This window comes from Pseudonocardia oceanicola (assembly GCF_047200735.1).
In the GTDB taxonomy this organism is placed as follows: domain Bacteria; phylum Actinomycetota; class Actinomycetes; order Mycobacteriales; family Pseudonocardiaceae; genus Pseudonocardia.
Map to the genome: position 1 here is coordinate 55,493 of NZ_JBJZON010000022.1, position 57,671 is coordinate 113,163.

Below are 57,671 nucleotides of genomic sequence, written 5' to 3' on the forward strand. Positions count from 1 at the left end.
CGGGGACGCCGTCGGACTCCGCCACCGACGGGTCCACCCGACGCTGGGGCTCGACCGTCCCGTCCGACGGCGCGGTCTCGTCGGCGCCCTCGGCCTCCTCCCCGCCGCCGGCGGGGGGCACGGGAGGCATGCCGACGACGTCCGTGGGGCGGTCGTCGTCGTCGAGGGGCCTGCGGGGCGAGCCGCGCCGGGGCCCGGGGCCCGCACCGTTCGGCAGCGCTCCCACCGGGCGGAAGCCGGGACTGCTCTGCGCGGGCGGCGGGCCGGCCGGTCGGAACGGTTGCTCCTCGTTCGACGACATGCCGTTGCGTGGGGCCGCTCCGTGCGGCGGGAACCCGCCGGAGCGGGCCTGGGCGCCGTTCGGGACCCGGCCGTCCGGTGGGGCGTAGCCGCCCGAGTGGGGCCTGCCCCGCGCCGGCCCGTACCCGTTCGGTGCGCCCCCGGGCGGTCCCCCGACCTGCGTCGCGAACCCGGTGTCCGCCGGACCGTGACCGTTCACCGGTGCGTGGCCCTCAAGCGCGCCGTGGCCGTTCCTGACCGGCGCGGGCCGCTCGAACCCGCCCTGCGGCCCTCGGAAGGGGAGACCGGCATGCCCGGCACCGTTCACCGACGCCACGGGTACCTCACCGACGGGAGCACCACCGCCCGACCGGGGTCCGGACGGGTCCGTGGGCCCGTACCGCCGCGGCGGGCCGCGGCGGTCGTCGGGGAGCTCGGGTGACGCCACGTGGTGAGGCTACGTCAGGGCCGCGTCTCGAAGGGGTGACGGGCTCAGGACGCGGTCGGGGTCTCGCGCTTCTCCTTGATCTTGGCGGCCTTGCCGCGCAGGTCACGGAGGTAGTAGAGCTTGGCGCGACGCACGTCACCCCGCGTCGCGACCTCGATCTTCTCGATGTTCGGGGTGTGCACCGGGAAGGTGCGCTCCACGCCCACGCCGAACGACACCTTGCGGACCGTGAAGGTCTCGCGGGCGCCGGCGCCCTGGCGACGGATGACGACGCCCTGGAACACCTGGACCCGGGAGCGGTTGCCCTCGATGACCTTCACGTGCACCTTGAGCGTGTCACCCGGCCGGAAGCTGGGGATGTCGGAGCGCAGGACCTGTGCGTCCAGGTCGTCCAGGGTGTTCATCGCGGGGTCCGTCCTCGTCCAGTGTTCGTCGTGCAAGCGTGCGTGCCGGGGCTCGGGCAGGGGCACCAGTCCCCGATGGGAGGCGCCGACACACGTGCGTCGGCCCGTGGCAACCCGTCCATAGTGCCAGACGGGTTCCGAGCGGGTGACACCGGTGGGGCCGCTCAGCCCCGCTCCGCTCGCCCCACGGTATCGAGCACGGCACGGTCGGCCACGTCCAGGGCCCCCTCGGGCAGCGCGGCGAGCAGGTCCGGCCGCCGCTCGGCCGTCCGCTCGAGCGCGCGGTCCCGCCGCCAGCGGTCGACGGCGGCGTGGTTGCCGCTGCGCAGCACGGCCGGGACCGGTAGGTCCCGCCACACCTCCGGCCGGGTGTAGGCGGGACCTTCGAGCAGGCCGTCGGAGAAGGAGTCCTCGGCCGCCGACCGGGGGTTGCCGAGCACGCCGGGCAGGAGCCGGGCGACGGCCTCGACCATGACCAGCACCGCCACCTCGCCGCCGACCAGCACGTAGTCGCCGATGCTGACCTCGTCGACGGGCATCCGGGCCGCGTAGTGGTCGACCACGCGCTGGTCGATCCCCTCGTAGCGGCCACAGGCGAAGACCAGCCGCTCCTCCCCCGCCCAGGCCCGGGCCGTCGCCTGGGTGAAGGGCCGCCCGGCCGGGGTCGGCACCACCAGCCGCGCCGGCACGTCACCGAGGACCTCGTCGAGCGCCTCGCCCCAGACCTGGGGCTTCATCACCATGCCCGGCCCGCCGCCGTACGGGGCGTCGTCGACGGCCTGGTGGACGTCGTGCGTCCAGTGCCGCAGGTCGTGCACGCGGACGTCCATCAGACCCTTCTCGACCGCCCGGCCCGGCAGCGCCTCGCGCAGTGGGGCGAGGTAGCCCGGGAAGATGGTGACGACGTCGATCCGCACCGGGCGGATCCTGCCAAAGGCGGGCCACGGAGGCGCCCACCGGTCCGTGGTCACCGTGGTCCGGCGGCGGTCGCCGGTGACTGCTCGCCCCGGGGCACGCGCCCGTCGGGAGCGCGGCGGGTGCCCCCGGCCCGACCGTCCCCCCCGCTGTGTAGGCAGTGGGCCTCGCCCTCGCGACGACGCGGCGGTGATCAGCCGCTGGCCTCGCCGCGACCGAGCTCCTCGACCGCCGTACGCATGCCGTCGAGCGTGACGCCGCGGGCCGCCAGCAGATCCCGCGCCCCGCCGTCGGCGTGCAGCAGGCCGAGCAGGACGTGCTCGCTGCGGATCTCCTTCTGCTTCAGCCGCAACGCCTCGCGCAGCGAGAGCTCCAGCGCCTTCTTCGAGGCGGCGTCGAACGGGATGTGCCCGAACATCCGACGCTGCTTGCCGGCCCGCGTGCGGTCGAGCGCACCCGGTCCGAACGTCTCCTCCGCCTGCCGGCGCACCTCGTCGAGGTCGATGCCGAGCAGGGCCAGCTTCTCCGCGTCGAGCGTCTCCGCCGGGCGGGGGAGCCGCGTGATCTCCGCCGCGACGTCGGCCCGTTCCACGCCGGCCCGGCGCAGCAGCGCCGCGGCCGTCGACTCCGGCGTCGCGGGCGCGTCGTACAGGCCGAGGAGCAGGTTCTCGGTGCGGATCTGCGCCTGCCTGCGTTCGCGGGCGTCCTCCTGGGCGAGGACCACCGCGCGGCGGGCCGCCTGCGTGAACCGTTCGAACATCTTCGTCTCCCTCCAGGACGCTGCTGAGGAGCCCCGGCCGTGGCGAGCGGCGGCAGGTGGCGTCCGCGCGAGGCGGGGGCCGCAGCTCGTACCCGGGCGCCTTCGCGAGGCCGACGACGCGGCGCGCCGCGCAGGCGGCCGGGGCTCCTCGGCAGCGTCCTAGTACCCGAGCCGCCGGTACTTCTTGTGCACCGCCTGCTTGCTCACCTGCAGCACGCCGGCGATCTGCGCCCACGACCAGCCCTGCGCCCGCGCGTTGCCGACCTGCAGCTCCTCGAGCGACTCCTGCAGAGCCCGGAGCGCCGCCACCGCCGCCAGGCCGACGTGCGGGTCCTTGCTGGACGCCGCCGCCGCCACCGCCGTCGCGTCTGTCATTCCGTCAACCTACGTTGACGACGCCCGCTCGTCAACCTTGGTTGACGACAGCGGCGTGCGGAAGGCCCCGCCGCGACGGCGACGGGGCCTCTCGGGTGGATCAGGGGCAGGTCAGGGAGTGTCGAGGTCCAACAGGCCCTCCGGCGGGTCGACGACCACGCGCCGGCCCTCGAGGTCGATCCTCGGGACGATCTCCGCCACGAACGGGACGAGCGCGTCCGGCCGACCCTCGCGGGCGACGGCCAGCAGGTCCCCGCCCGGCCCGAGGACCACCTCGCGCACGATCCCGATCAGGGTGCCGTCCACCAGCTCGGCGTTCAGCCCCTCGAGCTGGTGGACGTGGTACTCCTCCGGGTCCTCCGGCGGTGCCAGCTCCGCCGTCGGCACCAGCAGCTGGGTGCCGCGGAGCTCCTCGGCGGCCGTGCGGTCCGGCGCCTGCGCGAACCGGACGAGCAACCGCCCGGAGTGGGGACGGCTGCTCTCGACGGTCAGCGTGGTGTCCGGGGCGCCGCGGCGGCGGGCGCGCAGCACGGACCCGGCGGCGAAGCGCACCTCGGGCGAGTCCGTGCGCACGTCGATCGCCAGCTCGCCGCGCAGGCCGTGGGCCTTCGCGACGACGCCCACGAGCAGTTCGGTGCTGCTACCGGTCGGTGTCGACGACATCGACCCGCACACCCCGTCCGCCGATGCCCCCCATCACGGTGCGCAGCGCGGTGGCGGTGCGCCCGCCGCGCCCGATGACCTTGCCCAGGTCCTCGGGGTGCACCCGGACCTCGAGCGTGCGGCCCCGGCGGTTGGTGACCAGGTCCACCCGCACGTCGTCCGGGTGGTCGACGATGCCCCGGACCAGGTGTTCCAGGGCGTCCGCCAGCACGCTCACGACTCGGTCGACTCCGCCGCCTCGTCAGCCTTGGGGGCCTCGTCGGACTTCTCGGCCTTCGCGGCCTTCTTCCTCGGCGTGGTGGCCTCGGTGGTCGGCTCCTCGCCCGCGGCGGCCAGGGCGGCGTTGAACCGGGCCAGCTTGTCGACCTTCTCCGGCTGCTGCTTGAGGGTGCCCTCGGCGCCCGGCAGGCCCTTGAACTTCTGCCAGTCGCCGGTGACCTCGAGCAGGTGCTGCACCGGCTCGGTCGGCTGAGCGCCGACACCCAGCCAGTACTGCGCGCGCTCCGAGTCGATCTCGATCAGGCTCGGCTCGCTCTTCGGGTGGTACTTGCCGATCGTCTCGATGGCGCGCCCGCTGCGGCGGGTGCGGGAGTCGGCGACGACGACGCGGTAGTACGGCTGGCGGATCTTGCCCAGACGCATCAGCTTGATCTTGACGGCCACGCTTCTCGGTGCTCCTCGCGGATCGTGTGTGCTGCTCGTGAGTCAGCGCAGGACCGCGTGGGGGTACGGCTCGCTCACTCGACTGCTCCCGGCCGCGGCATCGGTAGAGGGCCGGCCACGGACCTGACACGCCATTCTGCCAGACGCCTACAGTGCCGCGGGCACCCCTCCGGTCAGCGCGAGCGCCAGTGCCAGCGCCGGGAGCAGGTTGTTGACCTGGTGGGCGACGATGCTCGCCGGCAGCCGGCCGGTGAAGACCCGGGCCAGCCCGATCGGCAGGGCCACGACCAGCAGCAACGGCGTCCGGGTCAGCTCGAAGTGCGCCATCGCGAACAACAGGGTGGTGATGGCGAAGGCCACCCACCGGTTCGCGCCGTGCTTGGTGACCGCGCCCCAGAGCAGCCCGCGGTAGACGATCTCCTCGCACACCGGTGCCACGAACGCGACCAGCACGAACACCCCGAGCGCGACGGGCCAGCCCACCCGGATGCCGTCGAACGCCTGCCCGACGGCCGTGGTCGCGTTGTCCGCCCCGACGATCTGCACGTAGACCAGCGACGCCGGGACGCTCACGACGAGGCCGCCGAGGCCCCAGAGGAGGCCGGTGGCGACGTCCCGGGCGCTCCACCGCAGGCCCAGGTCGATCCGCGGGCCGTTCCCGCGTGCCCGGGTGATCAACACCGCGGTCCCGGCGGCCAGCAGGGTCGGCACGGACAGCCCGAGGACCACCGCGACGACCGACGGCCCGTCGGGCCCGGCCAGCAGCGCGGCGATGAGGAACGACGAGCCGAGGAACAGGATCTCCACCAGCACGTACGCCCCGATCCCCCAGCGGTGCGGAGCCGGGGTGCCGGGGGCCGGCTCCGGCGCGCCCGTGGCCGGGCCGACCGGGGGGACCTCCGACGGCGGGTACGGCGCGGGGGACGGCGGCGTCGCGTAGGGGGACGGGCCGGGCGGCGGCGGTACGGACGTCGGGTCCGGGGTCGAGTCGGGCTGGCCCACGATCACGACGCTACCCGGCGCGCGGCGGGACGGCGTGCCCGTGCACGGGCCGTGTCCGGCGGTGGGGACGAGATGCCGGGGTGGCAGCGCCTCCGTCGGGCGGTCGCGGGCGGCGAGCAGGGGCGGCTGCAGGCGTCGGGCCGGCGCAGCGGGCCCGAGCCGGCGTGCGGACCCTCAGTACCGCCTGCCGCGCAGCAGCACCAGCTCCGGCTCGCGCAGGACCGCCGGATCCCGCCGCGGGTCCTCCCGGTACACGACCAGGTCCGCCGGCGCCCCGGGCTCGAGCCCGGGGCGGCCCAGCCAGCTCCGCGCGGTCCAGGAGGCGGCACCGACGGGGTCGGGGTGGCCCGCCTGGCGCAGCGCCTCCACCTCGTCGGCGATCCGGCCGTGCCGGATGCCTCCGCCGGCGTCGGTACCGGCGAAGACCGGGACGCCGGCCTCGATCGCCCGCCCGACGGTGTCCCGGGCGGTGCGGTGCAGCTGGCGCATGTGCTCGGCGTAGGCCGGGTACTTGCCGGCCTTGTCGGCGATCCCGGGGAAGGTGTCGACGTTGATCAGCGTCGGGACCAGCGCGGTACCGCGGGCCGCCATCTCGACGATCAGCTCGTCGGTGAGCCCGGTGCCGTGCTCGATGCAGTCGATCCCGGCGCCGATCAGCCCGTGGAGGGCCTCGGTGCCGAACACGTGGGCGGTGACGCGGGCGCCCGCGGCGTGGGCGGCGTCGATCGCGGCCTTCAGCACCTCGTCCGGCCAGAGCGGCGCGAGGTCGGCGTCCGCACCCCTGCCCCGGTCGATCCAGTCCCCGACGAGCTTGACCCAGCCGTCGCCCGCGGCGGCCTGTTCGGCCACCGCCTCGGGCAGCAGGGCCGGGTCGTCGAGGTCGATCGACAGGCCGGGGATGTAGCGCTTGGGGCGCGCGAGGTGGCGGGCGGCGCGGATGATCTCCGGGAGGTCCACGCGAGCGCGCAAGGGCCTGGTGTCCGTGGGCGAGCCGCAGTCCCGCAGCAGCAGCGCGCCCGCGCCGCGCTCCGTGATCGCCTGCTCCTCGCACTCCGCCAGATCGGCGGGCGCGCCACCCGCCGCGATCCCGACGTGGCAGTGCGCATCGACGAGGCCGGGCAGGATGAACGGCGCGTCGACCACCTCCGCGCCCGCGGCCGGCTCCGCGCTGACCCGGCCGGCGTCGTCGACGTACAGGTCGGTGCGACCGTCCGGGAGGACGGTGCCGCGCAGGTGCAGCACTACTTGCCCTTCTTGTTCCCGAAGTTCAGCTTCGACGGGTCGAAACCGGGCGGGAGCTGGTCGAGGCCGGGCGGCAGCTGCTGCAGGCCCGGCGGCAGCTGCGAGGGGTCGGCGCCGAACGGGTTCGCCCCGACGTTCTGGCCGGACTGCCTGTTCGGGCGGTTGTTCTTCTTCGCCTGCTTGGCCTTGCGCTTGTTCTTCGCCTGCTTGCGGGTGGCCGAGCGGCCGCCGCCGAAGCCGAACTGGCCCGCCATCATCTTCATCTGCTTACGGGCCTCGAAGAAGCGGTTGACCAGGTCGTTCACGTCCGAGACGGTGACGCCCGAGCCGTTCGCGATGCGCAACCGCCGCGACCCGTTGATGATCTTCGGGTCGGCCCGCTCGGCCGGCGTCATGCCGCGGATGATGGCCTGCAGCTTGTCCAGCTGCCGGTCGTCGACCTGAGCCAGCGCCTCCTTCATCTGGCCCGAGTTGGCGCCGGGAAGCATGTTCAGGATGTTGCCGATCGGCCCCATCTTGCGGATGGCGAGCATCTGCTCGAGGAAGTCCTCCAGGGTGAGCTCACCCGTGGAGATCTTCTGCGCGGCCTTCTGCGACTGCTCCTCGTCGAAGACCCGCTCGGCCTGCTCGATGAGGGTGAGCAGGTCGCCCATGCCCAGGATCCGGCTGGCCATCCGGTCCGGGTGGAAGACGTCGAAGTCCTCGAGCTTCTCGCCGTTCGACGCGTAGAGGATCGGCTGGCCGGTGACCTCGCGGACGCTGAGCGCGGCACCACCGCGGGCGTCGCCGTCGAGCTTGGTGAGCACGACACCGGAGAAGCCGACACCGTCCCGGAACGCCTCGGCCGTGGACACCGCGTCCTGACCGATCATCGCGTCGACCACGAACAGCGTCTCGTCCGGCTGCACGGCGGCCTTGATGTCGCTGGCCTGCTGCATCAGCTCGGTGTCGACGCCCAGGCGTCCCGCGGTGTCGACGATGACGATGTCGTACTGCTTCTCCCGCGCGAACGCGATGCCGCGCCGCGCGACGTCGACCGGGTCGCCGACGCCGTTGCCCGGCTCGGGGGCGAAGGTCGGCACCCCGGCGCGCTCGCCGACGATCTGGAGCTGGTTCACGGCGTTCGGCCGCTGGAGGTCACAGGCGACCAGCAGCGGCGTGTGGCCCTGGTTCTTGAGGTGGCGCGCGAGCTTGCCGGCCAGGGTCGTCTTACCGGAGCCCTGGAGACCGGCGAGCATGACGACGCTCGGCGGCTCCTTGGCCAGCGCGATCCGGCGGGTCTCGCCGCCGAGGATCGCGATGAGTTCCTCGTTGACGATCTTGACGACCTGTTGCGCCGGGTTCAGCGCCTGCGACACCTCGACGCCCTTCGCCCGTTCCTTGATCCGGGCGATGAAGGAGCGCACCACCGGCAGCGCGACGTCGGCCTCGAGCAGCGCGATGCGGATCTCGCGCGCCGTGCTGTCGATGTCGGCGTCGGACAGCCGGCCCTTGCCGCGCAGGTCGCGCAGCGCACCGGAGAGGCGGTCGCTCAGGGTGTCGAACACCCCGTCGAGTCTACGTGGCCGCGGTGTGGCGACGCAGACCCCTGCTCCCGCCCCGCCCCACGGTCGCCGCACCCCCATCCGCGTCCAGACCTCTCGCGAACCGCGCCCCGAGCCCCGAGCCCCCGCGAGTCGCGCTGTGGGCTCCCGCGAGTCGCGCCGTGGGCTCCCGCGAGTCGCGCCGTGGGCTCCCGCGAGGCGCGCCCTCAGCTCCCGCGAGTCGCGCCCTCAGCTCCCGCGAGTCGCGCCCTCAGCTCCCGCGAGTCGCGCCCTGGGCTTCCGCGAGTCGCGCCCTGGGCTCCCGCGAGTCGCGCCTTGAACTCCCGCTCGTCGCGAGCTCCGGCCTCGCGGCGGATGGGGGTAGCGCCCCGATCAGAGGGTGACCGCGAGGCCCCGGGCGGCGGTGGGTCGGTCGAGGGCGATCGCGCGTGTCCAGCGCTCGCCCAGCGTCCCGGCGGAGATCCGGGCGGCGACGCCATTCGCCCTGCTCACGTGCCGGGCGAAGGATCCGCTCTCGATCAACCGGCCGCGATCGGCCTGTCCGCGCAGCGCCTCCGCGGGCGCCGCGTCGATCCACACGAGGTAGGCCGAGCGGCGGGTCAGCCGGGCCAGGCCCCGGACCGTGCGCCGCAGCCCGGGCGAGGTCGCCGGCAGGTGCACGACGACGACGCGCGCCGAGCCGATCGCCGTCACCACTGCGGCGAGCCGGTGCAGGAGGTGGACCAGCGGCCGGATGCGCGCGTAGGGGATGCCGGGCAGGACACGAGCCACGAGGTCGCGCTGGGTCTCGGAGTCGAGCACGCGCAGCCCCGGCAGCTCCGGCATGCGACGCAGCAGCGTGCTCTTGCCGGCGCCCGGCACTCCGGCGACCAGCACCAGCGCGCGACCCGGCACCGACAGCCGCACCGACGCCGCGGCGCCTCCGGCGGTGAGCTCGGGCCCGAGCGGGAGGGGCAACGGGCGGGGCGGGGTGTCGCCGGGCGCGGTCGCGAGGGTCATGGGCACCCAACGTCCGGTTCCGCCCGTTCGTTCCGGCCACCCGGTTCCTCACAGCCGCGCCACAGCCGAAGGCCACGACTGCGCTGTCAACAACTCCCCGACACGCGGAAGCCCACAACGCGACTCGCGGAAGCCCACAACGCGACTCGCGGAAGCCCACAGCACGACTCGCGGGAACCCACAGCACGACTCGCGGGAACCCACAGCGCGACTCGCGGAAGCCCACAGCACGACTCGCGGAAGCCCACAGCACGACTCGCGGGAACCCACAGCGCGACTCGCGGGAGTCCACAGCCCCCGGCCGGCCACCCCGCCCTGTCCGCCGTCCACCGCTGCCCGCGCGGCCGGGCTACAGCGCGTCGGTGCCGCGTTCGCCCGTGCGGACCCGGACGACGGTCTCGACCGGGGTGACCCACACCTTGCCGTCGCCGATCTTGCCGGTGCGGGCGGCGCCGATGAGGGCGTCGACGACCCGCTCGGCGACCGCGTCGTCGACCACGACCTCGACCCGGATCTTCGGCACGAAGTCGACGCTGTACTCCGCGCCCCGGTAGACCTCGGTGTGCCCCTTCTGCCGGCCGAAACCCTGCACCTCGGTCACCGTCATCCCGAGGACACCCAGCTTCTCCAGCGCCTCCTTGACCTCGCCGAGCGCGAACGGCTTGACGATCCCCGTCACCAGTTTCATGCCCGGATCCTGCCCGGTCGCCCGTTCACCGCGTCGCCGAGGTGGCGCGGGGCCTCGCCGCGGCGGCGAGCACCGCCTGCTCGATCCGGCGCCGGTCGGTCCGGGGCACCTGCCCGTCGGGACCGGGGCCGGCCACCCCGAAGGAGTCGACGACCGACGCGCCGAGGGTCGCCACGCGCGCCCACCGGATGTCGAGCCCCGAGTCCTCCAGCGCCGCGGCGACCCGGTGCAACAGCCCGATCCGGTCCTGCCCCCGCAGCTCGACGACGACGGCGCCGGTCGCCTCGTCGTCGAACCACAGCACGCGCGGCGGGGCGGTCCGCTCGACCACCTCGGTGGTCGGCGCGTAGTCGCGTTCCTTGCGCGCCAACGCGTCGGACAGCCCGAGGGTGCCGTCGAGGACCCGGCCGAGGTCGAGCCGCACGACCGCCGGGTCGGGCAGCCCGCCGAAGCGCGGCGACACGGCGAAGCTCGACACCGTGACCTCGCCCTCGGTCGTGACCGTGGCCGCGTGCACCTCGAGCGAGTGCAGCGCGAGGACGCCGGCCGCGGCGGACAGCGCACCCGGCCGGTCCGGCGTCCCGATCACGACGGTCGCGAGGTCGTGCTCGGAGATCAGCCGCAGCTGCGGCCTGCCCTCCTTCTCCACCCCCGTGACGACCTCGGCCGCGACCTGCGCGGCGGTGTCCGCGATCGGGACCGGGCCCGGCAGCGGCTCGCCGGTCATCAGCGCCCGGACCCGGCCGGCGAGGTCCCGGACGAGTGCCCGCTTCCAGGGGCTCCACACCCCGGGCCCGGTGGCCAGCGAGTCCGCCTCGGCCAGGGCGTCGAGCAGGTCGAGCAGCAGCGGGTTCCCGTCGAGGGTCTCGACGATCCGGTCGAGCGTGGCCGCGTCGTCCAGGTCGCGGCGGGTGGCGGTGTGTGGCAGGAGCAGGTGGTGGCGGACCATCGCGCCGAGCGTCCCGACGTCGTGCTCGCCGAAGCCGAGCCGCCGGCCGATCTGCAGCGCGAGCGACTCCCCCACCTCGGAATGGTCGCCGCCGCGGCCCTTGCCGATGTCGTGCAGCAGGGCGCCGACCAGCAGCAGGTCCGGACGCGAGACGCGGGTGGTCAGCCGCGCGGCCTGCGCGCAGGTCTCCACGAGGTGCCGGTCCACGGTCCACACGTGCGCCCGGTCCCGTGGCGGCAGGTCGCGCACCGCGCCCCACTCCGGGAACAACCGCCCCCACAGCCCGGTCCGGTCGAGCGACTCGATCACGTCGACCATGCCCTCGCCCGTGCCGAGCAGGGACAGCAGCTCGCCGAGGGCGGCCCGGGGCCAGGGCTCGCGCAGCTCGGGCGCGGTCTCGGCGAGCCGGTGCAGGGTGCCGGCGGCGACGGGCAGGCCGGTGCGCGCAGCGGTGGCGGCGACCCGCAGCACCAGGGCGGGGTCGCGCCCGGCGGCGGCGTCGCGGGCGAGGGTGACCTCCCCGGCGTGCTCGACGACGCCGGAGTCCAGCGGCCGCCGCACCGGCGCGCGACGCAACGCGGACAGTCCGCGGCGCGGGAGCGCGGCCTTCGCCGACCGCAGGCCGACCTCAGCGGCGAAGGCGACCGCGCGGGCCGCCCCCGAAATCGACCGGGCCAGGTCGAAGCGGTCACCGAGCTCGAGGGTCGAGGCGATCTCGTCCGCGTCCTGGGCGCGCAGCACGTCCCGGGCGCGACCGGCGGTGCGGTGCAGCTCGGTGCGGACGTCGAGCAGCAGCATGCGGGCCTCGGTGACCTCGCCGGCGGGCCGGTCGACCAGCTGCGCGGCGGCGAGGTGGTCCAGGAGCTGCACGTCCCGCAGGCCGCCGTGCCCGGACTTGAGGTCGGGTTCGATCCGGTGCGCGACGTCGCCCACCTTGGCCCAGCGGTCCCGGGCGGAGCCGGCGATCTCGTCGAAGCGGTGGCGCATGCCGGCCCGCCACGCCTGCCGGACGGCCTGCTTCACCTTGTCCGACAGGGCCGGGTCGCCCGCGATGTGCCGCAGCTCGAGCAGCCCGTAGGCGGCTCGCAGGTCGGTCGCGGCGACCTGGACGGCCTGGCCCGGGGTGCGGACCGAGTGGTCCAGCCCGATGCCGGCGTCCCACAGCGGGTACCACAGCTGCTCGGCGAGCCGGTCGACGTCCTTGCGGCCGTCGTGCAGCAGGACGAGGTCCAGGTCGGAGTACGGGGCCAGCTCGCGCCGCCCCAGCGCCCCCACCGCGACCAGCGCCGCCCGGTCCGTGAGGCCGATCGCGGCGCACCGCGACGACAGCCAGAAGTCGTGCAGGTCGACCAGCGCCGTCCGCAGCGCGTCCGGGGCGAGCCGCCGCCGTCCGCCCTGGCGGTCCAGCAGCACCGCCTTCGCCCGGACGAGGTCCCCCGCCGACCCGGACGTCGGTCCCGCCCCCGATCCCGGCGCCGGTCGCGCGCCCGAATCCGGACCTGACCCCGGACCTGATCCCACTGCCGTCACCGACTCGCCCTCGTGTCCACCGGCTCGCGGCCGGCTCCGCTCCACCCCGACCGAGACCGTCCCGACCGGGGCCTCCCCGACCCAGGTGCCGCCGCCGGCGGCACCGCCCCGAGCCTCACAGCGCGTCCGGGCCCCGCTCCCCGGTGCGGACCCGCACCACGGTCTCGAGGGGCACGACCCACACCTTCCCGTCACCGATCTTCCCCGTGCGCGCGGCCTGCACGACCGTGTCGACGGTCTTGTCGACGACGGTGTCGTCGACGACGATCTCGATCCGCACCTTGGGCACGAAGTCCATCTGGTAGTCGGCGCCGCGGTAGACCTCGGTGTGCCCCCGCTGGCGGCCGTAGCCGGTCACCTCGCTGACGGTCATCCCCGCCACGTCCAGCCGCTCGAGGCCGGCGCGGACGTCGTCGAGCGCGAAGGGTTTGACGATCGCCGTCACGAGCATCATCACGGTTCTCCGATCGGTGGTGGGTCGGCCGCCGCACCCGCCGGCCCGCACGACGGGACGAACGGGAGGAATCCGGCGCCCGCACGAGACGCCGGAGGCCCGCCGTGCCGAGTGGCACGACGGGCCCCGGCGACCTCGGGCGGGTGCCGTCGAGCGGTCCGTCAGATCGCGTCGGTCCCGCGCTCGCCGGTGCGGACGCGGACCACGGTGTCGACCGGGGCGACCCAGACCTTGCCGTCGCCGATCTTGCCGGTGCGCGCGGCCTCGACGACCGCGTCGACCACCTTGTCCGCGAGGGCGTCGTCGGCGACGACCTCCACCCGGACCTTCGGCACGAAGTCCACGGAGTACTCCGCACCCCGGTAGACCTCGGTGTGGCCCTTCTGCCGGCCGTAGCCCTGGACCTCGGAGACGGTCATCCCGAGAACCCCGATCTGCTCGAGGGCGCCCTTGACGTCCTCCAGCACGAACGGCTTGACGATGGCGGTGATCAGCTTCACGGTTCAGCTCTCCTTGCCGGCGGCGACGTGCGCGGCCGCCTGCGGGGTGGCGGCGTCCGGGCGCGGGGTGCCCGCGACCCCGGCCAGGCCGCGGTGGCTGGAGAAGTCGTAGGCGGTCTCGGCGTGCTCGGTCTCGTCGATGCCGGTCGCCTCGTCCTCCTCGCTGACGCGGATCCTGCCGCCGAAGACGGCCTTGACGATCAGCGCGATGACGAAGGTCAGGATGCCCGAGTAGAGGAGCACCGCGAACGCACCGACGATCTGGCGCCACAGCTGGTCGAACCCGCCCCCGTAGAACAGGCCCGCGACCGCGGCCGGGGAGCCCGGGTCGGCGAAGAAGCCGACGAGGATGGTGCCGGCCAGACCACCGACGAGGTGGACGCCCACCACGTCGAGCGAGTCGTCGTAGCCGAAGCGGAACTTCAGGCCGACGGCCAGGGCGCACAGGGCCGAGGCGATGGCGCCCAGCGCGATCGCGCCCAGCGGCGAGACCGAGGAGCAGGACGGGGTGATCGCGACCAGACCGGCGACGACACCGGATGCGGCGCCGAGGGTGGTGGCCTTGCCGTCCCGGATCCGCTCCACGAGCAGCCAGGCGAGCATCGCGGCACAGGTGGCGACGATGGTGTTGAGCATCGCGAAGGCGGCGGTGCCGTTGGCGCCGAGGGCCGAACCGGCGTTGAACCCGAACCAGCCGAACCAGAGGATGCCGGCGCCGAGCATGACCAGCGTCAGGTTGTGCGGGCGCATGGGCTCACGCGGCCAGCCGCGGCGCTTGCCGAGCACGATCGCCAGCGCCAGCGCCGCGATACCGGCGTTGATGTGGACCGCGGTGCCACCGGCGAAGTCGATCGCGGCCAGCGAGTTGGCGATCCAGCCACCCAGGACCGAGCCGTCGCTCGAGTCGAACGCGAAGACCCAGTGGGCGACCGGGAAGTACACGACCGTGGCCCAGATGCCGGCGAAGAGCAGCCAGGCGCCGAACTTCATGCGGTCGGCCACCGCACCCGAGATCAGGGCGACGGTGATGATCGCGAACGTGGCCTGGAAGCCGACGAACACGAGCGCCGGGATCGACCCGGAGAGCACGTAGGAGGACTCGGCGACGTCCGCGGAGTACGTCCCCACGAACAGGCCCTTGAGCCCCCACGCCTCCGTCGGGTTGCCGAGCAGCCCACCGCCGACGTCGTTGCCGAACGCCATCGAGTAGCCGTAGAGCACCCACAGGACGCCGACGAGGCCCATCGAGGACAGGCTCATCATCATCATGTTGAGGACGCTCTTGCTGCGGACCATGCCGCCGTAGAAGAGCGCGAGCCCAGGCGTCATGAACAGCACCAGCGCGGTACTGGCGAGCATCCACGCGGTATCGCCGCTGTTGAACGCGTCCACGGATCTCCCTCCCGTTCGTGTCCGCACCCTCGTGCGGCAGGTGCCGGAATAATCGGAGCGGGATGTTTCCGGGAAGATCGCCCTATGTTTCCGGGGGATGAACCTGACTCCACCTCGGGTTACATCCAGGTTTCCCATTCCGGCAGTACCGGTTCGTGCGCACAGCGTGACGAGAACCGTGACCGTTTCGTGCCCTTCACGCCGGGGAGATCACCGCGGGTGATCCCCCCGGCGCGGGGCGGGGACGGCTCTCCTCAGCCCAGGAGGGCGTCGACGAACGCCTTGGGCTCGAACGGGGCCAGGTCGTCCGGGCCTTCGCCGAGGCCCACGAGTTTCACCGGGACGCCGAGCTCGCGCTGCACGCGGAAGACGATGCCGCCCTTCGCCGTGCCGTCGAGCTTCGTCAGCGCGATGCCGGTGACCTTCACGACCTCGCCGAACACGCGGGCCTGGATCAGCCCGTTCTGGCCGGTCGTGGCGTCGAGGACGAGGATCACCTCGTCGACCTCGGCCTGCCGCTCGACGACCCGCTTGACCTTGCCCAGCTCGTCCATCAGACCGGTCTTGGTGTGCAGCCGGCCCGCGGTGTCGAGGATGACCGCGTCGGCGCCGTCGGCGGTGCCGCGCTTGACCGCATCGAACGCGACGGCGGCCGGGTCGGCCCCCTCCGGCCCCCGCACCACGGCGGCCCCGGCCCGCTCGCCCCACGTCGCGAGCTGCTCGGCCGCAGCGGCGCGGAAGGTGTCGGCTGCCCCCAGGACCACGTGCCGGCCGCTCGCGACCAGGACCCGTGCCAGCTTGCCGGTGGTGGTCGTCTTGCCCGTGCCGTTGACGCCGACGACGAGCAGCACGCCCGGACGACCGTCGTGCGGCAGGGCTCGGATCGAGCGGGCGGCCTCGGTCTCGAGCGCCTCGGTGAGGACCTCCCGGAGCAGCTGCCGGGCCTGGTCCGGGGTGCGGACGGCGCGGCGGGCCAGCTCGGTGCGCAGCGTCTCGACGAGCTCGGCGGTCATCTCCGGGCCCAGGTCGGCCTGCAGCAGGGTGGCCTCGACGTCCTCCCACGACTCCTCGTCGAGCTCGCCGCCGCCGAGCAGGCCGAGCAGACCCTGGCCGAACGCGGAGCGGGAACGGGAGAGGTTGCCGCGCAGCCGCTCGAGGCGGCCCTCCGCGGGGGCGATCTCCTCGGTGGGGGCGGGCGGCGCGGTGGCGGCCGGGACCGTGGGTGCGGTGGCCGTGGACGGCGCCGCCGGAGCTTCGGTCGGCGGGGCCTCGGTGGGCGGGGCCTCGGTGGGCGGGGCCTCGGTGGGCGGGGCCTCGGTGGGTGACGGAGCGACGGACGGGGCGGCAGCGGCCGGGGCCTCGGGGGCCGGGATCTCGGTGGCCGGACGCCCTGCAGGCGGGGCCTCGGGCGCAGGGGCCTCGGGCGCAGGGGCCTCGGGCGCAGGGGCCTCGGGCGCAGGGGCTTCGGGTGCCGGGGCCCGGGGGGCCGGCGCCGGGGCCTCGGGGGCCGCGGGTGCCGGCGCGGTGGGTGCGGCCGCCGAGGCGGCCGGGATGCCCCCGGGCGGGGTGGCGGTCTCCGGCGGGAGGACGGCGGGGATGCCCTCGGGCGGGGTGCGCGCCTCCGTCGCGGTGCCGCCCGTGGGGAGCCCGCGGGGCGGTGTGCGGACATCGTCCGCGGTTCCGGTGAGCTCGTCGCCGGGCGCGCGTTCGGGGGCCGCGGGCGCCTCGGGAGCCCCGGTCGGCGGCGCGGTGTCGGCGGGCCGCGCGATCGGGGTCGCGCCCGACGGCGCCGGCAGGTCCGCGGGCGGAGCCGCGGGCCCGGCGCCGTCGGTGGGTGCGGTGGGTGCGGTGCGAGCGGCCCGCTCGGTCGTGCCGGTCCCCGGCGCCCCCTCCTGCACCTCCTCGCGCGCGGTCGGCGCCGCCGGCGCAGCCGCCTCCCCGGGCGCGGTCGGCGCCGCCGGTGCGGTCGCCTCGTCCCCGGGCGCGGGGCGCTCCGGCGCCTCCTTCTCGGGTGCCCTCTCCGGCGCCGGCGCCGCGGACGCCGCGGCAGCCGCACCGGCGACCGCCGCCCCCCCGGCGGCCGCGGCGGTCCCACCCCGGCGGCCCGGCTCGGGCTCCTTCTCCCGCGCGGGGGGCACGAGGTCCGGCCCGGGCTCCGCGCGCGGCGGCAGCGTCGGCGTGCCGGTCCCCGCCCCGCTGCCGGCGGAGAAGTCGAAGCCTCCGCTGGCCCGGTAGGTGTTGCCCTGCCTGGGCTTCTCCTCGGGGGCCGGGGTCGCGAGCTCGTCCGGCTCGCGCAGGCTGATCCGGCGCCTGCGGCGGACCGTGAAGCCGGCGACCAGGGCGATCAGCACGACCACCGCGACCACGACCAGGATGATCCAGAGGGTCTGCGTCGTCACACCCCCAGCCTGTCACGCCCCACCGCCCCGCACCGGCGACGGCCCCGGGTCGACGCGAACCGCGGCGGCCGCCGCGGGGAGACGACTCCCGCGAAAGCTCAGGAGGCCGGGCGCAGCCGCTGCGAGATGACGGTGGTGATGCCGTCCCCCCGCATCGAGACGCCGTAGAGGGCGTCCGCGACCTCCATGGTCGGCTTCTGGTGCGTGATGACGATGAGCTGCGAGGTGGCGCGCAGCTCCTCCATCAGCGAGATGAGCCGGCGGAGGTTGGCGTCGTCGAGGGCGGCCTCGATCTCGTCGAGCACGTAGAAGGGCGAGGGCCGGGCCCGGAAGATCGCCACCAGCAGCGCCATCGCGGTCAGCGAGCGCTCGCCCCCGGAGAGCAGGGACAGCCGCTTGACCTTCTTGCCCGGCGGGCGCGCCTCCACCTCGATGCCGGTGGTCAGCATGTCCGACGGGTCGGTGAGCACCAGCCGTCCGTCGCCGCCCGGGAACAGGGTGGCGAACACCGTCTCGAACTCGCGCGCGACGTCCGTGTACGCCTGGGTGAAGACCTCGAGGATCTTGTCGTCGACCTCGCGGACCACGGTGAGCAGGTCACGGCGGGTGTTCTTGAGGTCCTCGAGCTGGGTGGACAGGAAGGTGTACCGCTCCTCGAGCGCGGCGAACTCCTCGAGTGCGAGCGGGTTGACCTTGCCCAGCAGGGCGAGGTCCTTCTCGGCGCGCTTGGCCCGGCGCTCCTGGGCGGCGCGGTCGTAGGGCATCGCCGGCGGGGCGACGACCTCCTCGCCCCGCTCCTTCGCCGCCTCGTACTCCGCGACCTCGGCCGGCGACGGCGGCACCCCGACCGACGGGCCGTACTCGGCGACCAGGTCGTCGACCGCGATGCCGTGGTCGGCCAGCGCCTTCTCGGTGAGCTGCTCCAGCCGCAGCCGGGACTGGGCGCGGGCCACCTCGTCCCGGTGCACGGCGTCGACCAGCTTGTCGAGCAGCGCGGACAGCCGCCCGGTGGCGGCCCGGGCCTCGGTCAGCGCGGCCTCCCGCTCGGCCCGGGCGGCGGCGACGTCGTCCCGCTCCGCGGCCGCGGCGCCCAGCGAGACCTCGATCCGCTCCAGTGCCCGCACCCCCGCCCCGACCACCAGGTCGGCGACCGCGGCGTTGCGCTCCCGCTCCCGCCGCGCGGCCGCGGCCCGGGCGCGGGCCTGCCGCTCCGACGACGCCTGCCGGCGCAGCGAGTCGGCCCTGCCGGCGATCGCCCGGGCCCGCTCCTCGGCGGTGCGCAGCGCGAGCCGGCACTCGACCTCCTCGGACCGGGCCTCGGCGAGCTTCTCCGCGGCGGTGTCGCGGACCTCGGTGTCCGGCTCGTCGTCGACCGGCTCGCCCTCGGCCACCGACAGCTGCTGCTCCGCGGCCTCGAGCGCGAGCAGCGACTCCGACCGCTTGGCCTCCACCGCGTCCCGCCGCTGGCGCAGCCGCTGCGCCTCCTGCTCGGCCGAGCGCACGACCTGCTCCAGCCGGCCGAGCTGGTTGCCCGCCGCGGCGCGCCGCTGCTCCGCGGCCCGGCGTTCGGCCGTCGCGGCCTCGAGGTCGGCCTTGCGCGCGGCCTCCTCCGCCCGCGCGCCGTCCAGGGCCGGGCGCAGCCGCGTGAGCTCGACGTCGGTCGCGTCCCGTGCGGCGACCGCCTCGTCGACGGCGGCCTGCACCTCCAGCGCGCTCGACCCACCGCCGGACCCGCCGCGCGCCCGGAACTCCTCGAGCACGTCGCCCTCGGTCGTGACGGCGACGAGCCCGGCCTCCGCCACGGTCCGCCCCGACTCGAGGTCGTCGACCAGCACGACGCGGTCCAGCAGCGAGGCGAGGGCGGGCGCCAGCCCCGCGGGGGCGCGCACCGCCTCCGTCGCCCACCGCCCGACCGGCGCCGCCCCGGCGTGGTCACGGCCGGGTCGGGCCTCGGAGAGACCGACGAGGCCCGCGCCCGTCGCGGTCCCCGTGCCGCCGGCAGCAGCCGCGCCGTCCCCGGCCGCGCCGACCAGCAGCGCCGCGGACCCGTGGTCCCCCGACCGCAGCTCCCGCAGCGCCTCGACCGCCGCGCCCGCGGTCTGCACCGCGACCCCCTCGGCCAGCTCCCCGAGCACGGCCGCGATCGCGGTCCGGGCCGCGGGCTCGACCTCCAGCAGCTCCGCGACGGCGCCCACGACCCCGTCCCGCTCCCCCGACAGCAGCGCCCCGCTGCCGTCCTTGCGGGCGAGACCCACCGACAGCGCGTCGACCCGGGCCCGCCAGTGCGCCCGCCGCTGCTCCAGCTCCCGCTCCTGCGCGACGAGCTCGCGGACCCGCGCGGCCGCGGACTCCTGGGCCTCCGCGGCGGCCTCCACCCGCGCGGCGGACTCGCCGGAGCCTGCCTCGTCGAGCACACCGAGCTCCTCGCGCGCGGCCTCGAGCTCCTCGGCCGCGGTGACGATGCGGGCCTCGGCCTCGCCGAGTGCCTCGGACAGCCGCTCGATCTCCTCGGCGGTGGCGGCCGCGCCGCTGCGCAGGGCCTCGGCCTTGCCCGCGAGGGTGGCGAGCCCGGCCCTGCGGTCGGCGATCGCCCGGACCGCCGCCATGTGCGCGCGCTCGGCGGCCTGCAGGGTGCGCTCGTGCTCGGCGCGCTCCTCCAGCACCTCGGCGAGCCGCTGCCGGGCCTCGACGACGGCCGCGACCAGCTCCTCCTCCTGCTCGGCGACGAGCTCGGCCTCGGCCTCCAGCTCGTCCGGGTCCCGGCCCGGGGTGCGCTCGGCCTCGGCGGAGGCCAGGTGCCGGGCACGCTCCTCGGCCAGCCGCACGGTGCCGCGCAACCGCTCGGCCAGCGAGGACAGCGCGTACCAGGTGTCCTGTGCGCGCTGCAACCGCGGCGCGTCCGCCGCCAGCGCCTCCTCCAGTTCGCCCTGCCGCGCGCGGGCCACGTCGAGCTGCTCGGCGATCTCGGCCCGTCGCCGGCGGGCCTGCTGTTCGTCGGCCTCCTCGCGGGCGAGCGCGTCCCGCAGGGTGACGATGTCGTCCGCCGCGAGCCGGATCCGCGCGTCCCGCAGCTCGGCCTGCACCTGCTGCGCCTTGCGCGCGATCTCGGCCTGTCGGCCCAACGGCTTGAGCTGGCGGCGCAGCTCCGAGGTGAGGTCGGTGAGCCGCGTCAGGTTGGCCTGCATCGCGTCGAGCTTGCGGAGCGCCTTCTCCTTGCGCTTGCGGTGCTTGAGGACGCCGGCGGCCTCCTCGACGTAGGCGCGCCGCTCCTCGGGCTTCGACCGCAGGATGGCGTCGAGCTGGCCCTGCCCGACCACCACGTGCATCTCGCGGCCGATGCCGGAGTCCGAGAGGAGCTCCTGGATGTCCAGCAGCCGGCAGGAGTTGCCGTTGATCTCGTACTCGCCGGCGCCGTCCCGGAACATCCGCCGGGTGATCGACACCTCGGAGTACTCGATCGGCAGGGCGCCGTCGGAGTTGTCGATGGTGAGCGTGACCTCCGCGCGCCCCAGCGGCTGCCGCCCGGACGTGCCGGCGAAGATCACGTCCTCCATCTTCCCGCCGCGCAGGGCCTTGGCCCCCTGCTCGCCGAGCACCCAGCTGATCGCGTCGACGACGTTGGACTTGCCCGAGCCGTTCGGCCCCACGACACAGGTGATCCCCGGTTCCAGGCGCAGCGTCGTGGCCGAGGCGAAGGACTTGAAGCCCTTCAGCGTCAGGCTCTTGAGGTGCACGGCGGCGGTCTCCGGGGTGTCTCGGGGTGAGCGGAGCGTACCGGCCGGCACCGACGGTCCCCGGCCCGTGGCGGGGCCGGGGCCGGGCCGCCCGTCAGGCCTCGACGAACCCGTCGAACCCGCCCTTCGGCTCGCCCCACTGCTCCACGACCTCCTCGACCCACCCGGGCGTCTCCCCGCCGCGCAGCAGGCCCAGCAGCCGCTCACACCGCCCCCGGTCACCCTCCGCGACCACGGCCACCCGCCCGTCGGCCAGGTTGCGGGCCTGCCCGACGAGCCCGAGCTCCAGCGCGCGAGAGCGCGTCCACCAGCGGAAACCCACGCCCTGCACGCGCCCCCGCACCCAGGCGGTGAGCCGAACGGTCGAATCGTCGTTGCTGCTCATCGCCCTGCTACGTTACCGGGCCGTGACCGGTCCGGTGCCCCGCATGCGGGCGCTCCCCCTCCTGGCCGGGCTCGCCCTCGGGGCGCTGCTCGCGGCCCTCGGCGTCACGGCGGTCGTGCCCGACGCCTGGTCCGTCGCGCTCGCCGGCGCCGCCACCGCCGAGCCCCGGGCGACGCGCACGGTCACGCCCACGGCCGGGCCCACCCCGAGGACCGCCCCGTCCCCCGGCCCGCCCGTCCCCGTCGCGGCGCCACCGGCGACGACCACGACGGCACCACCCACCACGACGTCCGCCCCACCCACCACCACGACCCGGCGGCCGGAGCCGACGACCACCCGGCCGGCGCCGACCACCGCCCCGCCCCCGGCCGCCTCCGGGCCCGTGGCCGAGGTCGTCGCGCTGACCAACCGGGCCCGGGCCGCGGCCGGCTGTGGCGCCCTCACGATCGACCCGCGGATCACCCGCGCCGCCCAGGCCCACAGCGACGACATGGCCATCCGGGGCTACTTCGACCACGACAGCCCCGACGGCCGCACTTTCGCCGACCGCATCGCCGCCGCCGGTCACCCCTCCCCCGGCGCCGAGAACATCGCACGGGGCCAGCGCACCGCGCAGAGCGTCGTCGAGGCCTGGCTGGACTCCCCCGGCCACCGTCGCAACATCGAGGACTGCTCGCTCGCCACCGTCGGTGTCGGGCTCGCCACCGACGGGTACTACTGGACGCAGGACTTCGGCCGCTGACCACGTACCCTCCGGTGGAAGTCGCGAGTGGGAGGTGTCCGGGGTGTCCGTCGTGGACAACGCGGTGTACGTCGACGGCCGGCGGGCCGAGGAACCCGCGTCCCTCGACCGGACCGTGGAGACCCTGCAGCGCTGCGAGGACGGCGCGAAGACCTTCTGCTGGATCGGGATGCTCCGGCCGGGCCCCGACGACATCAAGGAGATCGAGGACGAGTTCGGGCTGCACGAGCTCGCCGTCGAGGACACCCTGCACGGCCACCAGCGGCCCAAGCTGGAGCGTTACGGCCACACCGAGTTCGGTGTGCTCCGCCCGGCCCGCTACGTCGACGAGCAGGAGGAGGTCGAGCTCGGCGAGATCCACCTCTTCCTCGGCCCCGACTTCGTGATCACGGTGCGGCACGCCGAGGAGCCGGACCTCGCCGAGGTGCGCCAGCGGCTGGAGCAGGACCCGGACCTGATGGCGCACGGCCCGTTCGCGGTGTTCTACGCCGTGCTGGACAAGGTCGTCGACGACTACGGGCCGGTGCTCGACGGGTTGCAGGACGACGTCGACCAGATCGAGAGCCAGGTCTGGAACGCAGACCCCGCCGTCTCCCGGCGCATCTACCAGCTCACCCGCGAGGTCATCGAGTTCCAGCGGGCGGTCGACCCGCTCGCCGAGATCTTCGACGAGCTGCGCACCCGCTTCGGCAAGCAGAGCACCACCCCGGACCTCGAGCTGCGCCGGCTCATCCGCGACGTGCAGGATCACGCCACCCGGGTCCGCGAGCGCACGCAGGGCCTGCGCGATCTGCTCGCGAACATCCTGACGGTGAACTCCACGCTCGTCGCGCAGCGGCAGAACGACGAGATGACCCGGCTGACCGAGGCGGGGTACGTCCAGAACGAGCAGATGAAGAAGGTGTCGTCCTGGGCGGCGATCGCCTTCGCCCCGACGATCGTGGCCGGGGTGTACGGGATGAACTTCGCCCACATGCCGGAACTGGCCTGGCAGTACGGCTACCCCTTCGCCATCGGCCTGATGCTGGGGCTCGGCCTGCTCCTCTACGCCTATTTCAAGCGCCGCGGCTGGCTCTAGGTCGGTGACCACCGCGGCCGGAGACGATCTCCTCCAGGTCAGGGGCATTTTTCGGGTGCCCGCGAACGAAACGTCCGGGGCGTGTCCGCCGAGTAGTCAAGCAAGCGCGCGGAGGCGCCACGCGCCCAGGGCGGTGTCGTCGTCGGGGGGACCGATGTGGGACGAACTGTCGCTCGCGTGTGCCTGTCTGGAGTTCGCGGACACGCTGGGCAGCCGGTTCGACGAGAGCGAGTTCGCCGAGCGGCTCGCACGTCGCACCGGTGAGCTGACCGGGTGCGGATGCACCGCGGTGGCGCTCGCGCAGCAGCGCGAACTGCGGTTCGCCGGCGCGAGCGACCCCGCGGGGCGGATGCTGCACGCGGTGCAGGCCCGGTACGGCGAGGGGCCCACGTTGGCCTGTTACCGGTCGGGCCGGACGGTGCACGTGGGCGACCTGAGCGCGATGAGCTCGCGCTGGCCGGCGTTCGCCGCGGCCGTCGGCGGGGCGGGTTTCCGCGGGGTGCACGCCGTGCCGCTGCGCCGCCACGACGTCGGGGTGGGCACGGTGAGCCTGTTCCTGCGCGACGGCCGGGCGCCGACCCCCGGATCGGCGGCAGCCCTGGAGACGCTGGCGTCGGCGGCGGCGGTCGGGATCCTCCAGCAGCGGTCCCGCCGCCACCACGAGGTGCTCGCCCGGCAGCTCCAGGAGGCCCTCGACCGACGCATCGTCGTCGAGCAGGCGAAGGGGATCCTGGCCGAGCGACTGCGCGTCGACCCGCACGAGGCCTTCGAGCGGCTCCGGGCCCACGCCCGGCGCTACCGCCGCACCGTGCACGGCCTCGCGGCCACGATCGTCGACTCGCCGGCGGGCCCCGACGAGCACGGGCTCACCGCGCCGATCCCGGTCCCATGCGCAGTCTGCGGGTGACGACGGCGCGGGCGACCTCGCCGACCGTCGTGCCGTGCTCGGCGGCGTAGGCGCCCAGCCGCCGCCGCCCCTCGTCGACGTCCACCCCGAGCTGGACCGCGACCATCCCCGCCGCCTGCAGCACGACGGCCTGGTCCGCGTCCCGCACACCGGGAACCGGTGCCGCGGCCGCGTCGGCCCCGGCGCGGCGGTCCGTCCCGCCCTGGTCCACCCCGCCCTGGTCCACCCCGCCCTGGTCCACCCCGTCGAGCAACACCGCCCCGGCCGCGTCCGCGAAGGCGGCGGCCGTCGCGAGGGTCTTCGCCGCGAACGCACCCGGCGCGGCGCGGACCAGGGTCAGGGCGCCGACCACCACCCCCCCGAGCCGGACCGGGAGCGCGGCGAGCGCCCCGACGCCGGCCTGCGCCGCGACCTCGGCGAACACGGCGTCCGGCGCCTCCGCGACGTCGTCGACCACCACGGTGCCGCCCTCGATCGCGTCCACCGCCGGACCCCGCCCGTTGACCTGTTGCCACTCCTCGACGGCGCGGCTGCCGGGGTCCGTGGCGGCGACCAGCTGGCGCCCGCGCGGGCTGACCGCGACCAGGGCGACCCCGTCGACGGCCAGGTCCTCGGCGCAGGCGCGGCAGACGTCCTCGGGCGCGACCGCGGGCGAGCCGCGCCGCTCGGCGATGTCGACGATCCGGGCCCACACGGACGGAGGCCCGCCGCCCGCGGTCACGTCGCTCCGCCGCGCCGGGTGGGCGGGGCGCCGCGGGTGGTGGTCGGTTCGACCATGGGCCCTCCGTCGGCCGACGGGCTGCGGCACGCGACCGCGGGGATCGTGACCATCCCGTGATGACGGGCGTCAGTGAACCAGACCGGTTCGCTCCGCGCCGTCCGTTCGGTGGCGTGTCACCACGCAGGGTGACACGCTTTCGCCCGACCGGTTCGTCCCCGCACCGGCCGATGCTGCGTTGCCGGGCCCGACGGTCGCGGCGCGGGCGGGCGCCGGGCCGGCGAGGTCGGCGAGGTCGGCGTACGTCCCGAGGCCTGCGCGGGTGCCGTCGAGCAGCAGGACGCGGTCCGCGCGCGCGGCCGAGGACATCCGGTGGGCCACGACCAGCACCGTCCCGCCGCGCTCCCGGAACGCCCGCTCGGCGACCTGCTCGGCAGCGGGGTCGAGGTGGCAGCAGGCCTCGTCGAGGATGCAGAACCTGGCCCGCGACAGATGGGCCCTGGCCAGTGCGAGGAGCTGGCGCTGCCCGGCCGAGAGCTCCCCCGGGACGACCACCCCGTCGTAACCGCCGAGGCCCTCCACCAGTTCCTCGGCCCCCACCGCGCCGACACTGCGCCGCATGGCGGCCGGGTCGGTGAAGGGCGTGAGATAGCCGAGGTTCTCCGCCACGGTGCCCCGGAACAGGTAGGCCTGCTGGGGCACCAGCGTGATCGCCGCGTGCCGGACCCGGGGGTGCAGGGCGTCGAGCCGGGTGCCGCCCAGCCGCACCTCGCCGCGCGCGGGCTCCAGCAGCCCGGCGAGGAGCAGGGTGAGCGTGGACTTGCCGCCGCCGCTGGGCCCCACGACCGCCAGGTGCTCGCCGTCGGCGAGGTCCAGGTCCAGGTCGTCGACGACGGCGGCGGAGTGCGGACCGTAGGCGAAGGTCAGCCCGCGGGCCCGGACGTCGGCCCGCACGGGCGGGACACCGATCAGCCGCCGCGCGGGAGCATGCCGGCGCCGCGACCAGGCGGGCTCCGCGGACCGTGCGGGCGGGCGCGGCGTCGGCACGGTGTCCGGCTCCGGGCCTGCTCCGCCGCCGGACCCGCCGGTCGGAGCCCCGAGCTCCGCCAGTCGCCGCACGGTCACGGCCAGCTGCAGCGCCATGCTCCCCACGACGTGCACGAGCGACGAGAGCGCCGGGCCGAGCGACACGAGCAGGTAGCTCGTCGCCCCGACGAGCTCGCCGGCCGTCAGCAGCCCGTCGCCGACGAGCAGGGGCCCGGCCAGCAGCAGTGCCGCCAGCGGCACCTGGGCACCGAGCGCGACGACCAGGACCCGCAGCACGGAGGCGCGCCCGAGGGCGCGGGTGGCGGCGACCTGCTCGTCGATGCGCTCGTGCAGGACGTCCGCGGCGCGGTCCCCGGCCTGGCAGGCCAGCACGTCGCGCAGGCCGAAGAGGACGCCGGCCGCCTCGGTGGCGATGGCCTCCTCGGCCAGGACGGTGCGCCGTTGGCGGCGGGCCAGGGGCCGCAGCAGCCGGCCGTAGAGGAGCAGCGCCGCCACCAGCGGCGGCAGCACGAGGGCGAGCAGCACCGGGGAGAGCAGGGCGAGGCCGGCCACGCCCGCCACGATCCCGACGGCGGCCCCCCGGGCCGTGCGCAGCAGGGCCGCGCCGGTGAGCCGCACGCTCTCCACCTGCCCGGTCAGCCGGGCGACGGCGGCGGCGTCGCCGCCGTCGTGTCCCGGGCCGGTGCCGGTGACGGCGCGGTGGAGGGTCGCGGTCACGACGTGGCGAACGAGGTGGTCGCGCTGGGCCTCGGCGATGCGGGCCACCCGCGGCAGGATCTGCCGGGTGGCCAGGGCCCCGCACAGTGCCAGGACGAGGAGCCCGCCCAGCAGGGCCACCCCGAGTCGCGGCCGGTCGGCGAGGAAGCCGTCGTCGAGCGCGGTGGCCACCAGGCGTCCGGTCAGGACGGCCGGCACCGCCTCGCAGGCGCTGAACCCGATGAGTCCGACCCAGGCCCCGCGCGTGCCGTGCATCCCCCCGCGCAGCAGGGCGGCCGGGGTGGTCCGCCCGGGGACGGGCGCTGCCGCACCGCTCACGACGTCACCGGGACCATGGCGCCGGCGGACACGAACAGGGCCCGGTACTCCGGGTCCGTCCACAGCTCGGCGTGCGGGGCGTGGGCGCGGACCCGGCCCTCGTGCAGCCAGACGACCCGGTCCGCGGCCGCCGCGGTCGCCGCCTTCCGGGTGACGATCACTCGCGTGCGCCCCTGCAGCACCGTCGCCAGCGCCTGCTCGACCTCGGCCTCCGTGGCGCTGTCGAGGCTCGCGGTGGCGTCGTCGACGGCCGTGATGCGCGCGTCCTGGGCCACCGCCCGGGCCAGGCCGAGCCGCTGCAGTTCGCCACCGGAGAGCGGGGCGTCGACCGGCGGTGTGTCGTACCCGAGCGGGAGCATGTCCACGAACCGGTCGGCGCGGGCGGCACGAGCCGCAGCGGCGATCGTCCACTCGTCCGCGTCCGGGCGGCCGTACCCGATCGCCTCGGCGAGGGTGGCACCGGGCAGCGCGGGGCGTTCGAAGGCGTAGGCGACGGTACGCCGGAGGGTGGCCGCGTCGAGCTCGGTGATCGGGCGGCCGTCGACCAGCACGACCCCCTCGTCCGGGCGGTACAGCCCGCCGAGCAGCCCGACCAGCACGGTCTTGCCCGCGCCGGACGCGCCGACGACCGCGGTGCAGCCCCCCGGCACCAGCAACAGGTTCACGTCCTCCAGGACGGTGCGACCGCCGAGCCGGACGGTCACGCCGGACAGCCGGGCGCGACCGGGACCGCTCGCCGGGCCGGGCTGTCGCGGCCCGGGTGCCGGGGCCGCGGCGGGCCCGTCGACGATCGCGGCGAGCCGGGCCGCGGCGGCGCGGCACTGCGCGATCTCCAGGACGGTGTCCACCGCCCGTGCCCCGTTGAGGACGAGCTCGGCGTAGCCGACGGCGGCGACCGCGGCCCCGACGGTCAACCGCCCCTGTGCCACGCCGAGGCCGGCCACCGCCAGCACGACGATCCGCACCACCGGGGCGAGCAGGGCGAAGGACCAGCCGAGATCGCGTTGCTGCGCCCAGAATCGCGCGCCCGCCGCACGCAGGGCGGGGAGTGGGGCGAGCACCCGGGCGATCTCGGCCTCGACGGTGCCACTCGCGCGGATGGTCCGGCGCCCCGCGAGCGCGTCGGTGAGCCGGGCCACGACCGCGGCCTGGGTCTGCTGGTAGTCGGTGAAGGCGTCGACGGTCCGGCGGGCGAACCGGCGGGCGAGCAGGACGCCCACGGGCACCAGCGTCAGCACCGCCGCCGCGGTCCACACGTCGACGAGGGCGAGCGCGACGAGCGCGACCAGCGCGACCAGCAGCCCGGTCAGCACCCCGACGGTCATCGCCGGCACACGTCCGGCGGCCGCCGCGATCCCGGTGAGGCGGGCGGTCGCGTCACCGGCCGGGATGTCTGCGGACCCGGAGAAGCCACGGGCGAGCAGGCCCGCCACGCCCCGGCGGCGGAGCCACGCGGTGCTCTGGGCGACCCCCGTGGTCGTGGCCAGCGCACCGAGAGCGGCGGAGGCCACCCCGGTGGCCACGACCGCGAGCAGGAGCACCACGGCCGCGGACGGACCGGCGCCGGTCCGCGGTGCGAGCACGGAGTCGACGGCCGCGGCCAGGGCTGCGGGCGCGAGGAGGGAGCTCGCCGCGGCCAGGACGGCGGCCGCGGCCACGATCGCGGTGGTGGCGGAGGTGTGGCGGGCCGCGGCCCACAGCAGCCGGGAGGCGGCGGGCCCGGCGGGCTCGGTGGGCTCGGCGGGCTCGGTGGGCTCGGTGGGCTCGGTGGGCCCGGTGGGCTCGGTGGGCTCGGTGGGCTCCGTCGAGGATCGGCGCATGGGCGCTCCCGGAGTCGGACCGGACCGGTGCCCGGTCGGGGATGGCGGCGGACGGTGGCCGATCGCCGCGGGCGGGGCGATGGAATGCTGGAGGCGTATGCGAGGGCGGTGACGGCGCCCTCGCACACGCCTCGTTCAGCAACCGGCCGCGAGCGGCCGATGTGTCATCCCACGTCGTTGATGTTGGTGATGTTGCAGGTGACGTAGCAGTCGACCCGGTTGGTCTGGTAGACGACGTCCTCCCAGTCGAAGTCCAGGCCGGTGGCCTGCCCCTCGGACAGCTGCTGCAGGGCGTCGACGTTCGTCGTGTACATGTGCTTCATCCCTTTCTGGATGTCGTCCTCGCTCCGACGGCGAGGGTTCGCGTCACGCCTCGTTGATGTTCGTGACGTTGCAGGTGTAGTAGCAGGCGACGACGTTCACCTCGACGACGATGTCGTAGCCGAAGTCGCCACAGAGCGCGGTCGGCATGCTCTCCGGCAACGTCTCCAGTGCCACGATTTCCCGGGTCACCTCCATCCCTTCACCCCCTCTCACCGTCGGGACGGGTCTCGCCGCGGTCGCGGCAAGTTGTCGGGCCGGGGCCGGCGGCCAGGAAGGCCAGCACGGTCCGCGGCAGATCGGGAGCAGCCGCGTCCTCCAGCACGCCGTGCCCCGCGCCGGGGTATTCGAGGTAGCGCGGCGCGGCCCCGGCGGCGCGCAGGGCGTCGCGGACGGCGCGCGCCTGGGAGACGGGGACCACGTCGTCCGCGGTGCCGTGGGCGAGCAGGACGCGGGCGGTGACCCTCGGGGCGAAGCGCGTCACGTCGCGCTCCCCCGGCCCGTCCTCGACCGGCGCCAGTCCGTCGAGCCGGTCGATCATCGCCCGGACGGCGGGCCCGGCCTCCGGGTACAGCCGGCGCGCCGAGGCGAACGGGGCCGCCGCGACGACGTGCGACCACAGGCCGGGCTCGATCCCGGCGGCCAGCAGCGCGAGGAACGCCCCGTAGCTCGCCCCGAGCAGGCGCAGCGGTGCCCCGGTCGTGGCGGCCAGGTCGCGGGCGAGGGCGAGCAGGTCGGCCAGGTCCGGGCCGCCCCAGGCGCCCCGGCCGGTGCGCTCGTCGCGGGGCCCGGGGCCCGACCCGCCGCGCAGGTTCGGCGCGACGACCAGCAGCCCCGCCTCGGCGAGCTCGTGCAGCAACGGGTTGTAGGACAGCCGCCAGGCCCCGATCGGGCCGCCGTGCAGGGCGAGCAGCACCGCGTGCGCGGTGGCCCGGTCCCCGTGGACCACCGCCTCGATCGGCCCCGCCGGGCCGGGGAGGACGGTGTGTCCCACCGGTGCCAGGGGAACCCGCGGGCAGTCGTCCTCGCCACCGGGATGCAGGGCGAACCGGCCGCTCGTCGGCGGGGCCAGCTCGGCCAGCCCGGGCGGCGAGGCCGGTCCGGTGAACGGGAACCGGAGGGCGTCCTCGCCCCAGTGCGCCGAGCCGCCGATCACGCCGGGCGGCGCCGGGACGGGCACGAGCTCGTCGGCGCCCGGGTGATAGATCGCGAGGCGGGCCCGGCAGGGCTCGTCGAGCTGCAGGAGCACCCGCCGCCCCCGGGGATCCAGGGCGAGCGGCCACACCCGGCGCTCCTCCGTGCTGCGCAGCACGTCGGGGAAGGCGAGCGGACCGCGCCCGAGATCGGCGGCCCAGCCGAGCCGGTCCGCGCCCCGACCGACGACCAGCAGCCCGGTCGCCGGGGCGCACAGGAGCGGGCGCACCCCCTCGTCGGCCCGGTCCGACAACGGCCGCGTCGACCCGTCGAGCGTGTCGATCACCAACGGCCGCATCCGTCCCTCGGTCAGGCAGCCGACGGCCAGCGAGCGGCCCGCCGGGTCGAGCCAGGCGCTGCTCGGGACGAGGCCGAGCACCCGGCTCACCTCGACCGGACCGTCCGCACCGATTCGCCAGAGACGCGTGCTCCCGTCCCGCTCGGTGCTGAACGCCCACGCCGGTGGCCCGCCGGAGGATCCGGCAGCCGCGGTGCCCGGGCCGGCGACGAGCCGCAACCCCTGCGCGTCGACCACGGCGAGGAGCCGCGCCGTGCCGTCCGGGGCGATCAGCGTGAGGTGGTGTCGGGCGTCGATCGGGCGGGTGACCAGCAGGCTCCCGTCGTCGAGCGGGAGCGGCTGGGTCCAGCGGGTCTCGGGTTGCTCGGCGGGCACGGGGCGGGAGCGGGGCGGATCGAACGACCACGCCTCCACCCGGTACCGGCCTCCGCGGCCCACCAGGCACGCGCCGTGGCGGCCGGACGGGGAGAACCGGAAGCCGAGGCGGCCCGGGGGGCGGGCAGCGGGCGGCGCCGACGCGGCCGACGACAGGGCCGACGGGACCGACGGGGCCGACGGGACCGACGGGACCGGCCGGTCGACCACCTCGTCGACCATCCAGGCGCGGGCCCCGCCCCGCTCGAGCCGGAGCAGGAAGCGGAGCACGCCGGCGAGCCCGGTGCCGGCCTCGGCGACGACGTCCCGGCCCGTCTCGTCCGCGACGAGCAGCCGACCGTCGCGCCGACAGTGCCGCAGCGCCGCGGCCTCGGCGAGGTCCTCGGCCCACCGCCGCGGCCGAGGATCGTCGAGCATCGCGGCGGCGTCGAGCAGGAACTCACCGTTGCCGGCCAGGCCGTGACAGGCCGAGGGCAGCGACGCCCAGCGGGCCCGGTGCACGGCGACCGCGGCCGCCGCGGCCAGCTCGGCGTAGCGCTCCCGGCGTGAGATCCGCCAGGCCCGGAGCAGGAAGGTCCCGGCCCCCGACGACCCGTTGCACCAGTGCACCTGGCGCTCGGTCCCGCCCGGAGCCGCGGGCCACCAGGCGGCGCCGTCGTCGAGGACCGCCGCGTCGCACAGGGTGTCCGCCGCCGCCAGCGCGAGCTCCGAGATCCGGCCGTCGCCGGTCGCGGCGCCCGCCGCCAGCAGGAAGTAGCCGATACCCGCGACGCCGTGGGCGAAGCCGTAGTGCCGCACCCCGGCGAGCTCGGAGTCCAGCTCGGGCGGCACCGGCCAGAGCACCACGTCGTCGCTCCGCTCGGCGGCGGTCACCAGGTCGTCGGCGCAGCGGCGGGCCCGGTTCAGCAGGGCGTCGGCCCCGGTGACCGACCACAGGTGCAGGGCGGTCAGCCCGGCGCCCGCCAGCCCGTGGGCCACGTCGGGGTTGACCGGGCGGGCCGTCGGGACCCCGGCCGCCATCCGGACGCCGGCGGCGGCCAGGTCCGGGTCACCGAGGGCGGCACCCGCGTCGTGCAGCGCCCACGCGGTGCCGGAGCGGCCGAAGTACAGCCCCGGGAGCCGTCGGGGTTCCGCGGCCGCGCGCCGGTGCAGCCAGGCGGCGACGGTCGCGACCGCGTCCCGGAGCCCTTCGGGCCGCCCGCCCGCGGCACCGGGGCCGGCGAGCGCGGCGGTGAGCGTGTCCAGGACCCCCGCGGCGCCGTGCTGCACCGCGGCCGGGTCGAAGGCCGCGCCGCGGCCGGCCGGCCACAGCCGGTCGGTCCGGTCCGGGGTCATCGTCGTGAGCAGGTGGGCGAGCCCGTCGCGCACGAGCCGGCCGCGGTCGGGGGCGGGCCGGGGACGGCGGGGAGTTGTCGGGGCCGCGTCCGGCCGGAGCAGGTACCGGACCGTCGCGAGCGGGACGCGGTCGCGGGGGTCGTCGGCCAGCAGGCCGGCGATCGCGGGGCGCAGCGCGCGGGCCGCCTCGTGGTCGCGGGCGACGGCGTCGAGCCACGCCAGCAGCCGCGGCGACCGCGGCGAGGCACCGTGCGGGCGATCGGCGGGCAGCACCGGGTCGCTGCCGGTGGCCAGCAGGAAGAACAGGCAGCCCAGCGCGAAGCGGTCCTCGGCGAAGGTGGCGGCCGGGTCGGGGCCGGGCCCGTCGTGCTCGGGCGCGCGGTAGCCGGGCGTGCCACCGCGCCGGGCCGGCGTCCCGACGGGCGCGGCCAGCTCGAGGTCGACGACGGCGGGCAGGCCCCCGGAGTCGACCAGGACGTTCGTGGGGCTGAGGTCGCGCAGCACGACACCGCGCCCGTGCACCTGCGCCAGCAGCTCGGCCAAGCGCCGGGCCACCGCCACCGCCTCGCCGGCCGGCACCCCGCGGCCGGGCCGGCACCGCGCGGCCGTCCAGGCCGCCAGCGGGGCCCGCTCGAGGTGCTCCTCGACCAGGAACTCGTCGCCGTCCTGCGCGAAGGTGGCGAGCAGCCGGGGCACGAGCCCGGTCGGCTCCAGCCGGCGCAGCATGTCGGCCTCCTGGCGGATCGCATCGCGGGCGTCCCGGCCGGACCCGTCGGCCTCGGCGTGCGCCCGGCCCTGCTTGACCACGACGGTCCCCCCGTGCGTGGTGTCGTCGGCGAGGTAGACCCCACCCTTGGTGGAGTGCCGCAGGGCGGCACGCACGGCGAAGCGGTCGCCGAGCAGGACCGCCCGCGGGGCGGCCGGCGCCTCCTCCGACACGCCGTCCCGCGACAGCGGGCAGCTCACCCAGGCGGGCGGGGTGTAGCGGGGCTCGCGCGGGTCCGCCACCGCGACGCCCTCCGGCGTCAGCAGCACCCCGCGGTACAGACCGTCGACGGTCAGCTGCGCGGGACTGTCGAAGGCGCCGTAGCGGTAGTGCACCAGGCCGCCCGGGCGATACGCACGGTCGGAGAGGATGCGCGGTCCGGTCAGGCCGCGGGTCGCGGCGTCGAGCTCGGCCGCCAGCGCGACGAACTCGTCGTCGTCGCAGGGGTAGACGGTGACGACCTTCCCGGCCTGCGCCCGGTCGCACTCGCGGCTGCCGAGCGCACGCACCGCGGCGAGGTCCGGGGCGAACTTGAAGGCGACCCGGTGCGCGGCCAGGCAGGGGACGATCCCGGTCAGCACGGCGCGGGCCGTGCGCGGCGTGGCCGAGAGGTGCAGCTTCCAGCCGGCGTCCCGCGGGCGGCGACCGGTGGGCGTGGCGGTGCACCAGGTGGCGCCGCGGTGCAGGGTCCAGCCCGCCTCACCGAGGTCACCGGTCGCGTCCGCCAGCAGCGCCTCGACCAGCGCGGTCAGGTCCGCGGGATCGGCGCCGCTGCGCCGGGGGTCCGGGGCCCCGGTCCGCGCCATGCCCAACGCCGGGCAGTCGGGGGCCCCGGGCACCGTCACGCGGCCGCCGGGCTCCCCCGGCGCACCGGGACGCCCGTCCGACGACGCTCGCCACGAACCGCGCACACCCATGACGTCGCCCCCCTCACGCACGGCCGAGAACTGATCGGTCCGCCGGAGTCAGGGGCGGTCGGGAACCTCCGTCGTCGGCCGCGGGGCGGCCGGATCAGGAGACGGCGACGACGTTAACTCGCCCCCGCGGGGACCCGCCATACGTAGAACAACGCATTGCGCACGGCCACCTACCCGGGGTCGGCGGCACGACGGGGCGGCCCCTCCCGCGACCGCCACGGAGCCGCTACTCTCCGCGCGGACGCCGCTGCCGCGGTGCCGCCGGCCCTGCCCCCGCCGCGCGTGCGCACTGCCCGGGTCTCGCGCCCGCCTCCCGATCCGGCCCGACGGTCCGGCCCTGCCCCGGTCCGTCGACCGCGGTCCGGCGGCCGCGACCCGCGACCCCGCGAACGGAGGGCCTCCATGGACCCGCTCTCGTCCCCGCGCGCCCGTCGGGCGCCGGTCGTGCTGCTCGCCCCGGCGCTGGCGCTCGCGCTCGCGCTCGCCACGGGGTGCACGGCACCCGCGCCCACGACCGCGTCCCCCGCTCCGACGACCCGGGCCGCGCCGACCGCACCGGGCGCCGTCGCCCCGCCGGCCGAGGAGGACGCGCTCGCGGACTGCGCTCGCGGGTCCTGCGAGATCCGGGTGGACGGGCCCGCGACGATCCCGATCGCGGCGGACACGGGGGTGTCGGAGCTCCGGGTGCTGGCCGTCGACGCCGACGGGATCGAGCTCGTCGCGGTCGTGCCCGGCGGGCAGGTCAGCACCAGGTGCTCCGGACCCTGCGCCGGCATGCGCACGTCGGCCTCCGGCGGCGAGTCCTCGGTGCGGCTCACCGCCGGCGCCGGCGCCGTGATCGGTGTCAACGGTGTGTCGGTCGACGTGCGCTCGGCGGTGCCCGGCGCGGCCGACCTCCGGCTCACGCCGCGGTGAGCGCTACCGGTAGCAGTAGGAGTCCGACGAGGCGTCCCCGCCCTGCAGCCGGACCTGGTGCACGCGCAGGCCGCGGAACTCGTCGCCGTGCGGGAAGAAGCGTGGGTCGAGGGTCATCCCGCCGTCCGGCCCGACGTCGGCCTTCGCCATCCACGCCCCCACGCCGTCGGGGTAGAACTGGTCGTCCCAGGCGCCGTAGAGCGAGTTGGTGAAGTACACCCGGCGCCCGTCCCGGCTGACCTCGACCATCTGCGGCGCCCCGGCCAGCGGCAGCTCGGGCGCGGCGGGGTGCGGGTTCCGCCCGACGATGCCGCCGAGCCGGACCGAGCCCACCTCGCGCGGGTGGGCGGGGTCGCCGACGTCGTACTGCTTCAGCTCCCCGGTGCCCCAGCAGGAGACGTAGAGGTACCGGTCGTCGACGGAGAGGTCGATGTCGGTGATCAGCGGCGGCACCGCGGAGAAGGGCTGCAGGGCCGGCGGGAGCGCGTCCGGGTCGGCCGGCTCGGCCGGGATGGAGACGACCTTCTCGACCCGCCACTCGTCCCCGTCGAGGAACCACCGCCAGATCGAACCGGACAGGTCCTCGGTCGAGATCACGACGCCCACGAAGCCCCAGGTCGCCTCGGGATCGTGGGACGGCCGGACCTCGAGCGCCATCTGGTGCTGCGCGCCGAGGTCGAGCCGCTGCAGGTGGCGTCCCTCCTGCAGGTCCCAGACGTGGATGGCGTGCCCGTACTCGCCGCCGAGGAGCAGCTCGGGCACCAGCCCGTCCTCGATCATCGACGGATGGCCCCACTCGCTCGAGATCAGGACGTTGCGGTTCAGGTGCCACCACGCGTCGTAGGCCAGCCGCTGCGGGCCGCGGTCGGTCTCCCATGCCCGGACCACGTCGAAGGTCGAGTGGTCGAGCAGCGCGATCCCGCCGGGACCGTCGGGGTCGTCCAGCGGGCCGCCGATGCAGGTGAGGAACACCCCGTCGGGCCCGCAGTGCAGCGTGTGCGGCCGCGAGTACCCGGCGGCCTCGGACAGCTCCTTCGCCGCGACCGTGCGGACCACCCGCGGGGTCCGCGGGTCCGGCACCGTGTCGAGGACGTGGATGTTCGACGACCGCAGCCCGGGGACCAGCAGGAACCGCCGCGCCAGGCCGTTCGTGTCGTGCCCGGCGTGGGCGAGGGCCGAGGAGCAGGCGTTCCAGCCGAAGTGGTGCAGCTCGTCGCCCGTGCCGGGCATGTCGGTCCAGCCGACGACCCGGCCGTAGCTCGCCGCCTCCGGGTCGACGTCGACGACCGCCATCGCGTCCGGCCGCGAGGCGGACCTGTCGAACGCCACGACGTAGGCCAGGCCCTCGGGCGCAGCGGCGGCGGCCTCGGCGGCGGAGCGGTAGAACGTCGGGTCGGTGACTGGCTGACTCATGGCGGGGCCTCCTCGTCGCCCGGGAAGTCGTCCACCCTTCGCCCGGCGTGCGGCCCGGTCAAGGGCCGAACGGCGGCCGGGATGGAGCGGTGCGGGCCGCTCGGCGAGGGGCCCGCGGCCGCGGCTGGCAGCGCGGGCAGGTGAAGGAGCTGCGGTTCATGAACGCCTCGCGGCGGATCGGCGAGCCGCAGCGGCGGCAGGGCTCGTCCGTACGGCCGTAGACGTTCAGGGACCGCTCGAAGTAGCCCGAGGCGCCGTTCACGTTGACGTACAGCGCGTCGAACGACGTACCGCCCTGCTCGAGGGCATCCGCCATCACCTCGGCGGCCGCCCCGAGCACGGTGACCCCCTGCGCACGGGTCAGCTTCTCCGTGGGCCGGGCGCCGTGCAGCCGTGCGCGCCACAGCGCCTCGTCGGCATAGATGTTGCCGATCCCGGACACGATCGTCTGGTCGAGCAGCGCGCGCTTGAGCTCGGTGCGGCGCCGGCGCACGGCCGCCACCGCGGCGTCGAGCGAGAAGAGGGGGTCCATCGGGTCGCGCCCGATATGGGCGACGGGTTCGGGCAGCAGGCCACCACCCGTGCCCTCGGCGAGCGGGTGCACCGACAGGCCGCCGAAGGTCCGCTGGTCGACGAACCGCAGCTCGGGGCCCTCGTCGTCGAACCGCAGCCGGATCCGCAGGTGCTTCTCGTCCGGACGGTCCGGGGCGGCGACGAGCATCTGACCGCTCATCCCGAGGTGGGCGAGGATCGCGTCGTCGCCCGGGCCCGCGGTGTCGAGCTCGAGCCAGAGGTACTTCCCGCGGCGCCGGGCGGCGGTGATCGCGCGGCCCTTCAGCCGGGCCGCGAAGTCCTCGCCGCCGGCCGCGTGGCGCCGCACCGCGCGCGGGTGCCCGACGGTGACCTCGGCGATGGTGCGGTCGAGGACGTGGTCGGCGAGGCCGCGCCGGACCACCTCGACCTCGGGCAGCTCCGGCACGTCAGCTCCGGGCCGTCAGCACGACACGGTCACCGCTGGGCCTGGGGCGACTTCTGGGTCTCGTCCGTGATGGTGCGCCAGGCGAGCGCGGCGGCCTTCTGCTCGGCCTCCTTCTTGGTGCGCCCGTCCCCGGACCCCAGCTCGCGCCCCCCGACGACCGCGGTGGCCGTGAAGGTCTTGAGGTGGTCGGGACCTTCCTCGGCGATCCGGTACTCGGGCACGCCGAGCCCCTCGGCGGCGGTGAGCTCCTGGAGGCTGGTCTTCCAGTCCAGGCCCGCGCCGAGCAGCGGCGCGCCCTGCAGCAGGTCGCCGAACAGGCGGTGCACGAGCGACCGGGCCGTCTCCAGCCCGTGCTCGAGGTAGACCGCACCGATCAGGGCCTCGGTGGCGTCGGCCAGGATGCTCGCCTTCTCCCGGCCGCCGGTGAGCTCCTCACCGCGGCCGAGGGAGACGTAGGCGCCCAGTCCGTGCTCGGAGAGCCCCGTCGCCACGCCGGCGAGCGCGTGCATGTTGACCACGCTCGCCCGCAGCTTGGCCAGCTGCCCCTCGGCCAGCTCCGGGTGGTCCCGGTACAGCCGCTCGGTGACGATGATGCCGAGCACCGAGTCGCCCAGGAACTCCAGCCGCTCGTTCGTCGGCAGACCGCCGTGCTCGTAGGCGTACGAGCGGTGCGTGAGGGCGAGCGTGAGCAACTCGTCGCCAACCTCGACGCCGAGTGCCTCCAGCAGAGGGGTGCGGTCCTCGCGCGGCCCCGTGACGCTCTTGTCGCCCACCGCCGGATCAGGCCGGACGGACGACCTGACGACCGTCGTACTGCCCGCAGACCGGGCAGGCGACGTGCGGCGGCTTCAGCTCGCCACAGGCGCGGTTGTTGCAGGCGACGAGGGACGGCGCGGTGGCCTTCCACTGCGCCCGACGAGAGCGCGTGTTGGACCGCGACATCCGGCGCTTGGGTACGGCCACGGCAGTTCTCCTACGGTTGTGCTCGAGAGGTCTTGCGACGTCGAAACTTCGGCTTCGTCAGGTCAGGCGCTCACGCAGAGCGGCCCACCGGGGATCCAGTGTCTCATGCCGGTGGTCGGGCGCGAGATCGGCCCGCCTCTCCCCGCACTCGGGGCACAGACCCGGGCAGTCCTCGCTGCACAGGGGGGCCAGCGGCAGGTCGAGCGCGATCGCGTCCCGGACGGTCTGCTCGAGGTCCACGTGCTCGTCCGCGATCCGCGGGATCTCGTCCGCGTCCGTGGTCTCCTCGGTGACGGAGTCCGGGTAGGCGAACAGCTCCTCGATGCGCGCCTCGACGTCCTCGCTCAGCTCGTCCAGGCACCGCGAGCACTCCCCCGCGAGGTGCGCCGAGGCGGTCCCGGAGACGTAGACGCCCTCGCTGACCGACTCCAGCCGCAGGTCCAGCGCGACGTCGCTGCCCGGGGGCACGGCGAGCACCCCCACGAGGCCGATCGCGGCGTCGGGATCGCCCACGCCCGGAGCGGCGATCGTCCGGGTCGCGGTACGCATGACGCCGGGACGTCGGCCCAGCTCGCGGGTGGAGAAGAGCCAGGGGTGGGTCTCGGGGCGGGGCTGGGGGGCGCGGTTCGTGCTCATGACTCGGGCGAGGATACGCGCAGTTCGCCACCCCCCGTCGAGCCCGAGTCCCGCGGGTGCCGGCCCTCGGTGCGGGGCGTCAGTGGGGGGCGCGGGCCGGGAAGGCCTCGGCGACGGCGGCGGCGAGCTCGAGGAACGCCTCCCGGGTGGCCTGCCGCAGCCGCCCCTGCTCGATCCGGCCGCCCGTCGCCAGGTGCGGGTCGTGCGGGACCTCCACCACGGCGCGGCAGCGGCCGGTGAAGTGCGCGCGCAGCGCCGCGGTGTCGATCTCGCGGCCCGCCCGACCGACCAGGACCACGACCGCGTCGGCGACGAGCGGCTCCCGGCCGTGCGCCACGAGCCAGTCGAGGGTCTTGCTGGCCCGACCGGCCCCGTCGACCGTCGGCGAACCGACGACGACGAGCGAGTCGGCGACGTCGAGCGTCCCGGCCATCGCCGAGTGGACCATGCCGGTACCCGAATCGGTGATCACGACGCTGAAGAACCGGGCGAGCACCTCGTCCGCCCGCAGGTAGTCGTCGCGGCTGAAGGCCTCGCCGGCCGCCGGGTCCTGCTCGGAGGCGAGGACCTGCAGCCGCCCGGCCAGGCTCGTGTAGCGCGAGACGGCGGTCCACGAGTCGATGGCGCCGAGGTCGTCGAGCAGGTCACGGACGGTGCGGTCGCTGTGCCCGGTCAGCCGGTCGGCGAGCGTCCCCGCGTCGGGATTGGCGTCGAGCGCGAGGATCCGGTCGCCGCGGTGCTCGGCGAGGGCCAGACCGAGGCAGGCCGTGACGGTCGTCTTCCCCACCCCGCCCTTCAGTGAGGTCACGGCCACCCGGTGCGTCCCGGCGAGATGGCTGCGCACCCGGGCCAGCCGGTCCTGCGCGGCCAGTTGCGCAGGGCTGGGACCCGGATCGACACGGCCGAGCGTGGCGGCGTGCAGGACCCTGCGCCACCCGCGGTCCGGCACGGGGCCGCGGGCCCGCACCAGCGAGTCGGGGTCGAAGGCACGCAGGTGCGCGGGACCGGCCCCGTGGCGGGCGTGCGGCCCGTCGGCTGCGGCGGCGGAACGGGCGGCGCCGGCCGTCGGGTGGTCGAGGTGCTGGCCGTCGGTGGGGTGGCCGTCGGTGGGGCTCGCGGGGGGATGGCCGTCGGTGGAGTGCGCGGTGGGGTCGGTGACGGCGCCGTCGGTGGGGTGGACGGTGGGATCGGTGAACCAGGGCCCCGCCTCGCCGCCCTGCCGCTGCGGGTAGGCCATGCGCGGCGGCTCGCGCCCCGTGTCCTGCGCCGTGCCGACGGTTCCGTCCGCCGTCCTGTCCGCCACCGTCGTCTCCCTCTCGCCGGGTCCGGTCGGCTCGCCGTGCAGGCGGTGGCCGTACCGCTCCCACCAGGTCGCCGGGTCCGGCTCGTCGTGGCGGGCCATGCGCGCAGAGTAGTCCGTCCGGCACAGCGTGTTGAGACGATTGACCGGATAGTGATCGACTGCGCGGCCCGCCCACGATCGCCGGCTCGGTGCGGCAACGGCCGCCGACGCCGCCTTCCGTGCACGGAGCAGGTGATCACACCCTCCGACCGCCCACTCGACAACCGTGATCGTCAACTCCGTGCAGCGGTGGTCGTCGGCCCCGCCACCAGCGCACGGGATCAGCGATCAGACACGAGCCCAACGCCCAAGATCGTCGATCCAGTGCAGTGATCGCCGTCGGCGTCGCCATCAGTGCACGCGCTCAACGATCACGACACCGCGAGCAGCGCCTCCACCTCCCGGGCGATCCGGTCCGGCTCGTGCAGCACCGTCCACGAGGCGAACCGCACCACCCGCCAGCCCGTGCGGGCGAGGAACGCCTCTCGCTCCAGGTCCCGCCGCGCCTGCTCGGCCGCGCGGTGGTGCGCGCCGTCGTGCTCGACACCGAGGAGCGCCTCCGGGTAGGCGAGGTCCAGCCGGTGCGGCCCGACCTGGTGCTGGACCCGCGGACGCGGGAGCCCGGCCACGTGCAGCGCCACCCGGATCCGCGACTCCATCGGCGACTCCGCCCGCGGGTCGGCGAGTCCGAGGACCTCGGCCAGGCCCGCGCCGCCGTGCATGCCGAGGTGCCGCCGCCACAGTGAGCGGATCCGGTCGACCTCGAGCCGCCAGACATGGGCCACCGCGTCCACACCGGTGACCCGTTCGACGAGGTTCGGAGCCCACCTGGCCAGGTCGAAAGCAGTACGGAGCGGCGTCGTGACCGCCACCCCCGCCCGCTGCGTGATCTCGTCGCCCCGCAGCCTGGTCCGCCGGAGCCGGACGCCCGACGGCGGCCTGGTCGTCCCGGCACGGACGATCAGGTCGACGGGTGCGTCCCGGGGCCCGCACGAGGCGCCGAGCAGCTCGGCGGCGGCCCAGCCGGACACGACGGCGCCCTCCCCCGCCCACACGGCGGCCGCCCGGGCTCGCACGGCGAGGTCGACGGGCAGGTCGGCGGGCACGTAGACGTCGGGCAGGAGTCTGCGGAAGCGCGGCCCGCGCAAAGCTCCGCGGGTGAGCGAGCCCGTGGCCGTCGCCGTGGAGCCGCGGAAGGGGAGGGAGAGGTCCATGCACGCTCGGACGGAAGCGCGATCACCCCGGTTCCGCGCCGCCGGAACTCGGCACAACCCACCGCACCCTGCCCTTCCGGGCCCGCCTCGGCCCTGAGCGGCACTCGGTCACCGCGGGCCGTGCGCCTCGACCGGCGCCGCGTCGCCCTCACGGCATCAGGGCGTCCGTGGCTTGGGCTGGTCGGAGGCCCGCGGGGCGCCCGGCCGGGTTCCCGCTGCGCTCGCGTGTCGGCACCCGGCCGGCTCACCCGCCTGGGAACGGGGAACGCCCGACCGCGCGCTCACGACGCCGCCGGCCCCGTGCGGAGAGGGGTCGGACTCACCCGCGCAGCCGAGTGACGACGGACCGCACATGCCGCTCAGCACCAGCAATGCCGTGCACCCGGGGCCGCGAGGGCAACCCTCGTTGCCCCCTCACTACGATCACGACCGCTCCCGATCGGCGGGATCGTGCGCGCAGAGCACCCGGCCCACCGAGCCGGGGACATCCCGACCACGCGCCGGAAGATCACCGGTCAAGTGCGTTCCGGGCAGCAGGCCCACCCCCACCGCACGCCATTCACCGACCATGATCGCCATCGGCCCCGTGATCAGCGACGGCGTGCGCTCAGGGCAGCCGGGACGACCCACCTTGCACGCCGATGACGATCACGATGGGACCCGTCGCTCGGCTCCAGCAATGCTCGTGCACTCAGGGCGCCCCACACCACCCTCGGCGCACACGACCGACGATCATCGTCGAGGAGCGCCCACGAGCGGGGGACACACCCACCGACCCGCAAACCCGGCGCTCCCGCGGATCACCCGGAGGGAATCAGTCGATCAGGTCCATTCCCGTCCCGGTGCGCCCGTGCAGGGCGGCGGCCGGCGTGCCGTTGGGGGAGCCGCCCTTCCACAGCTGGCTGCGGCCCCGGCTGACCGTGCGCAGTGCCTTCGTGAGGGTGTCCTCGAACTCGGCGAGCTTGGCGTCGACGTAGCCGTCGCACTCGCGGCGCAGCCGGTCGGCCTCGCCGTCGGCGGTGTCGACGATCCGGGCCGCCTCGGTCTGTGCCGCCCGCACGACCTCGGTGCCCGACACCAACCGCGCCTGCTCGGCCTGCCCGTCGGCGACGTACCGGTCGTGCGTGGCCCGGCCCGCCTCCGCGAGCCGGTCCGCGTCGTGCCGGGCCCGCTCGGTGAGCTCCTCGTACTCCTGCCGGCCGTCGGCGATCATCGTGTCGGCCTCGTGCCGGGCCTCGGCGAGGGTGCGCTCGGCCTCCTCGCGGGCTTCGGCCACCAGCCGTTCGGCCTCCCCGCGGGCCTCGGCGAGCATCTCCTCGGCCTCGGTCGACGCCGCGGACCGGGTCTCCTCGGCCTCCCGCTCGGCCTCGCCGACGATCTCGTCGCGACGGTCCAGGACGTCCTGCGCGTCGTCGAGCTCGCCCGGGACCGCCTCTCGGAGGTCGTCGAGCAGGTCGAGGACGTCGCCACGCGGGACCACGCAGTTGGCGGTCATGGGGACACCGCGCGCCTCCTCCACCACCGTGACCAGTGCGTCGAGCGACTCGAAGACCCTGTACACGGTCGCGATCCTCCCACCGCGCCGGCCGGGATCCCCGTATTGGCGACACCCAGGGCGTGTCAAGTTCCGTCCGGGTGATCACCGCATGGCCCGCCCGGTGCCCGGGTAGGAGGATCAGTTCCGCTCGGCGATCCGGTCGAGGAGCTGGCGGTGGACCGACGGCGGCAGCAGGTGCGCGACGTCGCCGCCGTAGGTCGCGACCTCCTTGACCAGCGAGCTGGACAGGAAGCTGAACTCGGGGTTGGTCGACATGAACAGCGTGTCGACACCGGAGAGCCGCTGGTTCATCTGCGCCATCTGAAGCTCGTAGTCGAAGTCGGTGACGGCGCGCAGACCCTTGACGATCGCCCTGATGTCGTGCTCGCGGCAGTAGTCGACGAGCAGGCCGTGGAAGGAGTCGGCGCGGACGTTCGGGAGGTCGACGGTGACCTCCTCCAGCATCGCGATGCGCTCCTCGACCGAGAACAGGCCCTGCTTCTTCTTGTTGATCAGCACCGCGACGACGACCTCGTCGAACAGGCCCGCGGCCCGGGAGATGACGTCGAGGTGACCGAGCGTCACGGGGTCGAACGAGCCCGGGCAGACCGCGCGCCTCACTGCTGCGCCTCAGCTGGCATGGGCGGACCGTAACAGCCGCCGACGTGGATCACGGTGTCCCCGTAACGACGCTCACGCACCGCCGCGAACCCCTCCGGCCACGGGAATCCGCCCGCCGACCGGGCCCGCTCCACGACCACCACCGCCTCGGCCGCGATCCACCCGGTCCGACGCCCGGTGTGCAGCCACCGCGCGATCGCCTCGTCCGGCTCGGCGTACGGCGGGTCGACGAACACGACGTCGTGGACGCGCGGCGCCGCGGCCGCCAGCACCGTCCCGGCGGGCCCGTACCGCACGTCCCCGCCCAGCCCGACGATCGCGACGTTCTTCTTCAGCACCGCCACCGCCCGCCGGTCCAGCTCGACGAACGTCGCGTGCACTGCCCCGCGGGACAACGCTTCCAGCCCGAGCGCCCCGGTGCCCGCGCAGAGGTCGAGCACCGCGGTCCCGGCGAGACCCGGGTCGTGGTCGAGCGAGGAGAACAGCGCCTCGCGCACGCGGTCCGAGGTGGGCCGGGTGCCCACCCCGGGGACCGCGAGCCGCCGCCCGCCGGCGCGTCCCCCGATGATCCGCGTCATGCCACCCCATTCCCCCGATCACTGCACGAACGGCACTCTCGTGCAGTCCTAGCGCACAGAAGTGCCGTTCGTGCGGTCGGGGCCGGTGACGACCTCGTGAGTGGCGATCATCGCCACTCACAGGGGTTACTCGATCTCCAACAGCAGGTCGCCGCCCTCCACCTGCTGGACCCGGCCGATGGCGAGGCGGGAGACGGTGCCGTCGCGCTGGGCGGAGATGCTGGCCTCCATCTTCATGGCCTCGATGGTGGCGACGGTCTGGCCGGCGGAGATCGGGTCGCCCTCGCCGACCTGCAGGGTGACGACGCCGCCGAACGGCGCGGCCACGTGACGGTCGTTGCCCCGTTCGGCCTTCTCCGCGACCTTGACGTCCGTCTGGATGGACCGGTCCCGCACCGACACCGGCCGCAGCTGCCCGTTGAGCGTGGTCAGCACGGTCCGGTAGCCGCGCTCGTCGGGTTCGGAGATGGCCTCCAGCTCGATGAGCAGCGTGACGCCCTGCTCGAGGGTGACCGTGTGCTCGACGTCCGGTTCGAGGCCGTAGAAGAAGTCCTTCGACGACAGCACGCTGGTGTCGCCGTAGTGCTCCCGGTGGGTGTCGAGCTCCTTGCTCGGGGCGGGGAACAGCAGCCGGTTCAACGTCCGGCGGGGCTCGTCGCGCAGCCCGCGGCGGTCCTCGATGCTCAGCTCCGCGTGCTCGACCTCCGGCGAACGGCCCTCCAGCGCGCGGGTCCGGAAGGGCTCGGGCCAGCCGCCGGGCGGGTCGCCCAGCTCACCGCGCAGGAACCCGATCACCGAGTCCGGGACGTCGAACTTGCCCGGGTCGGACTCGAAGTCCTCCGCCGTGACCCCGGCACCGACCAGGTGCAAGGCCAGGTCTCCCACCACCTTGGACGACGGCGTGACCTTGACCAGCCGGCCCAGCATCCGGTCCGCGGCGGCGTAGCAGTCCTCGATCAGCTCGAACCGGTCCCCCAGCCCGAGCGCGATCGCCTGCTGGCGCAGGTTGGACAGCTGCCCGCCGGGGATCTCGTGGTGGTACACCCGCCCGGTGGGCGAGGCGAGGCCGGACTCGAACGGCCCGTAGACCTTGCGCACCGCCTCCCAGTACGGCTCCAGGTCCGAGACGGCCTGCAGCGACAGCCCGGAGGCGCGCTCGGTGTGGTCGGTCGCCGCGACCAGCGCCGACAGCGAGGGCTGCGAGGTCGTGCCGGCCATCGAGGCGACCGCGCCGTCGACGGCGTCCACCCCGGCGTCGATCGCCGTGATCAAGGTGGCCAGCTGCCCGCCCGCGGTGTCGTGGGTGTGCAGGTGCACGGGCAGGTCGAACCGGCTGCGCAGCGCCTGGACGAGGGTGCGGGCCGCGGGCGGCCGCAGCAGCCCGGCCATGTCCTTGATCGCCAGCACGTGCGCGCCGGCCTCGACGATCTGCTCGGCGAGACGCAGGTAGTAGTCGAGGGTGTAGAGCTTCTCGCCCGGGTCGGACAGGTCCGCGGTGTAGCAGAGCGCCACCTCCGCGACCGCGGTCCCGGTCGCGCGGACCGCGTCGATGGCCGGCCGCATCTGCGAGACGTCGTTGAGCGCGTCGAAGATCCGGAAGATGTCCATGCCCGTCGTCGCGGCCTCGGCGACGAACGCGTCCGTCACCTCGGTCGGGTACGGCGTGTAGCCGACGGTGTTGCGCCCGCGCAGCAGCATCTGCGTGCAGATGGTCGGCACCGCCTCCTTCAGCGCCGCCAGCCGCTCCCACGGGTCCTCGGCCAGGAACCGCAGCGCGACGTCGTAGGTCGCCCCGCCCCAGCACTCCAGGCTGAACAGCTCCGGCACCAGCCGCGCCACGTGCGGGGCCACCGCGAGCAGGTCCCGCGTGCGGATCCGGGTGGCCAGCAGAGACTGGTGCGCGTCCCGGAAGGTGGTGTCGGTGACGGCGACGGCCGTCCGGTCCCGCAGCTGCCGGGCGAAGCCCTCCGGGCCGAGCTCGCGCAGCAGCTGGGCGGACCCGGCGGGCGGCTCGGCGTTCAGGTCGACCGGCGGCAGCTTGTCGACGGGCTCGACGACCTCGGTGCGCGGACCGTTCGGCCTGTTCACCGTGACGTCGGCCAGGTAGGCCAGCATCCGCGAGCCGCGGTCGGCCGAGGGGCGGGCCCTGAGCAGCTCCGGCCGGTCCTCGATGAAGCTCGTGGTGATCCGCCCGGCGGCGAAGTCCGGGTCGTCGAGCACCGCGGCGAGGAAGGGCAGGTTGGTGGAGACGCCACGGATGCGGAACTCCGCGATCGCCCGGCGGGCGCGGCGCACGGCGTTGGCGAAGTCGTGGCCGTGGCAGGTCAGCTTGACCAGCATCGAGTCGAAGTGCGCCGACACCTCGGCGCCGGTGTGCACCGTGCCGCCGTCGAGCCGCACGCCCGGGCCACCCGGCGAGCGGTAGGCACTGATCACGCCGGTGTCCGGGCGGAACCCGTTGGCGGGGTCCTCCGTGGTGACCCGGCACTGCAGCGCCGCCCCGGAGAGGGTGACCTCGTCCTGGGTCAGGTGCAGCTCCCGCAGCGTCATGCCCGAGGCGATGCGCAGCTGGGCGATGACCAGGTCCCGGTCCGTGACCTGTTCGGTCACCGTGTGCTCGACCTGGATGCGTGGGTTCATCTCGATGAACACGTGGTTGCCGCGCTCGTCGACCAGGAACTCGACCGTGCCCGCGTTGCGGTAGCCGATGTGCCGGGCGAAGTTCACCGCGTCCTGGCAGATGCGCTCGCGCAGCTCCGGGTCCAGGTTCGGCGCCGGCGCGATCTCCACGACCTTCTGGTGACGCCGTTGCATCGAGCAGTCCCGCTCGAACAGGTGCACGACGTCGCCCTCGCCGTCGGCCAGGATCTGCACCTCGATGTGGCGGGGGTTCACGACCGCCTGCTCCAGGAACACGGTGCCGTCGCCGAAGGCCGACTCGGCCTCGCGGGAGGCGGCCTCGACGGCATCGCGCAGCTCGGACGGGTTCTGCACCCGCCGCATGCCGCGACCGCCGCCACCGGCCACGGCCTTGACGAAGATCGGGAACCCGACGGCGTCGGCCGCGGCGAGCAGGGTCTCCACGTCGTCCGAGGGCTCCGACGACTCGAGCACCGGCACCCCGGCCTCGCGCGCGGCCGCGACCGCGCGGGACTTGTTGCCGGTCAGGTGCAGGACCTCCGAAGGCGGCCCGACGAAGGTGATGCCGGCCTCGTGGCAGGCGGCGGCCAGGTCGGGGTTCTCGGACAGGAAGCCGTAGCCGGGGTAGACGGCGTCGGCCCCCGCCTTCGTCGCCGCACTGATGATCTCCTCGACCGACAGGTAGGCGCGGACGGGGTGGCCGCGCTCGCCGATCAGGTACGACTCGTCGGCCTTCGCCCGGTGCAGCGAGTTGCGGTCCTCGTGGGGGAACACCGCGACCGTCGAGATCCCCAGCTCGAACGCGGCCCGGAACGCCCGGATCGCGATCTCCCCGCGGTTGGCCACCAGCACTTTCGAGAACATCCGGCTCCCTGGTCCGTCGGACGTGACATGCGTCCGCGCCGCGGTGGCGGCGGGGACGGGGAATCGTGGCACGCGGCCGGGACGGCCGTCGACCGCAGAACCACCAGATGGGACGGGGTGCCGGGGTCGTCGGCGGTCCCGTCCGCAGCGGACGGTCTGAGACGGTGCTGAGACCACCGGCCTGCGCGAATGCGGCCGACCGGGGCATTCCTCCGCAGGGTCGATGCACGTCACCACCCGTTCGGGTACCAAGGAGACATGACTCGGCGTCCGCATCACCCGGGCGGTTTCGGCGGGCCCGGCGGCTACGGCCGTGGGCACGGTCCCCGCTGGGAGAATCCTGGTGAGCGGGCGGCCCGGCGGGTGCGCCGCGCGGGATCGACTCCGCCGCACCGCCACCATGGTCCGTACCGGCCCGGGATGGCCGTGCCGTCGCCCTGGATCGCACTGCCGCTGATCATCGTGCTCATCGGGCTGGTCGGCAGCGCCGCGGCCGCGACCGCATTCGCCGTGGTCTCCTTCTCCCCGCTGTTCCTGCTCGCCGTCGTGGCGATCACGGCGCACCGGGCCGGACGGCGCCGCCCGATCCCGCCGCCGCCGGTCACCGCGCCTCGCCCGCAGGCGCCACCGGCGCCGCCGTGGGCGCAGGCCCGCGCGCGGTTCGACCGCCTGCGCGAGGAGTACACGGGCTTCGAGTGCGACCCGATGGCCGTGCTTCGGCTGCCGGCCCTCGCCGACGTCTCGGTCCCCAGCACCGGGCGGTTCGTGGAGGCGTTCGCCGAGGCCCAGGCACTGGACACGGACACCCGGCCCGCCGATCGCCACCACGCGGAGATGTTCGTCGCCGCCGTCGACCGGGCGGTGCGGGCGTGGGAGGCCGCGCGCGATGCCGCCGAGCGGATCCGGCACTCCTCGCTGTCGGCCTCGGAGCGTGCGTCGGTGGAGCGGGCGATCAAGCTGCTGACCACCGCGCGGGACTCGGACAACGACGCCGAACGCCTCGCGGCCTACGCGATGGCCCGCTCGGAGCTCGGCCGGCTGGAGAAGGCGGGTGTGGTGCACCTGCCCCGTGCCGCCGTCGCGGCGCTGGAGAACGAGGGCAGGGGCCAGCTCAGCGCGTAGCCGCGCGACTCGCGGAAGCCCACAGCGCGACTCGCGGAAGCCCACAGCGCGACTCGCGGGAACCCACAGCGCGACTCGCGGAAGCCCACAGCGCGACTCGCGGAAGCCCACAGCGCGACTCGCCGGAGCCCACGGCGCGACTCGCGGGGCTCTCCTGGGACTACACCTTGTCGAGGTAGGCGGCGGACTCCTCGTCCCCCACCGTCTCGGCGACGAGAGCGCGGAGGCCGGGGTGGCGCGCCAGGCCGGGGTCGGAGGCGACGAGCCGGGCGGCGGAGAGCCGGGCCGCCGAGATCACCTTCTCGTGGCGCAGCAGCGACAGCAGCTTCAGCCCCGAGCGCCGCCCGGACTGCGACGAGCCGAGGACGTCCCCCTCCCGGCGCAGCTCCAGGTCCAGCCGGGCGAGCTCGAACCCGTCCGTGGTGGAGGCGACGGCGTCGAGCCGCTCCCGGGCCGTGGTGCCGCTCGGCATGTCCGTGACGAGCAGGCACACCCCGGGCGCCGACCCGCGGCCCACCCGGCCGCGGAGCTGGTGCAGCTGGGAGAGCCCGAACCGGTCCGCGTCCATGATGATCATGCCGGTGGCGTTCGGGACGTCGACGCCCACCTCGATCACCGTGGTGGCCAGGAGCACGTCGAGCTCGCCGGCGTCGAAGGCCCGCATCACCGCGTCCTTCTCCTCGGCGGGCAGCTTGCCGTGCAGGATCCCGATCCGCAGCCCCGCCAGCGGCCCCTGCTCCAGCTTCGGCCCGATGTCGAGCACCGCCAGCGGCGGGCGGCGCTCGCCGTCCGCGCCGTCGGCACCCGCGTCGTCCGGGTCCTCGGCGTCCTCCGGATCCCGGCCCTTCTTCTTGGTCGCGTACTCCCCGCCCACCCGCGGGAACACGACGTAGCACTGGTGGCCCTCCGCGACCTCCTCGCGGATGCGCGCCCAGACCCGCTCCAGCCAGGACGGCTTCTCCCCCGCCGGCACCACGGTGGTCCTGATCGGCGACCGGCCCTTGGGCAGCTCGGTGAGCGCCGAGACCTCCAGGTCGCCGTAGACGGTCATCGCGACGGTCCGCGGGATCGGGGTGGCCGTCATGACCAGCAGGTGCGGGGTGCGCTCGCCCCGGCCGCGCAGCGCGTCCCGCTGCTCGACGCCGAACCGGTGCTGCTCGTCGACCACCACCAGGCCGAGCTCGGCGAAGCCCACCGTGTCCTCGATGATGGCGTGCGTCCCGACCACGATCCCCGCGGCCCCGGACTGGATGTCCAGCAGGGCCTGCCGCCGCTCCGCCGTGGACATCGAGCCGGTGAGCAGCGTGATCCTCGTGGCCCGCTCCGCCGAGCCGAGCTCGCCCCCCGTGCCGAGCGGCCCGAGCATCGCCCGCAGCGACCGCGCGTGCTGGGTGGCCAGCACCTCCGTGGGCGCGAGCATCGCGGCCTGCCGCCCGTTGTCGACGACCTGCAGCATCGCCCGCAGCGCGACGACGGTCTTGCCTGCGCCGACGTCGCCCTGCACGAGCCGGTTCATCGGCAGCGGGCGGCCGAGGTCCGCGGCGATCTCCTCGCCGACCGATTTCTGCCCGGCGGTGAGCGGGAAGGGCAGGTTCGCGTCGAACCCCTCGAGCAGCCCGCCCGCCCTGCGCGGCGAGGGCGCCGCGGGCCGGTGCATCGCCCGCTCGCGCTGCAGCGACAGCGCGAGCTGGACGCCGAACGCCTCGTCCCACACCAGCCGGCCCTTCGCCGCACGCTGGTCCGCCTCGGACCGCGGCACGTGGATCTTGCGCAGCGCGGCGCCGAGCGGCATCAGCTCGTGTTCCTGCCGCAGGTCCTCGGGCAGCGGGTCCGTCGGGTCGTCGAGCAGCGCGAGCACCTGGCGGACGCTGCGGGCGACGGCCTGCGACCTGACGCCCTTGGTGGCCGGGTAGATGGAGATGTACGGCCGGTCCTCGGAGTCCTCCTCCAGCTCCTCGAACTCGGGGTGGGTGAGCTGGAGCGTGGTGGTCCGGCCGCTGCGGAACACCGACACGACCCCGGAGAACATGAGCGTGCGCCCCACCTGGACGAACCCCTGCACCCGCTGCGCGTGGAAGAACGTGCAGGACAGGGTGGCGCCCTTGGCGTCCCGGATCGTGCAGTTCATCAGCTTGCCGCGCCGGGTGCGCATGTCCCGGACGGTCGCCGACTCGACGGTCGCGATCACCGTGACGTACTCGCCCACCTCGAGACCGGCGATGTCGGTGAGCTTGCCGCGCTCGACGTACCGGCGCGGGTAGTGCCGCACCAGGTCACCGACGGTGTACAGCTCGAGCTTGCCGCCCAGCGCCTTCGCCGACGCCTTGCCGACCACGTCGATCAGCGCCGTGTCCATGTCGATCCTCGGGGGGTCGGTCCTCGGGAGGGCCACTACTCCACCCCCAACACCAGCGGGAAGTCCACCTGCCCGCCGCGGTAGACGACCACGTCGACCTCCGGGTGGGTGCGGCGGAGGTCCTCGGCCAGCCCGCTGCCCAGTTCCTCGGGCGCGTCCGCCCCCAGCAGCGCGGTGACGAGCTCACCACCCGGAGTCAGCATGCGGTGAGCCAACCACAGGGCACCGACAGTCAGGTCGGGTGCGATCAGCACGACCTCGCCCTCGCTCATCCCCAGCACCTCGCCCGGGGCGCACCGGCCCACCCAGGTCAGCGCCTCCGCCTCGGCCACCACGAGCCCGCCGGTGCGGGTGCCGGCCGCCGCCTCGGCCATCGCGACGACGTCGTCGGCGGCGTTGCGGGACAGGTCGTGCACGGCGAGGGCGGCCAGGCCCTGCGGCACCGAGGTCGTGGGCACGACGACCACCTCGCGGCCCTCGTCCCGGGCCGCACCGGCGACCCGGGCGGCGAGGTCGAGCAGACCGACGTCGCAGGTCATGAGGGCGACGTGCGCGGCGCCGGTGGCCTCGACGGCGGCCGCCAGTTCCCGCCCCGACACCGTGTGCCCGGGCCGGGCCTCCAGCACGTCCGCCCCGGCCCCGCGGGCGAGCTCGGCCACCCCGGCCCCCGACGCGACCATCAGCACCGCACGCCGCCGGCGGAAGGCGGGCCGCGCGGGCTCGGGCGGGCGGTCGTCGAACCGCATGACGGTGATGCGGTGGGGCCGGCCCGCCTCGATCCCGGCCTCGAGCGCCGCGCCGACGTCCGTGCAGTGCACGTGCACGTTCCACGTCCCGGCCCCGTCGCCGACGACGACCACGGAGTCCCCGAGCGACGCCAGCCGGGCGCGCAGGCTCGTCACCGCGTCGTCCGTGGTCCGGTCGAGCAGGTACATGACCTCGCTGTCGTACTGCTCCGAGCCGGACTCGCGGGCGGCGGTGAGCGCCGCCCGGTCCCGGACGACCACCCGCGAGCGTTCGGGGACGCGCCCCGCGCCGGCCTCCACCAGCGCGTCGAGCACCACGGCGATGCCGAGACCGCCCGCGTCGACCACCCCGGCCCGGCTCAGCTCCGGGAGCTGGCCGGTGGTCCGGGCGACGGCCGCGTGGGCCGCGTCGGCGATCGCGACCGGCTCCCCGCCCAGCTCCGCGGCCGCCTCGGCCGCCGCGGCGATCACCGTGAGCATCGTGCCCTCGCGCGGCTCGGCGACGGCGGCGGTGGCCAGTTCGGCGGCCCGGCGCAGCGCGCCCGCCAGGTCCTCGCCCACGGCGAGCGCCTCGGCGAGCCCCCGCAGCAGCTGGGAGAGGATGGTCCCCGAGTTGCCGCGGGCGCCCCGGAGCGCGCCCTTGGCGAGCGCCGCGGCGACCTCGGCCGGGTCCTCCGCACGCTCGTCGAGGGCGTCGGCACCGGCCCGCAGGGTGAGGACCATGTTGGTGCCGGTGTCCGCGTCGGCCACCGGGAAGACGTTGATCCCGTCGAGCTCGCCGCGGTGCCGCTCGAGCCCCGCCACGGCGGCGGCGGCCCAGCGCCGGAGCAGGGCGGCGTCGAGCGTCGGGGGCACGCCCCCACCCTAGTGCGGCGACCAGCGACGAGGCGGATCCCGGCAGCCCGGTCGGGCCGCGGGTGGGGGCCGGTGCGTGCGCCGGGGAGAGGGTGGTTACCCTGGACGACACGTGCCCGGGGAGACCCGGGCCCCGCATCGTTGTCTGTCTACCCCGAGGAGTGTCCGACGTGGCTGCCGTCTGCGACGTCTGCGGCAAGGGTCCGGGCTTCGGCATGTCCGTCTCGCACTCGCACCGCCGTACCCACCGCCGCTGGAACCCGAACATCCAGACCGTGCGCACCAAGGTCGACGGTGGCAACCGTCGTCGCCTGAGCGTGTGCACCTCCTGCCTCAAGGCCGGGAAGGTCGCGCGCGCCTGACGCGAGCGGGACGAGGAGCGGGGCGGTCTCCCAGCCGGGAGGCCGCCCCGTCGTCGTCATGAGCTCGTCGTCATGAGCTCGTCGTCATGAGCTCGTCGTCATGAGCTCGTCGTCATGAGCTCGTCGTCATGAGCTCGTCGTCATGAGCTCGTCGTGACGGGGTTGCCGTACCGAGCCGTGTCGCACGCTCCTGTGACGGACGTCGTACGCGAACGGGTCACGGCAGGCGCCAGTCCACGGGTTCCCCACCGATCTCCTCCAGCAGGTCGTTGGCCCGGCTGAAGGGCCGCGAGCCGAAGAAGCCACGGTCCGCCGACATCGGGCTCGGGTGCGCCGACTCGATGATCGGGACGTCGACGAGCAGCGGCGCCAGGGTGCGCGCGTCCCGCCCCCACAGGACCGCCACCAGCGGTTCCGCGTCGCGCTCGACGAGCGCCCGGATCGCCTGCTCGGTCACGGCCTCCCAGCCCTTGTCGCGGTGCGAGCCGGGCGAGCCCGGCTCCACCGTGAGGCACCTGTTGAGCAGCAGCACGCCCTGCTTCGTCCAGGGCGTGAGATCCCCCGACGAGGGCAGCGGCAGCCCCAGGTCCTCCTGGTACTCCTTGAAGATGTTGACCAGCGAGCGCGGCAGCGGGCGGACGTCGGCGGCCACCGAGAAGGACAGCCCGACGGCGTGCCCCGGCGTCGGGTAGGGGTCCTGCCCCACGATCAGGACGCGGACCTCGTCGAAGGGCTGCTGGAAGGCCCGCAGCACGTTCGCGCCCGCGGGCAGGTACTTCCGGCCCGCCGCGAGCTCCGCGCGCAGGAACTCGCCCATCTGCGCCACGACCGGCCCCACGGGCTCCAGCGCCCGGGCCCAGCCCTCCTCGACGACCTCGGCCAACGGTTTGCCGGGCATCAGACGTCCAGCCGGCGCAGCTCGGCGCGGAAGCGCTCGCCCCGCTGCACGTACGAGTCGACGGCATACCGGAACCGGTCCTCCGGCACCTCGTAGCCCTCGCGGACCCGGGCCGGGACACCGAGCGCCATCCGCCGCGGCGGGACCACGGCGTTCGGCGAGACGACGGCACCGGCGGCGACGATCGCGCCCTCGCCGATCGTCGAGCCGTTGAGCACCACCGACCCCGACGAGATCAGCACCTTGTCGGCGATCTCGGCGGCCTCGATGTGCACGTTGTGCCCGACCGTGCAGTCCTCGCCGATCAGGGTGGGCGTACGCGCGGTGGTGTGGATGATCGAGCCGTCCTGGATGCTGGTGCGCGCTCCGACCACGATGTAGCCGTCGTCGCCGCGGAGGACGGCGGTCGGCCACACCGACGCCTGCGCCCCCAGCGTCACGTTGCCGATCACGACCGCGTCCGGGTGGACGTAGGCCTCGGGATGGATGTCGGGTTCGACGTCACCGAGCGCATAGACAGCCACGGCCCGGAGCCTACTTTCGCCCGTCGCGGGCCTCGTCGGCCCCGTCCCCTCCGCCCCGTTCCCCGTCCCGTCCCCCGCCGTCCCGTCCCCCACCGGCCCGTCCCCCACCGGCCCGTCCCCCACCGGCGCGCCGCCCGCGGCCCTCCCGCTCCACCCGCGCGGCCAGCTCGTCGACGAGCAGCGCGTCGTGGTCGAAGGTGCCGCTGCGGTACGCCGAGCGGGCGACGATGTGGCTGATCACCGCGGCGGTGACGATCTGGAACAGCACCACCAGCACGAGCATCGCCCCGCTGCCGAACTCCAGCCGGACGGCGGTGCCGAAGAGGATCAGCACCAGTCCGAGGGTCTGCGGCTTGGCCGCTGCCTGTGCGCGGGAGGGCAGGTCCGGCAGCCGGACCAGCCCGAGCGCGCCGAGCAGGCACGACGACGCGCCGGCCAGCATCAGCACGGCGCTGGCGACGTCCCGGGTGACGATCAGCACGACCGGCCCCCGGGCGTGCGGGGCGGTCGGCGGCTCACCGGTGCCGCTCCCAGCGCTCGACGAGCCGGGCCGCGGTCGCGGACCCGACGAAGGACACGAGGGCGACGGCGGCGAGCAGCGGGATGAACGTCGGGTCCCGGAAGAACGCGATGGAGACGGCGGTGGCCGCGACGATCAGGACCAGGAACACGTCGAGCGCGATGATCCGGTCCAGGGTCGCCGGCCCGCGCAGCAGCCTGAAGACGGTGAGCGCTCCGGCGACGCTCAACATCATGAGCACGGCGACGATCACGGCGGTCATCGGTTCCCCCTCTCCGCGCAGGCGCGTTGTTCGGCCTCGCTACCCAGCGCCTGGACGACGCGCCGCTGCACCGTCAGCATCTGCCGCCGGACACCGTCGGCGTCGCCGGGTCCGTGCAGGCCCAGGGCGTAGACGTACCACCGGGCCCCGGGCCGGTCGACCTGGAGCACGACGGTGCCGGGCGAGAGGGTCACCGCCGCCACGAGGACCGCGATCTCCCGGTCCGACCGGGCGTGCAGCGGCGCTTCGACGATCCCGCCCTGCGCCGCGGGTCCGTACCGCAGCGTCTGCCGGGACACCGCGATGCTGGAGACCACCACGTCGCGGACCACGAACCCGGCCAGCCGGGCGAGCGCCACCGGCCGGAGCGGCAGCGCCGGCAGCAGCGGCATCGGGAACAGCACCGTGACCGCCGACGCGACCACCAGCCCGCCGAACACGACCTTCGCCGAGACGCCGCCCCACAGCAGCAGCCACACCACGAGCAGCCAGGCCACCTGCGGCAGCCGCCGCACGGCCGATGCCACGCCCGCCCTGCCCGTCGTCCCCGACCCGTTCGTCACGACCCCTCCCCCAGCACCGCGACCGTGTAGGGCGTCCGCTCGACCAGGTCCGCCCCGGCCTGCCCGGTCAGCGTCGTGAGCGGCCCGGCCGCGGCGGCGATCGCCAGGCTGACCACGACCAGCCCGGCCGTCGCGGCGTACATCCGGCGCGACGTCCGCGCCGTGCCGACCACGAGCTCGTCCGAGGGATCGGGGTCGGGCAGCGCCTCCCGCGGCTCGCCCCAGAACACCCGCACCCAGATCCGCGTCATCGCGTAGAGCGTGAGCAGGCTCGCCAGGACCACCACGCCCGCGACCACGGCCGTTCCGGTCCCGGCCGCCACGCCGGCCTGCAGCAACGTCAGCTTGGCGACGAAGCCGGCCGTCGGTGGCAGGCCGGCCAGGGTGAGCGCCGGTATCGCGAACAGCACCGCCAGGAACGGCGCCGTCCGGGCCAGCCCGCCCATCTGGTCGATCGCGACCGTCCCCGTCCGGCGCGTGATCAGACCGCTGACCAGGAACAACGTGGCCTGCACGGTGATGTGGTGGACGATGTAGACCACCGTGCCCGCCAGGCCCGCCGCGGTGAAGACCGCGAGCCCGAAGAGCATGAAGCCGATGTGGCTGACCAGCAGGAACGACAAGAGCCGGTTGAGGTCGTTCTGGGCGAGCGCCCCGAGCGCGCCGACCACCATCGTCAGGGCGGCCAGCACCAACAGCAGGACCGTCTGCCCGTCCGGGAACACCAGGGTCTGGGTCCGCAGCAGGACGTAGATGCCGACCTTGCTGAGCAGGCCCGCGAACAGCGCGGTGACCGGGGCCGGGGCGTTGGGGTAACTGTCGGGCAGCCAGAAGTGCAGCGGCACGATCGCGGCCTTGATCCCGAACGTCACGATCGTCAGCATCGCCAGCAGCGTCTGCAACCCGGGCGGCAGCTGGGCGACGCGGCCCGCGAGGTCGGCGAGGTTCACGGTGCCGGTCGCCGCGTAGACGAGTGCGACCGTGGTCAGGAACAGCAGCGACGAGGTGAGGCTGGTGATGACGTAGGTCATGCCGGACCGGATGCGGTTCGCGCTGGTGCGGCGCGTGATCAGGACGTAGGAGGCCGACAGCATGATCTCGAACGCGACGAACAGGTTGAACAGGTCGCCGCTGAGGTAGGCGAGCGACACGCCGGTCGAGAGCACCAGGAAGATCGGGTGGAACGTGGTGCTCGCCGTCCGGCGGCCGTAGTCGGCGATCCGCTGGTCGATCGCGTAGAGCAGGACGGCCAGGGTGACCACGGTCGAGATCAGCAGCAGCAGGCTGGAGAGCCGGTCGGCGACGAGCACGATCCCGACGGGGGCGGACCACCCGCCGATCCGGGCGACGATCGGGCCGTCGCGGTCCGCGGCCACCAGCAACGCCGCCGCCACCCCGACGACCGCCGTCAGCACGACGACCCCGACCGCGCGCTGCAGCTGCGGGGACCGCGCCACGACGATCGCCAGCGCGGCGCCCAGCAGCGGCAACAGCACGGGCAGGGTGACGAGTGTGTTCACCGGCCGTTCCCCTGCTCGTCGGCCGGGTCGGCGCCGCCCAGCCCCTCGTCCCGCCGGCCGGCCTCGTCGCGCCCGCCGGCCGGGTCGTCGCGGCGGGCCGACCCCTCGGCCGGGTCCGGACCGACCTCCCCCGGGTCGCCGGTACCCGGTTCGCCCGTGTCCGCCTCCATCGAGCCCCTCGGCTCCCGGCGCGTGGCGATGCGCCGGTCCTCCGGGTCGTCCTGCACCTCGTCGTGGCCCGCCAGCACCCAGGAGCGGTAGGCGAGGGCCAGCAGGAAGGTCGTCAGCGCGAAGGTGATCACGATCGCGGTCAGGGCGAGGGCCTGCGGCAGCGGGTCGGCGAAGGCCGCAGGCGGCGCACCA

The 57,671-nt window shown here is 75.2% G+C and carries 53 protein-coding genes (2 of these 53 running past the window's edge); 6 read left to right on the forward strand and 47 right to left on the reverse strand.

Annotated features, from left to right (window positions below):
• The 20 genes from lepB to ACL02T_RS26090 all read right to left on the reverse strand — a co-directional run.
• On the reverse strand, positions 1-499 hold the 5' end (the start) of the coding sequence (lepB, locus tag ACL02T_RS25995; RefSeq protein ID WP_412833393.1) for a signal peptidase I. 911 nt of this gene lie to the left of the window's left edge; only the first 499 of its 1,410 coding nucleotides appear in the window; it begins with the start codon at positions 497-499; its stop codon lies off the left edge, out of view.
• Positions 500-771: 272 nt separating this feature from the next.
• Positions 772-1,131 carry a 50S ribosomal protein L19 gene (rplS, locus tag ACL02T_RS26000; protein ID WP_412833394.1) on the reverse strand — a complete coding sequence of 120 codons (360 nt, stop codon included), beginning with the start codon at positions 1,129-1,131 and terminating at the stop codon, positions 772-774.
• A gap of 164 nt (positions 1,132-1,295) precedes the next feature.
• The gene (gene trmD, locus ACL02T_RS26005; protein ID WP_412833395.1) at positions 1,296-2,048 is read right to left on the reverse strand and encodes a tRNA (guanosine(37)-N1)-methyltransferase TrmD; all 753 of its coding nucleotides are present in this window, start codon (positions 2,046-2,048) and stop codon (positions 1,296-1,298) included.
• Between the two features lie 191 nt (positions 2,049-2,239).
• Positions 2,240-2,806: a Clp protease N-terminal domain-containing protein gene (locus tag ACL02T_RS26010; protein ID WP_412833396.1), complete on the reverse strand. Its 567-nt coding sequence runs from the start codon at positions 2,804-2,806 to the stop codon at positions 2,240-2,242.
• Positions 2,807-2,965: 159 nt separating this feature from the next.
• The gene (locus ACL02T_RS26015) at positions 2,966-3,181 is read right to left on the reverse strand and encodes an Lrp/AsnC family transcriptional regulator (RefSeq protein ID WP_037046931.1); all 216 of its coding nucleotides are present in this window, start codon (positions 3,179-3,181) and stop codon (positions 2,966-2,968) included.
• A 111-nt stretch (positions 3,182-3,292) separates the two neighbouring features.
• Complete coding sequence (rimM, locus tag ACL02T_RS26020) at positions 3,293-3,844, reverse strand: ribosome maturation factor RimM (protein WP_412833397.1); 552 nt, start codon at positions 3,842-3,844, stop codon at positions 3,293-3,295.
• Positions 3,822-4,061: an RNA-binding protein gene (locus ACL02T_RS26025; protein ID WP_013676804.1), complete on the reverse strand. Its 240-nt coding sequence runs from the start codon at positions 4,059-4,061 to the stop codon at positions 3,822-3,824. The genes rimM and ACL02T_RS26025 overlap by 23 nt, the downstream gene beginning before the upstream one ends.
• Positions 4,058-4,507, reverse strand: coding sequence for a 30S ribosomal protein S16 (gene rpsP / locus ACL02T_RS26030; RefSeq protein ID WP_412833398.1), 450 nt, complete (start codon positions 4,505-4,507; stop codon positions 4,058-4,060). Before rpsP ends, ACL02T_RS26025 begins: the two co-directional genes overlap by 4 nt.
• A 147-nt stretch (positions 4,508-4,654) precedes the next feature.
• Positions 4,655-5,509: a CPBP family intramembrane glutamic endopeptidase gene (locus ACL02T_RS26035; RefSeq protein WP_412833399.1), complete on the reverse strand. Its 855-nt coding sequence runs from the start codon at positions 5,507-5,509 to the stop codon at positions 4,655-4,657.
• A 174-nt stretch (positions 5,510-5,683) separates the two neighbouring features.
• Positions 5,684-6,751: an amidohydrolase family protein gene (locus ACL02T_RS26040; RefSeq protein WP_503129105.1), complete on the reverse strand. Its 1,068-nt coding sequence runs from the start codon at positions 6,749-6,751 to the stop codon at positions 5,684-5,686.
• Entirely contained in the window at positions 6,751-8,298 is a 1,548-nt protein-coding gene (gene ffh, locus ACL02T_RS26045; protein WP_412833400.1) for a signal recognition particle protein, read from the reverse strand. Before ffh ends, ACL02T_RS26040 begins: the two co-directional genes overlap by 1 nt.
• Before the next feature lie 369 nt (positions 8,299-8,667).
• Entirely contained in the window at positions 8,668-9,294 is a 627-nt protein-coding gene (locus tag ACL02T_RS26050) for an AAA family ATPase (RefSeq protein WP_412833401.1), read from the reverse strand.
• A gap of 349 nt (positions 9,295-9,643) precedes the next feature.
• Complete coding sequence (locus ACL02T_RS26055) at positions 9,644-9,982, reverse strand: P-II family nitrogen regulator (protein WP_412833402.1); 339 nt, start codon at positions 9,980-9,982, stop codon at positions 9,644-9,646.
• 25 nt (positions 9,983-10,007) lie between these two features.
• A complete protein-coding gene (locus ACL02T_RS26060; RefSeq protein ID WP_503129106.1) occupies positions 10,008-12,656 on the reverse strand; it encodes a [protein-PII] uridylyltransferase in 2,649 nt (882 codons plus the stop codon).
• Positions 12,577-12,915 carry a P-II family nitrogen regulator gene (locus ACL02T_RS26065; protein ID WP_412833404.1) on the reverse strand — a complete coding sequence of 113 codons (339 nt, stop codon included), beginning with the start codon at positions 12,913-12,915 and terminating at the stop codon, positions 12,577-12,579. Before ACL02T_RS26065 ends, ACL02T_RS26060 begins: the two co-directional genes overlap by 80 nt.
• 161 nt (positions 12,916-13,076) lie before the next feature.
• Positions 13,077-13,415, reverse strand: coding sequence for a P-II family nitrogen regulator (locus tag ACL02T_RS26070; protein ID WP_412833405.1), 339 nt, complete (start codon positions 13,413-13,415; stop codon positions 13,077-13,079).
• Positions 13,416-13,418: 3 nt separating this feature from the next.
• A complete protein-coding gene (locus ACL02T_RS26075) occupies positions 13,419-14,774 on the reverse strand; it encodes an ammonium transporter (RefSeq protein ID WP_412833455.1) in 1,356 nt (451 codons plus the stop codon).
• A gap of 287 nt (positions 14,775-15,061) precedes the next feature.
• Positions 15,062-17,206: a signal recognition particle-docking protein FtsY gene (gene ftsY / locus ACL02T_RS26080; RefSeq protein WP_412833406.1), complete on the reverse strand. Its 2,145-nt coding sequence runs from the start codon at positions 17,204-17,206 to the stop codon at positions 15,062-15,064.
• Positions 17,207-17,304: 98 nt separating this feature from the next.
• Positions 17,305-20,940 carry a chromosome segregation protein SMC gene (smc, locus tag ACL02T_RS26085; RefSeq protein ID WP_412833407.1) on the reverse strand — a complete coding sequence of 1,212 codons (3,636 nt, stop codon included), beginning with the start codon at positions 20,938-20,940 and terminating at the stop codon, positions 17,305-17,307.
• Positions 20,941-21,034: 94 nt separating this feature from the next.
• Positions 21,035-21,325, reverse strand: a complete 291-nt coding sequence (locus tag ACL02T_RS26090; protein ID WP_412833408.1) for an acylphosphatase — start codon at positions 21,323-21,325, stop codon at positions 21,035-21,037.
• Positions 21,326-21,347: 22 nt separating this feature from the next.
• Between ACL02T_RS26090 and ACL02T_RS26095 the strand changes: the two genes are divergently transcribed.
• From ACL02T_RS26095 to ACL02T_RS26105, 3 genes are all read left to right on the forward strand, one after another.
• On the forward strand, positions 21,348-22,067 hold the full coding sequence (locus tag ACL02T_RS26095; RefSeq protein WP_412833409.1) for a CAP domain-containing protein: 720 nt from the start codon (positions 21,348-21,350) through the stop codon (positions 22,065-22,067).
• 43 nt (positions 22,068-22,110) lie between these two features.
• Complete coding sequence (locus tag ACL02T_RS26100; protein ID WP_412833410.1) at positions 22,111-23,145, forward strand: magnesium and cobalt transport protein CorA; 1,035 nt, start codon at positions 22,111-22,113, stop codon at positions 23,143-23,145.
• Positions 23,146-23,299: 154 nt separating this feature from the next.
• Complete coding sequence (locus ACL02T_RS26105) at positions 23,300-24,052, forward strand: ANTAR domain-containing protein (protein ID WP_412833411.1); 753 nt, start codon at positions 23,300-23,302, stop codon at positions 24,050-24,052.
• Here ACL02T_RS26105 and ACL02T_RS26110 read toward each other — a convergent pair.
• The 6 genes from ACL02T_RS26110 to lanL all read right to left on the reverse strand — a co-directional run bounded on the left by ACL02T_RS26110 (position 24,012) and on the right by lanL (position 33,806).
• Positions 24,012-24,773 carry a GAF domain-containing protein gene (locus tag ACL02T_RS26110; RefSeq protein WP_412833412.1) on the reverse strand — a complete coding sequence of 254 codons (762 nt, stop codon included), beginning with the start codon at positions 24,771-24,773 and terminating at the stop codon, positions 24,012-24,014. The genes ACL02T_RS26105 and ACL02T_RS26110 overlap by 41 nt on opposite strands.
• Positions 24,774-24,899: 126 nt before the next feature.
• The gene (locus ACL02T_RS26115) at positions 24,900-26,852 is read right to left on the reverse strand and encodes an ATP-binding cassette domain-containing protein (RefSeq protein WP_412833413.1); all 1,953 of its coding nucleotides are present in this window, start codon (positions 26,850-26,852) and stop codon (positions 24,900-24,902) included.
• Entirely contained in the window at positions 26,849-28,672 is a 1,824-nt protein-coding gene (locus tag ACL02T_RS26120) for an ATP-binding cassette domain-containing protein (RefSeq protein ID WP_412833414.1), read from the reverse strand. Before ACL02T_RS26120 ends, ACL02T_RS26115 begins: the two co-directional genes overlap by 4 nt.
• Before the next feature lie 164 nt (positions 28,673-28,836).
• On the reverse strand, positions 28,837-28,986 hold the full coding sequence (locus ACL02T_RS26125) for a hypothetical protein (RefSeq protein WP_412833415.1): 150 nt from the start codon (positions 28,984-28,986) through the stop codon (positions 28,837-28,839).
• 52 nt (positions 28,987-29,038) lie between these two features.
• On the reverse strand, positions 29,039-29,185 hold the full coding sequence (locus tag ACL02T_RS26130) for a hypothetical protein (protein ID WP_412833416.1): 147 nt from the start codon (positions 29,183-29,185) through the stop codon (positions 29,039-29,041).
• 10 nt (positions 29,186-29,195) lie between these two features.
• Positions 29,196-33,806, reverse strand: coding sequence for a class IV lanthionine synthetase LanL (gene lanL, locus ACL02T_RS26135; protein ID WP_412833417.1), 4,611 nt, complete (start codon positions 33,804-33,806; stop codon positions 29,196-29,198).
• 474 nt (positions 33,807-34,280) lie between these two features.
• Between lanL and ACL02T_RS26140 the strand changes: the two genes are divergently transcribed.
• Complete coding sequence (locus ACL02T_RS26140) at positions 34,281-34,793, forward strand: hypothetical protein (protein WP_412833418.1); 513 nt, start codon at positions 34,281-34,283, stop codon at positions 34,791-34,793.
• Positions 34,794-34,796: 3 nt separating this feature from the next.
• Here ACL02T_RS26140 and ACL02T_RS26145 read toward each other — a convergent pair whose 3' ends face one another.
• The 12 genes from ACL02T_RS26145 to ACL02T_RS26200 all read right to left on the reverse strand — a co-directional run bounded on the left by ACL02T_RS26145 (position 34,797) and on the right by ACL02T_RS26200 (position 47,580).
• A complete protein-coding gene (locus tag ACL02T_RS26145; RefSeq protein ID WP_412833419.1) occupies positions 34,797-36,206 on the reverse strand; it encodes a selenium-binding protein SBP56-related protein in 1,410 nt (469 codons plus the stop codon).
• Positions 36,207-36,264: 58 nt separating this feature from the next.
• Positions 36,265-37,185: a bifunctional DNA-formamidopyrimidine glycosylase/DNA-(apurinic or apyrimidinic site) lyase gene (mutM, locus tag ACL02T_RS26150; RefSeq protein WP_412833420.1), complete on the reverse strand. Its 921-nt coding sequence runs from the start codon at positions 37,183-37,185 to the stop codon at positions 36,265-36,267.
• Between the two features lie 29 nt (positions 37,186-37,214).
• The gene (gene rnc / locus ACL02T_RS26155) at positions 37,215-37,958 is read right to left on the reverse strand and encodes a ribonuclease III (protein ID WP_412833421.1); all 744 of its coding nucleotides are present in this window, start codon (positions 37,956-37,958) and stop codon (positions 37,215-37,217) included.
• Positions 37,959-37,965: 7 nt separating this feature from the next.
• On the reverse strand, positions 37,966-38,148 hold the full coding sequence (gene rpmF / locus ACL02T_RS26160; RefSeq protein WP_412833422.1) for a 50S ribosomal protein L32: 183 nt from the start codon (positions 38,146-38,148) through the stop codon (positions 37,966-37,968).
• 57 nt (positions 38,149-38,205) lie between these two features.
• Positions 38,206-38,784 carry a YceD family protein gene (locus tag ACL02T_RS26165; protein ID WP_412833423.1) on the reverse strand — a complete coding sequence of 193 codons (579 nt, stop codon included), beginning with the start codon at positions 38,782-38,784 and terminating at the stop codon, positions 38,206-38,208.
• Between the two features lie 79 nt (positions 38,785-38,863).
• Complete coding sequence (locus tag ACL02T_RS26170; protein ID WP_412833424.1) at positions 38,864-40,186, reverse strand: MinD/ParA family ATP-binding protein; 1,323 nt, start codon at positions 40,184-40,186, stop codon at positions 38,864-38,866.
• A gap of 311 nt (positions 40,187-40,497) precedes the next feature.
• Positions 40,498-41,340, reverse strand: a complete 843-nt coding sequence (locus ACL02T_RS26175) for an endonuclease domain-containing protein (protein WP_412833425.1) — start codon at positions 41,338-41,340, stop codon at positions 40,498-40,500.
• Positions 41,341-41,763: 423 nt separating this feature from the next.
• Positions 41,764-41,919: a hypothetical protein gene (locus tag ACL02T_RS26180; RefSeq protein WP_412833426.1), complete on the reverse strand. Its 156-nt coding sequence runs from the start codon at positions 41,917-41,919 to the stop codon at positions 41,764-41,766.
• Positions 41,920-42,154: 235 nt separating this feature from the next.
• Positions 42,155-42,901: a DivIVA domain-containing protein gene (locus ACL02T_RS26185; RefSeq protein WP_412833427.1), complete on the reverse strand. Its 747-nt coding sequence runs from the start codon at positions 42,899-42,901 to the stop codon at positions 42,155-42,157.
• Positions 42,902-43,015: 114 nt separating this feature from the next.
• Positions 43,016-43,498 carry a pantetheine-phosphate adenylyltransferase gene (coaD, locus tag ACL02T_RS26190; RefSeq protein ID WP_412833428.1) on the reverse strand — a complete coding sequence of 161 codons (483 nt, stop codon included), beginning with the start codon at positions 43,496-43,498 and terminating at the stop codon, positions 43,016-43,018.
• Complete coding sequence (gene rsmD, locus ACL02T_RS26195; RefSeq protein WP_412833429.1) at positions 43,495-44,076, reverse strand: 16S rRNA (guanine(966)-N(2))-methyltransferase RsmD; 582 nt, start codon at positions 44,074-44,076, stop codon at positions 43,495-43,497. Before rsmD ends, coaD begins: the two co-directional genes overlap by 4 nt.
• 126 nt (positions 44,077-44,202) lie before the next feature.
• On the reverse strand, positions 44,203-47,580 hold the full coding sequence (locus tag ACL02T_RS26200; protein WP_412833430.1) for a pyruvate carboxylase: 3,378 nt from the start codon (positions 47,578-47,580) through the stop codon (positions 44,203-44,205).
• A 420-nt stretch (positions 47,581-48,000) separates the two neighbouring features.
• Between ACL02T_RS26200 and ACL02T_RS26205 the strand changes: the two genes are divergently transcribed.
• The gene (locus tag ACL02T_RS26205) at positions 48,001-48,702 is read left to right on the forward strand and encodes a hypothetical protein (RefSeq protein WP_412833431.1); all 702 of its coding nucleotides are present in this window, start codon (positions 48,001-48,003) and stop codon (positions 48,700-48,702) included.
• 160 nt (positions 48,703-48,862) lie between these two features.
• On the opposite strand, the gene recG is transcribed toward ACL02T_RS26205, so the two are convergent.
• Together recG and ACL02T_RS26215 are read right to left on the reverse strand one after the other, a co-directional pair.
• Complete coding sequence (gene recG, locus ACL02T_RS26210) at positions 48,863-51,058, reverse strand: ATP-dependent DNA helicase RecG (protein ID WP_412833432.1); 2,196 nt, start codon at positions 51,056-51,058, stop codon at positions 48,863-48,865.
• 35 nt (positions 51,059-51,093) lie between these two features.
• A complete protein-coding gene (locus tag ACL02T_RS26215; protein ID WP_412833433.1) occupies positions 51,094-52,659 on the reverse strand; it encodes a DAK2 domain-containing protein in 1,566 nt (521 codons plus the stop codon).
• Positions 52,660-52,829: 170 nt separating this feature from the next.
• Here ACL02T_RS26215 and rpmB point away from each other — a divergent pair, with 170 nt between their 5' ends.
• On the forward strand, positions 52,830-53,021 hold the full coding sequence (gene rpmB, locus ACL02T_RS26220; protein ID WP_412833434.1) for a 50S ribosomal protein L28: 192 nt from the start codon (positions 52,830-52,832) through the stop codon (positions 53,019-53,021).
• Between the two features lie 217 nt (positions 53,022-53,238).
• Here rpmB and ACL02T_RS26225 read toward each other — a convergent pair whose 3' ends face one another.
• The 7 genes in view from ACL02T_RS26225 to ACL02T_RS26255 are tightly spaced (at most 34 nt apart) and all read right to left on the reverse strand, a layout consistent with a single transcriptional unit that may run on beyond the window.
• Positions 53,239-53,919 (reverse strand): uracil-DNA glycosylase, encoded by a 681-nt coding sequence (locus tag ACL02T_RS26225; RefSeq protein ID WP_412833435.1) that lies wholly within the window; start codon positions 53,917-53,919, stop codon positions 53,239-53,241.
• Entirely contained in the window at positions 53,919-54,443 is a 525-nt protein-coding gene (locus tag ACL02T_RS26230) for a gamma carbonic anhydrase family protein (RefSeq protein WP_412833436.1), read from the reverse strand. Before ACL02T_RS26230 ends, ACL02T_RS26225 begins: the two co-directional genes overlap by 1 nt.
• A gap of 10 nt (positions 54,444-54,453) precedes the next feature.
• Complete coding sequence (gene mnhG, locus ACL02T_RS26235; protein WP_412833437.1) at positions 54,454-54,924, reverse strand: monovalent cation/H(+) antiporter subunit G; 471 nt, start codon at positions 54,922-54,924, stop codon at positions 54,454-54,456.
• Positions 54,925-54,958: 34 nt separating this feature from the next.
• Positions 54,959-55,225, reverse strand: a complete 267-nt coding sequence (locus ACL02T_RS26240) for a monovalent cation/H+ antiporter complex subunit F (RefSeq protein ID WP_412833438.1) — start codon at positions 55,223-55,225, stop codon at positions 54,959-54,961.
• Positions 55,222-55,788 carry a Na+/H+ antiporter subunit E gene (locus ACL02T_RS26245; protein ID WP_412833439.1) on the reverse strand — a complete coding sequence of 189 codons (567 nt, stop codon included), beginning with the start codon at positions 55,786-55,788 and terminating at the stop codon, positions 55,222-55,224. The genes ACL02T_RS26240 and ACL02T_RS26245 overlap by 4 nt, the downstream gene beginning before the upstream one ends.
• On the reverse strand, positions 55,785-57,308 hold the full coding sequence (locus ACL02T_RS26250) for a Na+/H+ antiporter subunit D (RefSeq protein WP_412833440.1): 1,524 nt from the start codon (positions 57,306-57,308) through the stop codon (positions 55,785-55,787). The genes ACL02T_RS26245 and ACL02T_RS26250 overlap by 4 nt, the downstream gene beginning before the upstream one ends.
• Positions 57,305-57,671, reverse strand: the 3' portion of a protein-coding gene (locus ACL02T_RS26255; RefSeq protein ID WP_412833456.1) for a Na(+)/H(+) antiporter subunit C. Its footprint extends 176 nt past the window's final position; the window shows 367 of its 543 coding nt (coding positions 177-543); its start codon lies off the right edge, out of view — the gene reads right to left on this strand; its stop codon occupies positions 57,305-57,307. Before ACL02T_RS26255 ends, ACL02T_RS26250 begins: the two co-directional genes overlap by 4 nt.

Coding starts and splice junctions, on each gene's coding strand:
- rplS (WP_412833394.1), bottom strand. CDS start 1,131: ATGAACACCCTGGACGACCTGGACGCACAGGTCCTGCGCTCCGACATC.
- ACL02T_RS26010 (WP_412833396.1), bottom strand. CDS start 2,806: ATGTTCGAACGGTTCACGCAGGCGGCCCGCCGCGCGGTGGTCCTCGCC.
- ACL02T_RS26015 (WP_037046931.1), bottom strand. CDS start 3,181: ATGACAGACGCGACGGCGGTGGCGGCGGCGGCGTCCAGCAAGGACCCG.
- rimM (WP_412833397.1), bottom strand. CDS start 3,844: ATGTCGTCGACACCGACCGGTAGCAGCACCGAACTGCTCGTGGGCGTC.
- ACL02T_RS26050 (WP_412833401.1), bottom strand. CDS start 9,294: ATGACCCTCGCGACCGCGCCCGGCGACACCCCGCCCCGCCCGTTGCCC.
- ACL02T_RS26055 (WP_412833402.1), bottom strand. CDS start 9,982: ATGAAACTGGTGACGGGGATCGTCAAGCCGTTCGCGCTCGGCGAGGTC.
- ACL02T_RS26065 (WP_412833404.1), bottom strand. CDS start 12,915: ATGATGCTCGTGACGGCGATCGTCAAACCCTTCGCGCTCGACGACGTC.
- ACL02T_RS26075 (WP_412833455.1), bottom strand. CDS start 14,774: ATGCTCGCCAGTACCGCGCTGGTGCTGTTCATGACGCCTGGGCTCGCG.
- ACL02T_RS26090 (WP_412833408.1), bottom strand. CDS start 21,325: ATGAGCAGCAACGACGATTCGACCGTTCGGCTCACCGCCTGGGTGCGG.
- ACL02T_RS26105 (WP_412833411.1), top strand. CDS start 23,300: ATGTGGGACGAACTGTCGCTCGCGTGTGCCTGTCTGGAGTTCGCGGAC.
- ACL02T_RS26120 (WP_412833414.1), bottom strand. CDS start 28,672: ATGCGCCGATCCTCGACGGAGCCCACCGAGCCCACCGAGCCCACCGGG.
- ACL02T_RS26125 (WP_412833415.1), bottom strand. CDS start 28,986: ATGTACACGACGAACGTCGACGCCCTGCAGCAGCTGTCCGAGGGGCAG.
- ACL02T_RS26140 (WP_412833418.1), top strand. CDS start 34,281: ATGGACCCGCTCTCGTCCCCGCGCGCCCGTCGGGCGCCGGTCGTGCTG.
- ACL02T_RS26145 (WP_412833419.1), bottom strand. CDS start 36,206: ATGAGTCAGCCAGTCACCGACCCGACGTTCTACCGCTCCGCCGCCGAG.
- ACL02T_RS26165 (WP_412833423.1), bottom strand. CDS start 38,784: ATGAGCACGAACCGCGCCCCCCAGCCCCGCCCCGAGACCCACCCCTGG.
- ACL02T_RS26170 (WP_412833424.1), bottom strand. CDS start 40,186: ATGGCCCGCCACGACGAGCCGGACCCGGCGACCTGGTGGGAGCGGTAC.
- ACL02T_RS26175 (WP_412833425.1), bottom strand. CDS start 41,340: ATGGACCTCTCCCTCCCCTTCCGCGGCTCCACGGCGACGGCCACGGGC.
- ACL02T_RS26180 (WP_412833426.1), bottom strand. CDS start 41,919: ATGGCGATCATGGTCGGTGAATGGCGTGCGGTGGGGGTGGGCCTGCTG.
- rsmD (WP_412833429.1), bottom strand. CDS start 44,076: ATGACGCGGATCATCGGGGGACGCGCCGGCGGGCGGCGGCTCGCGGTC.
- ACL02T_RS26200 (WP_412833430.1), bottom strand. CDS start 47,580: ATGTTCTCGAAAGTGCTGGTGGCCAACCGCGGGGAGATCGCGATCCGG.
- ACL02T_RS26205 (WP_412833431.1), top strand. CDS start 48,001: ATGGCCGTGCCGTCGCCCTGGATCGCACTGCCGCTGATCATCGTGCTC.
- recG (WP_412833432.1), bottom strand. CDS start 51,058: ATGGACACGGCGCTGATCGACGTGGTCGGCAAGGCGTCGGCGAAGGCG.
- ACL02T_RS26225 (WP_412833435.1), bottom strand. CDS start 53,919: ATGCCCGGCAAACCGTTGGCCGAGGTCGTCGAGGAGGGCTGGGCCCGG.
- ACL02T_RS26240 (WP_412833438.1), bottom strand. CDS start 55,225: ATGACCGCCGTGATCGTCGCCGTGCTCATGATGTTGAGCGTCGCCGGA.